The sequence below is a fragment of the Enterovibrio norvegicus DSM 15893 genome (genome assembly GCF_900115495.1).
Taxonomy (GTDB): Bacteria; Pseudomonadota; Gammaproteobacteria; order Enterobacterales; family Vibrionaceae; genus Enterovibrio; species Enterovibrio norvegicus.
This window is the reverse complement of the sequence record NZ_FOWR01000037.1, coordinates 1-50,117: the sequence shown is the minus strand read 5'-3', so window position 1 is coordinate 50,117 and position 50,117 is coordinate 1. Positions and strand designations below refer to the sequence as shown.

The window sequence follows — 50,117 nt, the reverse complement described above, 5'->3', positions numbered from 1 at the left end:
ACTCAGACATAAAAAATCGGCCTCAACAATGTTGAGGCCGATTATGAAGCCTGCGTAGGATCGTTCAATGACTTAAAACGATCGGCATTAAGCCATTGGCTGCTTTTTTGTTGGTTCCTGTCACTCCGCACTTCGCATCAAGACTCGTGGCAATAAGGGGAATAGTCGCGTTAGCAATGACGACGATAAAAGCTACGGCGCTAAGCGCTCGATATCCCATTGGCCTTTTTCTTCACCTTGGTAGATAAAGCGGTCATGCAAACGGTGTTCACCACCTTGCCAGAATTCAAACGACTCAGGCTTCACGCGAAAGCCGCCCCAAAACGTTGGCACTGGGACTTCGCCTTTATCGAATTGTTGCTTCAATTCCATGTATTTGCTTTCCAGCGCTGATCGCGCAGAAATACGTTCACTTTGGCGACTCGCCCACGCTGCAAGCTGGCTCTCTTTTGGTCGTGATAAGAAATACTTCATCACTTCCATTTTACTCAGCTTAACCGCTTCGCCAGTGATATGTACCTGACGCTCAAGGGGATGCCATGGGAAATGCAGACTAATCTTCGCGTTGTCTACAAGCTGTTTCGCTTTGCGACTGCCAAGGTTGGTATAAAACACAAAGCCACCGTCATCGAAATGCTTCAACAACACGATGCGCTGAAAAGGCTGGCCTGTTTCATCCACGGTCGCCACTGTCATTGCCGTTGGGTCTGGTAATTTGGCATCAATGGCTTGTTTGAGCCAGTGCTCAAAGAATTGAATAGGGTTTTCAGGCAGGTCTTTGCGTCTCAATCCACCTTGGTTATATTCTCTTCGAATATCAAACAAATCCATGTATTGCTCCCATTAAGGTTTTTGCCATTTTGCGGCGGGCGGCGGCATTTCTCAAGTGAATTTCTTCGCCTCGCGCCCTTCACACATCAAGGAAGATATGCGCCGAATTCAATTTTTAGCCGCGGTTTCCGTGATGGGCTTCATCCTCACCGCAGCCGTTGCCGCATTTACGTACTTTTCGGTAGAGAAGCGATACACCAATGATATCCAAAATGATGTCTATCAGCTTCACGAGAAGCTCTCAGCCGAGCTTGCGCGTTACAGTGAAATTCCCGTCGTATTGTCTGCCGACCCTCGCTTAAAACGCCTGTTACGCGTGCCTAACAGCGAGCGCTTACTCTCCCAAACCAATGCCATTCTGGAAAGCTGGAACAATCGACTGAACAGCGATGTCCTATACCTGATGGACAAGAACGGCTTAACACTCGCCGCCAGTAACTTTGATTCCAGCACCACCTTTGTTGGGCACAACTACAATTATCGCCCCTACTTCCGTCAAGCCATGGAAGGGGAAAAAGGCCAATATTACGCGCTGGGTGTTGTATCCGATAAGCGAGGGTATTACTTCTCTTATCCTATTTGGGATCACGACCAGATCGTCGGTGTGTTAGTGCTGAAAGTTGATCTCTCCATCATCGATAGAATCTGGGATCAGCAGAAATTCGACTATTTGATTGCCGATCCGCTTGGTGTCGTGTTCTACAGTTCGCGTAACGATTGGCTCTACCAATCTCTCGCCAAACTCACCGACAACCAAAAGAACGCAATTCGCGATTCACGCCGTTACGGCGACAGCGCGTTGAATAGCCTGACGGAATACCAAGAACTCGAGACACTGAGACCCTTGAGCAGTTTATCCTTAGGCTTGTCGACAACAGGCCGAGAGCGCGTATTGGTGGCCAATACCGAACTTGGCAGCGCGGGTTGGCGTATCTATGGTTTTGTTCCTATCAGCAAGCTTTGGCCAATGGTGGTGCAATCGGCACTGCTTTTTGCCACCTTCTATGGTTTGCTGGTGCTGGTCATGACGGCGTGGTTACAAACTGTCAAAACCCAACGCAAGCTTGCCCAACTCAACGACGATCTCGAACAAAAAGTGGCAGCACGTACATCAAGCCTTGAAGAAACCAACACGGCGTTGCGTGACAGTATTACGCAATACGAAGACACCCAACGAGCGTTAAGGCAAACCGAATCCGAGTTAATTCAAGCAGCCAAGCTGGCGATGCTCGGCGAGCTTTCTGCCAGCATTAACCACGAAATAAACCAACCGCTCGCGGCCATGCGCACGTATACAGAAAACAGCATCAAATTGATGGATCGCGAACGTTATCAAGATGTGCAAAAGAACCTGACCTCAATTCACGAACTGATCGGCTTGGTCGCTGACATTATCGCGCGCTTTAAAGTGTTTGCTCGCAAGCAAGGGGAAGAAGGCCGACGCCTTGCCGCACTGGACGATGTGATTAATGCTTCATTGATGCTTTCCGAAGCCAGTTTCAACAAGAAGGGGATCCACATCGATTGTGCCATTCTTGAACGTGGGATCATGGTGAATGCTGACCCCGTCCAACTTGAACAAGTCATTCTGAATCTGCTTAGCAACGCCACGTATGCCGTCCGCCACTCAGACAGCCCCGCGATAGGCATCACAGTCTCTACGCATTTGGATTGGGTAGATGTGCATGTCTGGGATAACGGCCCCGGTATGGATAATGACACCAAGAAACACATTTTCTCGCCTTTCTACACCACGAAGAAAGACGGCCTGGGGTTAGGCCTAACCATTTGCCGCCGTATCATTGAAGCCTTTGATGGTCGATTGCGAGCAGAAGACCACACAGACGGCGGTGCAGAACTGATCGTCAGCCTAAAACGCCTTCAAGACGGAGAAACATCCCATGACGCATGAAGTTTGGATCATTGATGACGAACGTTCGATCCGTGACTCGCTTCAACAGACGCTCGACATCGAAGGCTATTTAGCGCGTGCATTTGCCTCAGCCCCTGAAGCACTCGATGCCCTAACCAACACGTTTGAAGGCGTCATCATTTCCGATATCAACATGCCGAAAATGAACGGGTTGGCGTTTCTAAAGCATGCCTTACAGATTGATGCTGAGCTCTCTGTCGTCATGCTAACCGGACACGGGGATATCTCTACGGCCGTCTCTGCCATGCGCGATGGCGCGTATGATTTTCTCGAAAAGCCCTTCTCAACCGACCATCTCCTAGACGTTATTCGTCGTGGTATTGATAAACGCCAACTCGTGTTGGAGAACCGAGAGCTCAAACGAGAATTGGAAACACACAGTGCGCCTGGTCCACGTATTTTGGGTAACTCGGAGCAAATTAAGCAACTGCGCCGCTCGCTATTCCATCTGAAAAATCTGGATTGCGACCTATTGATGCAAGGCGAACGAGGCACAGGCAAAGAACTGGCTGCACGTTTTATGCATGACCAAGGCACCCGACAGGACGAGCCCTTTGTCGCGGTGAAATGCCGACAGGTTCCCGAGGCTTTGTTGGAACTTGAATTGTTTGGTCCTGAGCAAACTGGCTTTTCCACGCATCCTTTTTATAAAAACAGCAAACTCGCCGCTGCGGGGACAGGCACCCTGTTTTTGGATGGCATTGAAGCCCTTCCTCGCCATGTGCAAGCTCGATTGGCAAACATCATGACAAGCGACAACACGTCACCACGGCCGAGAATCATGGCATCTACCCGCGTCGATCTGACCAACAGTGTCCAGCAGGGCATGTTCGATCTCGACCTCTATACCATTCTCTCAGCGGTCTCCGTGCCCTTTTCGCCTCTACGCGAACGCGGAGAGGATGTGATTACCTTATGCCAAAACTTTTTTCGAACCACAGCTTCTCGCTTTGGCATCGCGCCACCAAGCCTTAAAGACGAACACAAAGCCTCACTGACGCAGCACCAATGGCAAGGCAATATCACAGAACTACGAAATTTTGCAGAGCGTTGGGTCTTGATGGGGGAACAGCAAGCCATGCTGTCTGATGTCAGTTTGCAGGAAAAAGAACACGACACATTGGTCGAAAGAATACAAAAAGTAGAGCGCGCAATCCTAAGCGATGCACTCAATCGACACAGCGGAAGATTAAAGGAAATTCAGTCAGAACTAGGGCTTGCGCGCAAAACGCTATACGAAAAACTGAAGAAATATGGTCTCGATAAAGAGAATTTTAAGGCCTAGTCTCTAGGCCTCCCCTCCTCTCCCCCCCGTCAGCTCTCGCATCTTACTGATTATCAACATTCTTACCACTGAGATCATGGACTTGGGTCATCATCTGTACACTGTCCGCGATTAGAGAATATCCGTTACTTAAACTACGCTTAGTAAAAGTGTTTCGAAGATTTTATAGTTGGCAAAACAATGAGAAAAAAAGATAAATCTGCATTAACACTGCCGGCCAGTGAACATTTGGACTACATAGACGACAAAACCGCCGCGCTTTTACTTTCAACACCCAAAAGTGCACGCGTTTTGCTTTGGGTCATTATTGCGTTTCTCGTCGTGACCGCAGTGTGGGCATCCTATGCAGAATTAGACAAAGTGACCGTGGGTCAGGGCAAGGTTATTCCTTCTTCACAACTACAAGTGGTGCAGAATCTTGAAGGTGGATTGGTAAAAGAACTGTTGATCCGCGAAGGCGACATTGTCACCAAAGATCAACAGCTTCTGTTGATCGATGACACCATGTTTCGATCTGACTTCCGTGAACGTGTGCAAGAGCTAACAAGTTTGCAAGGCGATGCCGTCACGCTGAAGGCGCTGACCGACTCCGTGGTTGTGAATCCAGAAGTACAAACACGCGACTGGAAGCAAAGCGTCACACTCTTTCGCAGCGAACTCGTCTTTGAAGCTGATTTCATTAAAGAGCACCGCACCGTTGTTTCCCGTCAACGTGCCGCTTACAAAGAAAAACTCAACAACCTAGAGAACCAATTGTCTGTGACGGCACAGCAAATTCGCCAGAAAGAACAAGAAGTTATCGAGGTAAAAGCGCGCGTGCAGAACCTAAAACTGAGTTACAACTACGCGCGAGAAGAATACAACATCACCAAACCTCTCGCCGATGAAGGCGTTGTACCGCAAATCGATTTGCTCAAACTGCAACGACAAGTGAACGACACCAAACGTGAGCTTTCTTCGGCAGAGCTGTCTTTGCCTTCACTGACCTCCTCTTTGCAGGAGTTTGTTTTCAAACATATCGACGTAGCATTGAAATTCCGCGCCGAACAGCAAGAACGCCTAAACGATATCGAAGATAAGCTACTCGCCATGACGGAAACTCGTGTCACTTTGGAAGACAGGGTTGAACGTACCGTGGTACTTAGCCCTGTCGATGGCACCATCAAAAAATTGCACGTAAATACCGTGGGGGGTGTTATCCAACCCGGTATGGACCTCGTCGAAATTGTTCCTAGCGAAGACAACTTATTGATTGAGGCGAAGATCGCCCCGCAAGACATTGCCTTTCTTCGCCCAGGGCTCGACGCCATCATTAAATTCAGTGCGTACGACTTCACAGTGTATGGCGGCCTAAATGGCATTTTAGAAACCATCAGCGCCGACACCATTCAAGATGAAGAAGGGAACAGCTTTTACCTCGTAAAAATCAGAACCGAATCTAACAACCTCGGGGATGGATCAGAGCTTCCTATAATTCCAGGTATGACGGCTTCCGCCGACATCATTACAGGGAAGCGCAGCGTGTTGGATTACCTATTAAAACCAATATTACAAGCGCAGAAATCTGCATTGCGTGAATAGAACACTTTTTGGGAATGTATTGCCAACCCATTGATGGGAGACGTATTTTGAACTGGAAAAAATGGATTGTTGTAACAACAGTCAGCGCCATCGCTGCGCCGACGTGGGCTTTTTCTGTCGAGCAAGCTGTCGCAACGACCATAGCGACAGACCCCGAATTGAAAAGTGCATTCAATGATTTTATGAGCTCTCGTGAAGACATTGAATCCGCACAAGGCGGCTACCTTCCAGCAGTAGACCTGAGTGCAGGTTTTGGATACGAATACGTCAATAACAGCACAACCGAGGCCAGCGGTGAGAAGAGCTTTAACCGCAAAGATGCCACATTGAGCCTTACTCAGCTTATTTGGGATGGCACAACCGGCAACAACATTGAGCGCTCTGAATTCGAAGCCGAAGCGCAGCGATTCCAATTGCTGTCAGACGCGCAAGACAAGACATTACGTGTTACTGAAGTCTATGTTGCCGTGCTAAAGGCCGCACAGTTGCTATCCTTGTCAGAAGCAAACGTCGAAGTGCACGAAAAGATTTTAGGCGATATCAAACGTCGCGCTGAATCCGGCATTGGTTCGACCGCGGATTTGTCACAAGTGGAAGCGCGTGTTGCACGCGCCTTTACTAACATGTTGGCAGCCCGCAGTAATTTAGAAGATGCAGAATCTGAATTTTATCGTGTGGTAGGTGCAGAGCCAGTTAACCCAACAGATCCAGAGGTTGATGAGCTTTCACTGCCGACAACACGTGACGCAGCATTAGAACGCGCCATCGAACTCAACCCTGTGATAAAGCTAGCAACCTATGACATTGATGCTGCCCGTGCACAGTACCGACTAAACAAGGGCAACTTCTATCCAACCCTATCGTTTGAAGCCAGCCAAAACTGGAGCGACGATGCGGGTGGTGTAGAAGAACAAGTCGACGAATTTAGCGCCATGCTGCGATTACGCGTCAACCTCTACAACGGTGGTTCTGACACTGCCGATGTTCGCAGGAGCGCATACCAACTCAATAAATCGAAAGACATTTTTGATAATGCCTATCGATTATTGGAAGAGAGCACTCGCTTATCTTGGAGTGCATATCAGCTGACGGAACAGCAAAAAATCTACTTAGCAGAGCACGTTGATGCTGCTTCTGAAACGGTTATTGCTTATGAAAAGCAATTTCGTATCGGCCGCCGCACACTGCTCGACTTGTTAAACACTGAAAATGAGCTGTTCGAGGCACGTCGTTCGTATCTAGATGCTCATTACGCGAATATCACCGCAAAGTACCGAGTACTGAACAGTACAGGCTCGCTATTAGATGCACTTCGCGTGGACGTACCTCAAGAATGGCTCGAACCTGTAATAAATGGTGAGGGTTAAAAATGAAACATCTCTTGTTACTCGGCTTTCTCGTATCGGTGGGTGGCTGTTCGCTGTCTGCCGAGCCTCCTGCCTTAGCCGAGCAGCGCTCAGATTTACTGGATGATGATAGTGATGGTGTAATCAACGCACGTGATTTGTGCGATGGAACAGAAGCCAGTGCTGTTATCGATAATGATGGGTGCCCAACATACCTTTTAATTGAAAGTGATAATTCTCTCAGGATTCAGTTTGCAAACGACTCGTCAAATGTAGCACCAGCTTATAGCGAAGAACTGGACAAAATGGCTGAATTCCTTAAGCTCTATCCTGAAACCTCTCTAGAACTTCAAGGACATACAAGTTCTCCTGGCGCCAACGACTACAACCAAAACTTGTCTGTCCAGCGTGCTAAAGCAGTCAAGGCGCAATTGAAACAAAGAGGCATTGATGCCGATCGTCTCACTCTCGTTGGATTGGGTGAAGAGGATTTAATACTGACCGATAAAACGGAAACACCTCAACTGGTGAATCGTCGTGTTGTTGGTCGTGTAAAAGGATTCAAAGGAGACATTGAAGAAGCATGGACCATCTTTACCCGACGGGAACAATAGTTATTGAGGTCGCCTAATGCAAAAAAGGGCAACACTGTTTCTACTGTTCTTGTTGCCATCGATCGTTACATTTGCACTCACAGGCACTGATGCTCAGTGGGTGAACAAAGTATCAGCATTTTACGGAGAAAGGGCTGGGAAGCGTGTCACCGCTTGGAGAAATGTGGTTGAGGAGTCTAGCAACCTCTCCGAGCGGGAAAAACTCGCTGCTGTAAACAGCTTTTTTAATCAGCTCTACTTTGTTAACGATATCGATCTATGGGGCAAGAAGGACTACTGGGCTACGCCGCTTGAGTTTTTAGGCAGTGCGGCGGGTGATTGTGAAGACTTCAGCATCGCGAAGTACTTCACATTACGTGAGCTAGGCATCGACGATAAGAAATTGCGATTGGTTTATGTCAAAGCAATCAAACTTAATCAATTTCACATGGTTGTTGCTTACTACCCAACCGCATCTTCAGAGCCAGTGCTTCTCGACAATATCGATCCTGAAATCAAACTGGCATCAAAACGACGTGACCTCCTGCCTGTCTACAGCTTCAACGGTAGCAGGCTTTGGCTTATGAAAGAACGCGGTAAAGGTGAACTGGCTGGGAAGTCTTCACGCTTAGGGTTGTGGAACGATCTCAGAGCGCGAATGGGCACAGTGAAGCTTAAAAGACCGATCAAAAACTATGATGGGTAAATCTCTATGACTCTCTACCGGCAACTGTTTACATGGATGTTGGCAATTTTCTTTCTGTTGATCATCGCGGTCACAGGGATTGAATTGAACACGACACGTAACTTCCTGCTGACTCAGCAAACTGCTGAGGTAAACAATACGATCAACTCAATGGGTCTTGCGTTAGCGCCCTATCTCGAATCAGACGATAAGGTTGCGACGGAATCCGTCATTAATGCCCTTTTTGATGGAGGCTTCTACCAAGAAGTTCGCTTAAGAATGCTGTCTGATGGCAGTGAAATTATTCGCCAATACCCAGTAACGGTTGACGGTGTTCCCGATTGGTATATTGGTCTCGACCTCTTCCCTGTGATCACTGAAGAGCGCACATTTACCAGCGGGTGGCTGCAACTTGCAGAAGTGGTGGTGGTTTCTCACCCTGGTTTTGCATACAAGGAAATGTGGAGCGCCACGATTCAATTGGGTGTGTGGATAGGTATTTTATTTGCGATCGCCATGTTCATCATTGGCTTGCAACTTAGCCGCTCTTTACGTCCGCTTGCGTTGATCACCAACAGAGCGAAAGACATTGCGCAAAACAAGTTCGGCGAGCCCATTCCTTTGCCTCCAACGTCTGAGTTGAAAACCGTTGTTAAGGCAATCAACCAGATGAGCAAGCAGCTTGAAGACTACTTTGAGCAACAAGCCAAAGAAGCTGATCGCCTTCGCGAACACGCCTATCGTGATGCCGTATCCGGTTTGGGTAACCGCAGTTTCTTCGTCGGTCAATTGAAATCATGGTTGGCAGAATCGGCGGTGGGTGGTTTGGTCATGGCGAAAGTCGATTTGATCACAGACACCTATCAAAACCAAGGCTTTGAAAAAGGTGACAGTTTGGTCAGTCAGTTCGCGAAGAAGCTGAACACCACGATCACCGATGCAGATTACACAGCCTCTCGTATCTCCAAAGATGAGTTTGTCATCCTCGCGCCCAACGGTACGAACGAAGACATGCGCATGATAGGTGAGAGCTTGTTGGCCATCGTGACTGACATGCAACAAGACCCAATGGGCATTAGCCCGCCAAAAGTCGCCATTGGTTTAGTCGTGAACGGCGCAGGTAACCGCGATGCAAGTGTGCTGCTTGCGCAAGCTGACAACGCGTTAACGCAAGCGCGCAACGATCCTAATCATCCTATTTCGATGCTAGACCAAGCCGCCAACGACTCTTCCATGGGCAGACAGCAATGGAAATCGCTTATTTTGGATGCCATTGCTCACGATTGGTTTGTGTTTAAGTTCCAGCCCGCGTCTAGTAGCGATAAGTCCGTTCTCCACCAAGAGGTGTTCTCAGCCATTGAACGTGGTGATGAATATTTTGGTGCGGCGCACTTCCTCGGGGCTGTTGAACAACTGGAACTGGGCGAATCGTTTGACCGATATGTGGTTTCCCACATGATAGGCAAGCTCATTGATGACCCCAAAATGGGCCCTATTGCCATCAACCTGACCCAGAGCAGTGTCACAGATGCGTCTTTCATTCGCTGGTTAACCTCAGTGATGCAGAAGAACCGTGCACTCGCCGGGCGCCTGTTCTTTGAAATCCCAGAAAGTGTGTTTGTACGTTACCCAGACCATGTGGGTCTGCTGACAGAACAAGCGCACCGATTCCACTTCGGTTTCGGCGTGGATAACTACGGTAGAAACTTCCAATCGCTGGATTACTTGAACAAATTCAAGCCTTCATACGTGAAGATTGATTTCGCATATACAAGCAACTTAGACGACGAAGCACAAACCCATGTGCTAGCCTCAATATGCCGTACGGCACACAATTTGAATATCACGACAATCGCCACACGTGTCGAAACCGAAGCACAGCTAAATAAACTGTCAGAACTCTTTGTTAACGGTTTCCAAGGGTTCATCTTCGAGAAAAAAGTAGAGCATCATGGTTAAAGATCCACTATTGCAATCTCTGGTCTACGTAAGCCGTTATTTCGGTCAATCAAACTCGCCGGATGCCTTGGTATCCGGGTTGCCGATTTCTGACGGCTACCTCTCCCCTTTCCTCTTCCCTCGCGCAGCGGAAAGGGCAGGTATTATCGCCAAAGAAGCAAGAATGGATATCAGTGAACTCTCTCTGCTTCTTTGCCCTTGTATCATGTTACTCAAAGGCAATGAGGCCTGTGTGCTTCTCAGCATTAGCCATGAAACAGGCGAAGCTGAAATTGTTACACCGCATACCGACACAATCACCAACGTGGTGAAAATCGAAGACCTGAAAGAGGATTACCTCGGTCGGGTTTTCTTGTTGAAAAAGCAATTCCGTTACGACGAGCGTTCGCCGGAGATGCTGAAAGAGCGCAGTGGTCACTGGTTCTGGAGCACCTTGTGGGAATCACGTTCAATTTACCGTGATGTATTACTCGCCTCGGTGTTCATTAATGCCTTTGCCATCGCGACGCCACTGTTCTCGCGGATCGTGTATGACAAGGTGGTACCCAACCTCGCCTTCGATTCCCTTTGGGTGCTCGCGAGCGGTATTTTCGTTATTTTCATCTTTGACTTAATACTCAAACTGCTCCGAAGTTACTTTATTGATATCTCAGGTAAGAAATCAGACCTACTGATCTCCTCGCGCATCTTCCAGAAAGTCATGGGGATACGCATGGAAGCGAGGCCGCCATCAGTTGGGGCCTTTGCACGGCATATGCAAGAATTCGAATCGATACGGGATTTTTTCACGTCCGCATCCGTATCAGCTCTGATTGATTTGCCGTTTGCATTCTTCTTCCTGTTTATCATCTGGATTGTTGCCGGGCCGTTGGTCATTGTTCCAATTGTCGCTGTGGCTTGCTTGGTCATTCACGCGATGATTATTCAAAAACCACTACGCCATACCATTGAAGAAGGCTCTCGTTTGTCTTCTCAAAAGAACGCGAACTTAATTGAGAGCTTGGCCGGTCTTGAAACCATCAAATTGTTTGGTGCAGAAAGCCAGTTCCAATACCGTTGGGAAGAAGCCGTCGCCCACATGTCAAACTGGGGCATTAAAACACGTCGCCTTACGGACTCGGTGCAAAACGCAGCCGGCTTCATTCAACAGTTTGTTTCTGTCGCGATGATCGTGTTTGGTGTGTATTTGATTGCCAATGGTGACCTCACCATGGGTGGTTTGATTGCAGCATCAATGTTGAGCTCCCGTGCTGTCGGTCCTCTAGTTCAACTTTCCTTGCTGTCGACACGTTACAACCAAGCCAAATCAGCCATGGCCATCATTGACCAACTGATGAACATGCCATCAGAACAAGAAGATGGTCGTCGTTATATTCACCGTCCTGTGATGCGCGGTAAAATTGAGTTTGATCGTGTTAATTTCAGTTATCCGAATACAGATGTTTCTGCGCTACGCGATATCTCGCTGACCATTCTTCCGGGCGAAAAGGTCGCAATCATTGGACGCATCGGCTCAGGGAAAACCACATTGAGTCGCCTCTTAATGGGCCTGTATCGTCCTACAGAGGGTTCTGTACGCATCGATGATACTGATATCACCCAAATCCACAATATCGACATACGACGTAATATAGGCTGTGTTCCGCAGGATCCAACGCTGTTCTTTGGTTCAATCAGGGATAACATCACCCTAGGACGTCCTCTGGCTGATGACCGAGATATTTTGGATGCGGCAAACCGTTCTGGTGTCACCACATTTACACAACGCGATCCCGCAGGGTTGGAACGTCAAGTCGGTGAAGGGGGCAATCAGTTATCAGGCGGTCAACGACAAGCCATTGCCATCGCGCGTGCCATGTTAGGCCGTCCACCCGTGCTATTGATGGATGAACCCACCAGTGCGATGGATAACCGTTCCGAGCAATACATTAAGCAGCAACTTGCTTCAATGCGTCGCGATGAAACACTGATTCTGAATACGCACAAGACGGGCATGCTTGATATCGTCGACCGCATTATTGTGGTTGAACAAGGCAGTATCGTCGCAGACGGTCCTAAGCTAGCTGTGCTTCAGGCGCTGAAAGAAGGCAAGGTGCAAAAAGCGAGCTAATCGCCAATTGAAAAATGGCAAAAACGTACAGAAACAAAAAAAGCACCCGAGGGTGCTTTTTTATTTCTATCAGGCGCATAACTAAGAATACAAGCGCTACCCTATTTACACTGTAAAGGCCTGAGTTAAGAAGAAAGCCATGGCATAAAGAAAAAATGCAAAGGAAAGCGTTACAACGGTTCTGGGTAAACTTCCTTCCCATTCGTCACAAGACGACAAGCGCCGAGTTCAGAGGTAACAGGTAAAGTCGATTCACCAATCTGGCAATACACACCAGGGAAACAGTGCTTCAATACATCAATCGTGTGGCTGCGGTACAAGGTGTTTAACTCTGATGACGAGGAGTCCATCTTGGCTTTGATCTCAGCAATACGTTCAAAGTGATGCGTTTTAGTCCAGGCAAGGCGCTCTATCAACGCCTCAGGGCGTTTATTTGCAGGTTGCTGAAGCAACTTCATCTCAGCGTCCTTCACCTTCATCAGTTGCTCATGCTCGCTCTCCAACTCTTTACCAAGTTGAATAGTGTCTATCATCATGGCTTCTAAACCAGTGAATGCATGAACACGCGTTACCACGCCAGACGTCGCCCCCAAGGTAACGACTTTCACACCACAGCGCGCAACGTGATTGCCCCCCGTTAACGTGCCCGTGCGTTTCGTTTGGTCGCAGATAAGGAGGTTACTGTTGGTGCGCGTTGTACAGTGCATCGCATGTTGGCTGATGATGATGTCACCCTCAGCTTCAATGTGTGCATACTGGGCAAACTTAACGATGACAGAGCCTTTGGCCCGCATTCTCGTTGTGATTTCTTGATCACCCTGAAGCTGCTTACCCAAGATACCGTTGTGAATAATAATGTCACCGCCGGCCTCAAGAAACGCAGTTTCCACAACACCACCTACGGTGATCGAACCTGTGGCGCTCACCCGCATACCGGCATTCACGTCACCATTTATCACCACGCTGCCTTCGAAATCGACATGGCCAGTCGCCACTGTGACCGATTTCATACACAACGCGTTATCCACCTCAACACCTTCGGGATGCAAAATGGGCATTCCAGACGTTGTCGCCACAACGATGTTCTCGTCGTTACTGCTGAAATCACTACCAGGGAAAAGACGCAATGGAATATCTTTACCCGGTGTTGTCGGTAGGACTTTCCCGTCTACACGGAAACCTTCAATGCCTTTTGTTGGCGGAATGCGTTTAGCAAGAGGTTGCCCTTCTTGAACCGTGACCATCTTACCAAGGTCACGCATATCTACCGTGCCATCTTCACGCTCTTGCGGGCGCAAAATACGCGCTTTACTGTCTTGTACAAGGAAAGCTAATTTTGAATCTTCGCCAGGAATCGGCCATTTACCTGCCGCGATAGGCGCTTCAAGATATTCACCAGGCTTAAGGCGCGCCGAGGCTGTGAGAAGTTTTTGAAGTGTTTGCTTTTTCACACCGCGAACAATTTGTGCTTCTTTTAACGAGGCAAGCAAATCACTTCCTTTAATAGGGTTACCACCACACGCACCATTCACACGAAGGAAGGCCGTCATTTTCTGCTCGTCAAAACGCGCGGTTACCGACGCATCGCGTCTCTCGGCAATAACAACGTCATCAGGCTCACCTTTCCATTCGTCATTAGACGCATTGATTTTGTCTAGCACCTTCACAATGGTTTCTTCAAAACGAAAAAAACTCGCGACCTTTTGGTCGATCAACCATTCAACAATGTGCTTCTTTTCAATCCGGGGTGTATTTTCGTCTGCCTTTGGAATGACGGTCATATAAACCCTGCGACCATCATTGGACAGCCGCAAAAGCTGTTGCAGCATGTAATCCCCTAAAATAGATCATTAAAAATACGAACCAATATCACACTTACATTCTACATATATAAATGCCGTCTCATGCCTAATAGTCGGCTCAAGTTGGATACAGATCGCATTAAATTACTGACTAAAATCTCAATAAAGACACTACGTCATATAAATGAATTATAGAGAGTTTTACTTAATATGCCGCACTCACCCTCTTATTAATTGAACTTGGTTTAGAGAAAAGTAACGCAGTAAAAATACTGCGCTATTAAAATCAGTGTCTTAAAGGAGAGAAGAATGAGAAAGGTTATACAGACAAACGTTGGTGATTCTCTTCAGACAGCCATTCATCAAGGCTAAAGCCATATCGATGCTGACCGTCAGCTTCCTCTTTACGATAAATAAGTGTGCCTTGCACTGGTGTCAGATTAACGACATGCAACATACATAGAGAATCCAACGTTAACTCATCATTGCACAACAGCCCAATGCCACTTCTGCTTACATCTCGAATAATGACCTTATGCCCAAAGTCATCATCTTCATGATCAACATCTAGATACGGATGAACATGTAAACGAGCAAGTATTCCACCGTTGCCTAACTCAATCCTTTCTTGAAAACGTTTACAGTTTTCTTCCCCTCCCGATTCACTGATCAGGGCTTCATAAAGCTTTTCGATGTCTTCCGCCATACTGCCTCCCAACGACTACTGCCAAGACAGCCCACTAAGCAGCAAAATTTAAGTATATGCTTATACTATTATCAATATTGTATTGAATGTTAGATGCTTACGCCCCTCCACAAGATGGCATAACATTCAGATTTATCAAATATGTGCGTTTTAGATTTCAGTACCGATTGCCTACTTTACAGTGTAAATCGATTAGTCAGCGAGAAGCTCCGACACCCTACGTTTGCGAATGGACTGACGCTTTACCAGATACTCTTCAAATATCGACGACTGACTGGTAACAACCTGGGACTCTTGCAAGCCGACTGTTTTGATGATGTTAGCAACATCATCAAGTCGTCCAATATCGGAAGCGAAATGTGCATCCGATCCAGTTGAAATAAATGCGCCACAATCTCTGGCAATTTCGGCGATTTCCAAACAGTTTGGTTCACTCCCCTTTCGCGACCCATTCAGTGAAGAGTTATTAAGTTCGAGCGCCACACCATGCGCAGCAGCAGTTTTGATAACCGCTTCCATATCGATGGGGAAAGAAGGATTACCAGAATGAGCGATCGCGTCTATCAGACCGGTTTTGATTGCGCCGATCATCGCTGAGGTATGCGCGGCTTTAGAGGATGGACGGAAGACAGGCTCGTGCAAGCTGGCGTTCACCCATTCCAAGTTCCCGTAAACATACGTCGGCATATCAAGCTCACCGTGCTCATTGAGTATGTTTGCTTCTGTACCTCTGATGATTCGCACGTCGCTTAAAAAGTCTGGGATCACACGTTGATTCACAAAGTGCCAAAAGTGAGGAGCGCCAGGCATTGTCGAAGCATGGTCAGTGACACATAAATAGGTAAGTCCGGCATCTTTCGCTGCCTTTGCATTTTCGATAACTGTACTGTACGCGTGACCACTTGCTAGCGTATGTGTATGCGTGTCCGCAACGAGTTTCATTGTTCATCCTTATTTGTCTAATGGTGTTTTGCGATCCATTGTCGCATCGCTAGTTCCGTGTCTTTACGTCCTTGATACCCAAATTCATTTGCAATGACATCCCAAGACTGTCGATGCAGGACTCGCGCAACCATCAACTGGCAACCTTTGTCTTCGCGCGTAATTGTCTTTGTTTGGCGAGCTAGCCAAGAAACAAGCCATTGCGACAAACTGCCCGTAACCAAATCATAGCCGAGCGCGCCAGACGCAAACAATGCAACCTGTCTATTTTGTGCCTCGGACAGTCTTGCAGGTTCGGCCATTGCACTGAGCAACAAAGCAGAAAGATATGGGTCGAGCTGGCTGAATTGTTCTGATAGTTGAGCATAGAAGTTAGAAGAGTACAGTGCCTGAATATCGTCAAACCATGTTGGCGCAGAAGAGAGTGCCTTTACCATTTGAAGCGAATGCGTGCCGCTTGCCGCATCGCGCTGAATACCTAAACGTGCAGGTATATAACCTTGTGATGACCAAAACTGCCAAAGAGAAGGTGTCACACCAAAGCTGGTTCCCATAACACCAACACCGTCGCGAGCTGCATAGGTCTCTGCGGAGTTCAACAACAAGGTACCAATGCCATTTCGCTGAAATAACGGTAATACGGCAATGCGAGAAACGCGAATGAGTACTGACATTAACGCATCCACCGTACCGGTATGAGACGCCAAACTTTGCGCTAACAAATGACCACGAAGTCTGCGTTTGCCAGCAACAACATCCGACGCCAGCGCTCCATCAAACCCTCCTTCTTTCTGTGCAAGCAAAGCACCGACTAACATGCCATGTGCAAACGCGCCGAACACAGACAGGGATTCATCATCAAGCAACTGCAGTAAATCGTTCGGCGATGTTTGATAGTGTGCTGTCACCAAAATGCTAAACAATTGCCTCAGCGTCGATTCGTCTTTAAGCAACGCATCTCTGTCTACAATGCGCACCGATATCTCATCGATGTTATCGGGATAAAGAGGCTCGGCATCAAACAAGAACGCATCGAACAACCAACGCTCTAGCGGGTCGTCCTGCGCCCATCTGACAGGTTGGTGCAAAGATACTTCCTTCCACCCTTTCGCTTTATCATTTAGAAGGCTTCTAAAACGAAGGCTAAATGCTCTGCCCGTGCCTTCATAACCATGTTCAGTCGTGGAAAATGCAATGCGACTGTAACTCGTCAACATTTGGTTGAGCATAGGAACCGGTATCGCTGCAGCTTCATCAACCAACAACAAATCGCACATTGGCTTGTCTTGAAGCAAAACATCGGGTGCGACAAACTTCAGTTGGCTGCCATTACTGTAAGTCGCCCGATATTTATTGGTCCTCTCACAATCACCGTCAACAAGCGCGTGCTGAAACAGGGTTTCTGCATTAGCAATCGAAGGCGACGTCACCAGTACCGTTTTTACGTCAGACGACAAAATTTGGCCGGCCGCAATGCCCATTGCAGAAGACTTGCCGCGACCACGGTCTGCAACGATGAGCGCAGGACGTCGACGGTGTCCTTTAAGAACCTGTTTGATGGCATCGACAGCACGTTGCTGATCTTGCGTCATGCCAGATGAGGTGAACGACGAGCTGTATTCAGGGACATGTTGTGAGGAGGATATCGACTGAGGAAGGTTCATGCCGCCATGTTGGCTAAAGTAGGCCGCATCGGCATGGTGATAAAAAGTGTTAAAGCGCTGGTAAAAACGGCGTTCGCTCTCCTCTTCACCAACGAGGAAGTAAACCAACTCACCGCCTTTGACGCATCCAGCAATGGCACAGAGCTTTTCGACATCGAAACCTTGGCGGATATCGAGCGCAAGGGAGTGAGTTTCCTGCCCCAATAGGCGTTTGACTTGACGCCAAGGTGTGGCGCCAGGCAATACATTACTAACAATCAATGACGGTGACGCCAACGCCAAAAAGTCAGAAACCGTTACCTCATCGCCAGCGACAAAAACAGGAAATCGAACCACGCGTTTTATCGCGGCATCTTGAAGCAATTGAATAAAATCGTTTGGAGTCACGGTTATGGCCAAGGTTGTCATCTACCTTTTCATCATACCGTATCCAAGAGACAAGCAAAAAAAAACGTGCCATAAGGCACGTTTTGTTTGGTTCAGATTATTCGTTTAGCCAAGTCGAGATTCTATAAAATCAAGAATGGCTTGTGCGTCATCATCGCTCATCTTTTTAAGATTGATAGACAAGGCATCACCTTTACGGCGATAGCTAACACGGCCTTTAATCAGGTCGGTCGCAGGCGATTCTTTCTTCACTGACGGTTTCAGTGACTCACGCCAATCTTCAATAATAATGGTCACTTCACGCGTAATACGGCTAACGCCGTGAGCATCAACAGTTTGCCAAAGTGGCGCTTCGCCAAGCTTTGCAAGAAGTTGTGATTGCTCGTCATGACTTAGTGAGAAGAACAAACGGTGAAGTTTCACAATCGTCGGTCGGCCAAGTTCAGCAACACTTGGGTAGGCTTGAAGCACCGGCAGTGGTAAAGAAGCCGCCTTAAGCGCGCCACTTACCAGCGCTTCGCTGCATTGGCACACTTTCGCCAGCTCTTTTTGATCGAGCACATCACCGCGGTCAAGCATGGCTTGCATCTCTTTACCACGCTCAAACAGTGACAAAGGCTTGTGTGCGTTCGCAACATCAGACAAGAATTTTGCGTGCTTGCTGTTAATGCCTCTGGCGACGTAAACAAGAAAATCTTGTTTCGCCAAAATACACGACATACGACGGCGACTACCGTCGAGCACTTCAATTTTATTACCGTCTAGCCAACGACCAACCGCAGGGTATTGCTGACCGCGGTCCTTCAACGTCACCAAAATATCGGATAAAGCCAGTTCGTTTAGAAACGATTGTTCACGGGCATTTTCTGCAAACACAGAGGTGCGAGAAACCACCTCCCCTGCCGCCACACGCACTAATTCAAATTCAACCGTCGCTTCACCAGCAACAGAAAGCTCAATCACCGCTGCTTTTTCAGAAGCCGCTTTTTGTGCTTCTTGCACAGTGGTTGCACGTCGTTTGTCCGCCTTGCCAAACAAACGCGCGTTCAATTCTGAAGTTTTAATCGCCATTTATCACTCCTGATTTCTCTGCGACCAATGGCTGTGAAGCACGCGTTCTAGCTCCAGCCCTGCACGGTGAACCGCTTCTTGCGCGGTAGATAAGGTTTTTTTGCCGCCTTCAAAGTCTTGTGCGGTCAAATCAAACACAGTGCTATAGGTATCAGCACACGTTTCAAAGGCACGGCTACGAGGAATGGTGGCCATCATCACTTGGTCACTCAACAGATAGTTCATCTCTGTGAGCACAGATACTTGCTTCTTATTGTCGTCCTCAAACATGGTCGGCATCAAGCGAACAAACTCGAGACCCGGCCAATCTTCAGGGAACATTTCGTAAACCGTCGGCAAATGCTGGAAGAAATTCACGGTAGATGCCCAGTCCAAACGCTTAGCTGCACAAGGAATAATTAAGGCATTCGATGCATACATCGCATTCCAAACCAACGGATCGATGTGTGGGCCCGTATCGATCATGATGATGTCGAATTCGTCAGCAATCGTGTCGATCACTTTCTCTTTCAATAACTGAACCACATCCAGCGAGCCGTTAGTCGCCAAGTTTTGCCATGCTTCGGCGTTAAACATTGCGTCTTCAGGGAAGGCAGCAATCGTTTTCAAATTAGGGTATTGCGTCGGCAAGAGAACATTCTTCATCATGAACTCTCTATCGGCGTCTTGTGGTGTATTTTCCAACATCACATCCACCGCCGAGTAAATGCCCTCTTGCTCGTTAACGCTGATCATAGGGTTAAGGAAAAGACGTAAAGAACCCTGTGGATCAAGGTCAATCAGGCAAATGCGGTAGCGTTTTTCAAGGTTCAATGCCATGCAAGCAGCCAAATGAACCGCACTCATGGATTTACCCGTGCCGCCCTTTTGGTTCTGGATATTGATAACCCAAGGCTTATGGCCAGCACCTTTACCCTGATGAAAAGCAGGCATTTTGGCCGCTTCCATAATTTGGTGTGCTTCATCTAAGGTAATAGAGTAATGGTTTGCATTGTTTTTCGTAAACTGATGACCCGCTTCTTCCATGCGGGTAATTGCTTCATCCAACTTACGACGAGTTAACCCTGAACGTGTTTCCATCAGTGCTTTTGACATTGGTGGGAACAGTTGATCATGACGTTCTTCCATCACGATCTCAATGCGGTCGGCTTGAACCTGCTTGGTTTGCTCTGCAATGGACTGCAGATTTTGTATCGTCTTTTCCCTATTCATTTTTCTTTTCGCCATAAAAGAGAATTAACTTAATTGTACAGCACTTTACGGAACGCACAATAAAAAGCTGAACGTACTGCATAAAAAGTAAGAAGGTGCTCACTTTATGACAAAACCTTGAAAAAAATCGACAAAATAATGTGACTTTGTCATGGCGAAAAATCACAGATTTAAAGTGTTACAGCGTCACCTTTTTACAATGTAAACCAATATTACAGACCAAATGCCGATCTTTCTGCGGAACAGTGATAACAATGCGCTAAATTACGGACGTTGTCGGTTCAACTAGTGATCACACTGAAAATCGTCAGTAAAAAACAAATAACATGAAAAAATCATACTAAAAGAGGGCGAACAGGCTTGTTTTGTCGCTTTACTTGATCATGTTTCCGCAACGATGATCAAGAGAGAGGCGGTTTCGAGTATTTACATTGCGAATAGGGCTTCTCAGTTCCTTGATCATCTTTCCAAGTGTAAATGTGAGTTATGGATAAATGATCAAGGCGCTAATGTGCCCAAAATTTCAACGCGAACGAACACACAAAGATCGTATTCCTCCGAATGAATGATCAAGGGGAATAGCAGTGAAAGAGAAACGATAAAACACACCGGAACGATATGAAGTAGCGACAAAATTACGGTACATGCCTTTTCAATACTGGATCTATGGGCTTAACTCAATGAAAAGAAGGCAAAGATGAAGCGAGAACTCGTATTCATATGACAATATTGAAATACAAAGACACTCACTTGATCATTGTTTCGGGCATCGGACACATATTGTCTCCCGTCTAAAATACGTTAGTTGTCGTTTCAATATGTGTAAATGGATTCACATCATCCACCAGCCGCCACCAGTGTCGCTAGAATATTGAGCCATAAAGGCGGAAACATGGTCAAAAAGACGTTCTCTTGATCATTTTTCCAAGGCCAAATAACGGATAAATACAGCATGAAGGGCAGGGGAGCGCAAAGTTATCATTTTGGCTTGTGGATAACATGTGTAATTGCCATGATCATGCTTTAGGAGGTTCGATGATCACGTTTTCGATATCCTGATGATCATCGTTTCATGCTGCTAATGATCATGCTTTCAAGTGTTTAATGATCATCTTTCCAAGCACACCATGATCATGCTTTCGATCTGGCTCTATTTTTACCTTCTTACTATCAATCACTTACAAACTTATGAACGGCCAGATCATAAGATCATATAATCAGTAAGATCATACTTAATCAAAAAGATCAGTTAAAAGGGAACAATAAAAAAGATCTTCCTTTCTTATTTTTTTTCTATTAATCTTCTCGGAAAGATGGCTCAATTACGGCCACATGTATTCTGATAACTCTACAGGCTTAACAAGGAGCTGTGGCACGATGGCCTCAAGTCCCTCGGAAAAAATTCTGATCCCCGCACCACGATCACACAAGGATGGTCACCTTTTCGAAGTACACGCGCAATTGATCGATTGGTTACCCCAATACGAGCATTTCCGTGGTGTAACCAAAAGCATTCTTGAACTGCTTAATCTTATCTCACTAAGAGGCTTTGCTTCAAAAGACGGCGTGGTCTCTACCACAGAGCTTGTTGAAGCAACAGAAGGCCAATTAACACGCGCTGCCATTCAGCAACGCTTGAGAGCTGCGGTACAAATTGGTTTGTTTACACAGCAAGGTGTGAGATTCGAAGAGGGGTTGGCGGGCAAAACCATGTTGCACCGTTTTGTGAACCCAAGCCAGTTGATCTCAGTGCTAGGCTCAGCAGGCCTGCAATCGGAAAGAACCAAAGTGATGGAAAAGCAAAAGCGTTCTAAAGCGCTGGCGCAGAATCACGTCAACAAGCAACTGCTTAGCGAGCATGGTTTGGGTATACCGCCATCGATGCAAGATGAGAAAGATCACATTGTGATCGCGCCAACCAGTTGGGCTGGGATCATCGACCAAGCACTGGCACCGCCAAGAACGAAAAAAAGTTACCAAAAGTCGATGGTGGCGATCAGCGGCACCAAAGCGATCATTGAAACGCGATCGTCAAAGTCGATCATGACGGTTGATGATCTGATGACCTTGTTCGCATTGTTTACGTTGACCGTGCAGTACCATGATCATCATTTGCCAAACTACGAACTACAAACACAGAAAGTTGGGAATAAGACGCCAGTCTATATCACGGACATTCTGTCACTGCGCGGCAAAAAGGACAGCGGGCCTGCACGTGATTCAATCCGTGAGAGCATCGATCGCATCGAATTTACTGACTTCCAGCTTCATGAACTGACCGGACGTTGGTTGAGTGAAAATATGCCTGAAGGCTTTAAAAGTGATCGTTTTCGCTTTATTGCCCGCACCATCACTGCGTCTGAAGAAGCACCGCGTGAAGGTGAAGATGGCGAAATTCGCATTAAGCCTAATTTGTACATCCTGGTCTGGGAGCCGTCATTTTTCGAAGAATTGATGACGCGTGATTACTTTTTCTTGTTCCCACCGGAGATCTTGCGCCAGCATACCTTGGTATTCCAGCTCTACAGCCTCTTCAGAAGCCGCCTGTCGCGTCGATTGGAAGATTCCATGACATTGAGTGACCTAAACCAGAAAATGGCTAGAAACATCGAATGGCGACGTTTTTCGAGTGATTTGATCAGAGAGCTGCGAAAACTGGCAAAAAAGGAAACGCAAACCGACGATGTCTTTGCGGTTAACTTGTGGGGTTACCACTTAACCGTGTACCAACTCGACAACGACAAGAAGCACCCAGACTACCGTTTAGACATCAAATGTAATGTCGACGAGGTGATCCGTTTTTCTCGTGCCAAAACGTACAACGAAGGGAAGCGCTCCTTGGCTCCCACCATGCCAAACCCCCTTCGCAATGAGATCATGCCAAAGCAAGACCTTGATCAGCTTTCCGAGATCATTGACGGTGAATTCGAACCGATTCAGCGTAAAGAGAAGCGGGGAGGGCGATTGGGACGCCGCGTTAAGCTGCGTAAGCATCTGGTTGAAATCAATGCTGATGAACTGACGATCACCTTGTCAAAATACACCTCGCCAGAGGCGATGCAACGCAGTATTACCGCGTTGTCGGCCATGACAGGGCACCCTGCGGCGACAATCACCGAAGAATGTCAAAGCTACATGGACAAATTGGATTGGTTACGTGTGGACGGCGAAATCATGTCATACGAAACCTTGAGCCGCACGATCGAGTTTTACAACAGCCAGAACGAAGCGGGGCATTTGTCGATTGAGCGCTTAATCTCTGGTTTGGCGGTACGCCGTAAGGTATGTCGTCAGGTATTTGATGGCCATTTAGATGGCACGGTGTTAGCCGTTTTAGACGAAGTGGCTGCCGGAGGATAAGACAAAAGGGTGAGAGAAAATGACCAAGCGTTGACAAAACGCTGACATGTACGCACGGCCTGCCTACTAGGATTATTAGCGAATAGATACCTTTGTCCTATTGGCATCCGGGCTCCCACCCGATGCAAATTTTGCTAACCCTTTCACGAGCCTACTCCGGCTCGTTTTTTTTGCCTGTCGTTTAGGATTCCTGCCTAAATAGCTGTTCAAATTTGATTCGAAATCACTACTGATAAATTAATTTTTAAGCGAGTGATCCAGCTCTCATCGGTATATTGCAAATATGTTAACGCGGTGATAGCGTTTTAGATTGAGTCGCAGATATCGACTTGCCGCCCACGTGGCAAAGCGCACGCAATATCTACCACCCCTAAAAATTCAAGAATTTGGTTGTCACCCCGGAAGGGATGTGTGCTGTGAGTGGGCCGCTGCGTGCGTATTTTCACCGGTCAATGATCCTTAAGGAACACTGTGGCATCCATGATCCCGTCAGCCGCTGACATAAAAAATTTCAAGCGGTTAGCTAAACAACAAAAACGTATCTTGCAGTGTTCTCACATGCAGGCGTTGGAGTTTGTTGCGCGTCAGCACGGGTACGACAGCTGGCATCAAGTGCTCAAAATTGCCGATCAGGGAATTTTGTTTCAGATCCCAGATGACACCACGAATGCGCAACGTGTTCTGCTAGATAACCCCTTATACTCGTCCGTTCCGGTCGGGTGGTTGATCGGTCGAAAACCCTACCCAGACTTTGCTCTCCGCCAAGACGACTGTGCTTTACCAGACAAAATGACAGAGCTGGAAGTACCATCTTCTCGTTGGCAAGCGGAAAAGAAAGTGTAACGCCGGGATGACGCGACAGGGAGTTATCCATGAAACGTTCGATCTTCGGAGCTGTTGTTGCTTCAACTCTTTTGAGCTTTAGCGCGCAAGCGGAAACGATTTCTATCTCATGTGGTGCAGTTGGGCAAGAGCTTGAGCTGTGTCAACAAGGCATTGCTGCATGGGAAAAGGAAACAGGCCACACGGCCAAAATCGTCACCACCCCCAATTCAACCACTGAACGTCTTGCGCTCTATCAGCAGCTTCTTGCTGCGGGTGCGAATGACATCGACGTCTTCCAAATTGATGTGATTTGGCCCGGTATTCTCGGTAATCATTTTATCGATCTGACTGAATACACCAACGGTGCGCAAGATGCCCATTTCCCAGCCATCGTGGCGAACAACACAGTGAGAGATCGCTTTGTTGCAATGCCTTGGTTTACCGATGCTGGCGTACTGTATTACCGGTCTGATCTGCTTGAGAAATACGACGAAGCGCCACCTGTCACGTGGGAACAACTGACGACAACCGCTGAAAAGGTGATGAATGGTGAACGCGAAGCAGGCAACGACAAAATGTGGGGCTTTGTATGGCAAGGCCGTGCCTATGAAGGTTTAACCTGTGATGCCCTCGAGTGGGTCGCCTCCTACAACGGTGGCACCATTGTTGATGAAAAGGGCAACATTACCATTAACAATGACAGCGCTAAACAAGCGCTGACCACGGCGGCGGGTTGGGTCGACACCATTTCCCCTCCAGGCGTACTGAACTACGGCGAAGAAGAAGCACGTGGGGTTTTCCAAACGGGGAATGCCGTGTTCATGCGTAACTGGCCGTATGCATGGTCTTTGGGTAACAGCGAAGATTCGCCTGTTAAAGGCAAGATCGGTGTTGTTGCACTGCCAAAAGGCGGTGAAGACGGCAGCCATGCGGGCACCTTGGGTGGTTGGCAGTTGGCGGTATCCAAATACTCTGCAAACCCTGACGTGGCTGCAAGCCTCGTTAATTATCTCACCTCTTTTGAAGAGCAAAAGCGCCGCGCAATCGTCGGGTCGTATAACCCAACCATTGAAGCGCTTTACCAAGACGAAGATGTCCTTACCGCTGTGCCTTTCTTTGGCAGCTTGTACACCACCTTTGCAAACGGCACACCACGTCCGTCGTCTGCAACGGGCGCGAAGTACAACCAAGTCTCTAATGCATTCTGGAACGCCACACACGGCGTGTTGTCAGGGCGCACTGATGCCGATGCGGCATTGACCAAATTACAAAAAGATCTGAAACGCATTAGCCGTGGTGGTCGTTGGTAATTCTTTGTTATAGCCATCAAACGCGCTGAGCGTTTGATGGCGCTATTCAAAAGGACATTCTATGGAACAGACCAGCGCACTCACGCGGAAACGCGTACGCGCCGCCTGGTGGTTTCTAACGCCAATGCTCATTACGCTTGCCATGGTGGCAGGTTGGCCATTGCTAAGGACGTTTTGGTTCAGTTTGACCAATGCGACCTTGGATGGCAGCGGCGTTACTGAGTTTATTGGCTTTGATAACTACCTCATCTACGAAGACGGCGAATTTTACGGCATCTTGGTTGATCCGACATGGTGGCAAGCTGTGTGGAACACGCTCTATTTTGCCATTGTCTCCGTCAGCTTAGAGACCATGTTGGGCATCATTGTTGCGCTCGTACTGAACACCAAGTTCAAAGGACAAGGTTTGGTGCGTGCGGCGGTCTTGGTGCCATGGGCGATCCCGACTATCGTCTCCGCCAAAATGTGGGGCTGGATGCTTCACGATCAATTCGGGATCGTGAACGACTTTCTCATGACCTTTGGCTTGATCGCCGCGCCGCTGGCTTGGACAGCAGACAGTGATCTCTCATTGAACGTGGTGATTGCAGTCGATGTGTGGAAAACCACGCCATTCATGGCGTTGCTTATTCTCGCCGCCCTGCAAATGCTGCCGTCTGACTGCTACGAAGCTGCGAAAATTGATGGCATTCATCCGCTCAAAGTGTTCTTCAAAGTCACGTTGCCACTCATCATGCCTGCCGTGATGGTGGCTGTGGTATTCCGTGCCTTGGATGCGTTGCGGGTGTTTGATTTGATTTATGTACTCACACCGTCCAACGAACAAACCATGTCGATGTCGATTTATGCTCGGCAAAATTTGGTGGATTTCCAAGACGTGGGTTACGGCTCCGCAGCCTCAACACTTCTCTTCCTAATCGTTGCACTGTGCACCATCGCGTATTTATACGTTGGGCGAAAAAGCATGAATGAGGGATCCTAATATGTCGAAGAAATGGTATTGGCAAGTCGGCTTTTACCTCTTGGTTGCAGCCATTGTGTTGTTCTCCGTCTTCCCGTTCTATTACGCCATTGTCACCTCGTTCAAGTCAGGATCTGCCTTGTTTGAAGTGGAATATTTCCCGTCAGTGTTTGACTGGGCGAACTACGCCAACGTCTTCTCTGGTGGCACGTTTGGGCGAAACCTCCTGAACTCCGTCATGGTGTCGACCGTCGTGGTGGCGATTTCATTGTTACTGGGTGTGACGGCGTCTTACGCGCTGGGCCGCATTCGCTTCCGTGGTCGAAACATCGTCTTGATGACCATCCTTGGGGTCTCGATGTTCCCGCAGGTGGCGGTTTTGTCAGGCTTGTTTGAGCTGATTCGCGCCATGGGGCTATATAACTCCATGCCGGGGTTGGCATTGGCCTACATGATATTCACCCTGCCGTTCACCGTGTGGGTGCTGACAACCTTCATGCAGCAATTGCCGCTTGAACTTGAAGAAGCCGCCATTGTTGATGGTGCGACGCCGTGGCAAATCATCGTCAAAGTCTTGATGCCGCTGTTGTGGCCTGCATTGGTCACAACGGGCCTGTTGGCATTTATCGCAGCGTGGAACGAATTCTTGTTCGCGCTCACCTTCACACTCACCAACGAACAGCGCACTGTGCCTGTTGCTATCGCGCTTATTTCGGGTGCGGGTCAATACGAATTGCCGTGGGGCACCATCATGGCTGCGTCCGTTATCGTGACCGTTCCACTTATCGTTATGGTGTTGGTGTTCCAACGACGCATTGTATCTGGCCTCACCGCAGGCGCAGTTAAGGGATAAATAAAACATGAAAGATCAACAATTGCCTTGGTGGCGCGGGGCAGTCATTTATCAGATTTACCCACGTAGCTTTAGCGATGCTAACCAAGATGGCATCGGGGATTTGCCGGGGATAACCCAGCAACTTCCGTATGTGGCGGCGCTGGGGGCGGAAGCGATCTGGCTATCGCCGTTTTTCCATTCGCCCATGAAAGATTTTGGCTATGACGTCTCTGACTACTGCGACGTGGATCCGCTGTTTGGATCCTTGGATGATTTCAGAACGCTGATCAAGGTGGCGCACGAGCTTGGCTTGAAAGTCATGATCGACCAAGTGTTGAGTCATACCTCTGACGAGCACGCTTGGTTTCAAGAAAGTCGCCAAAGCAAAGATAACCCGAAAGCGGATTGGTATGTCTGGGCAGATCCAAAGCCGGATGGCACGCCGCCAAACAACTGGTTATCTATCTTTGGCGGTTGTGCATGGCAGTGGGAAAGCCGCCGCCAGCAGTACTACCTTCATAACTTCTTGGTTAGCCAGCCCGATCTGAATTTCCATAACCCAGAAGTGGTTAAGCATCTGCTGGAAACGGTGAAGTTCTGGCTTGATTTAGGCGTGGATGGGTACCGACTCGATACGGTGAATTTCTACACCCACGATCGCTTGTTACGCGATAACCCGCCGCTGTCAGAAGGGGACACCAAATCTTTGGGTGTACCGGGGACCAATCCTTACTCCATGCAGCGTCACCAATATGACATTTCACAGCCTGAAAACTTGTCGTTCCTGAAAAAGCTGCGTCAGTTGCTCGACCAATATGACGACATCACGACCGTCGGGGAGATCGGTGACGACAATCCTCTGGCATTGATGGCGGAGTACACGAGCGGCAACGACAAGCTGCACATGGCGTACACCTTCGACCTGCTGAATGTGCACCGTACACCGGCTTACTTGGCCTCGGTGATTGAGAACATTGAAGCTGCGATTGGCGATGGTTGGCCGTGTTGGGCGCTGTCGAACCACGACGTGGTGCGTGCTATCACCCGTTGGGGGGAAAACGAAGCGGATCAGCACGCTTACGGCAAAGTGCTGCTCGCTTTGTTGACCTCATTGCGCGGCAGTGTGTGTTTGTATCAAGGGGAAGAGCTTGGTTTGCCGGAAGCAGAGATCCCGTTTGAGAAGATCCAAGACCCGTATGGCATCCCTTTCTGGCCGGAATACAAAGGCCGTGATGGTTGTCGCACGCCGATCCCTTGGGTGGCTGGCTCTGAAAACGCAGGCTTTAGCCATGTGCAGCCTTGGTTGCCTGTTGATGATCGCCATGTGCCGCTCTCGGTGGACGCGCAAGAAACATTGAGTACCAGCATGTTGGCCCACTACCGCACATTCCTGCGTTGGCGTAAGCAGCACCCAGCGTTGGTGCACGGCGACATCAGTGATGTGAAGGCCAATGATCAAGGGCTGCAATTTGTCCGTACAGACACGCAATCGCCCAATAACGCGCGCGTACTGGTGGTGCTCAATCTGTCTGATGCGCCGATGACAGTATCGCTCCCGAAAGGCACTTGGCGCGCCTTGGACGGGCATGGTTTCACCTTCGACCTTAGCAACGAGAAGGTTAGCGTTCCGCCCTATCAGGCGGCATTTGCAACAGATTCAACCGGGTAAGGATGCAGTATGGCTGAGGTAGTTTTAAATAAAGTGAATAAGAAGTTCGGCAAAGTCCACGTCACCAAGGATGTTGATTTGCACATCAACAAAGGTGACTTCGTGGTGTTTGTTGGGCCATCGGGTTGCGGTAAATCAACGCTTCTTCGTTTGATCGCAGGCTTGGAAGACATCACTGAAGGTGTGTTGAGCATTGATGGTGAAGTGTGTAACGACTTGCCACCGCCTGAGCGCGGCATTGGCATGGTATTTCAGTCCTACGCGCTGTACCCGCACATGACGGTTTATGAGAACATGGCGTTTGGCCTGCAATTGGCAAAAACAGACGCCAATGCGGTGAAAGACAAAGTGATGGGCGTGGCGAAAGCGCTGCAACTTGAGCCTTTGCTTGAGCGTAAACCGAAAGAGTTGTCGGGCGGTCAGCGTCAACGTGTGGCCATTGGCCGTGCGATTGTGCGTGAGCCAAAAGTCTTCTTGTTTGATGAGCCATTGTCGAATTTGGATGCCTCTTTGCGTGTGCAAATGCGCATGGAAATCGCGCGTCTTCACGAGCGTTTGGGTGCAACGATGATCTACGTAACGCACGATCAAGTCGAAGCCATGACACTCGCGACCAAGATCGTGGTGCTTGATGCGGGCCGCGTAGAGCAAGTGGGATCGCCGCTTGAGCTCTACAACCACCCTGCAAATACTTTTGTTGCGGGCTTTATCGGTTCACCAAAAATGAATTTTTTGACGGCCGACATCGTGGAAACCGGCGAAATCACGACACGGGTGAAAATTCACCGCGGGCAAGAAATCGTGGTATCGGCAGATACCCGCAATGCAAAGGTTGGCGACCCAGCAGTGATCGGTATTCGCCCTGAACACATTCAGTTTGGCGAAAAGGATGCGATTAAAGAAGGCGGCGTTGAACTGAGTGTGGTGGAGCAGTTGGGGAACGAATGCCTGATGTACTTCAGTACGCCGCAGAGCAATGAGCCTGTGGTTATTCGCGTGGAAGGGCAAACCACCATCAAAGCGGGTGATAAGCGTTGTATCGAATTCCCAGCGGACTACTGCCATCTGTTCGATAAAGACGGTAAAGCCTACCCACGTTCAGTGGTCGGTGAAACCAAACTGTCATTGGTGGTGGGGGGCGATTAAACGTTCATTGTGTGTTTAGTGAGCAAAGCCGCAGGGTCAAGTGGCTAGGTGACTAACGCAATGATCCTTAAACGAAAAAGGCAGGGATCATCCCTGCCTTTTTTGCTTAGAGTTTGCACATTACCACGATCGTGCACCCACGCCGGAATATGGGATCCCAGTGAGCTCAGCCATGTCTTTATGGAATGTCGCCAGATCATCAATCACGAACTTACCGAGGTGATCGTGTCCACATGCTCTTGCCATGACTTGCATCAAATGCGTAGAAGCGTTGAAGAAGTTCTGTAAACGCTCAGCGCCTACATCAACATTCATGCGTTTGCGAAGCTCTGGATCTTGCGTAGCAATGCCTGATGGACACATGTTGGAGTTACACATACGCGCACCTACACAACCAATGGCTTGCATTGCACTGTTGGACAACGCAATACCGTCTGCACCCAATGCCAAGGCTTTTACAAAGTCACTCGGCACACGCAAACCACCCGTGATGATGAGCGTCACGCCGTTTACACCTTGCGAATCAAGGAAGTGACGAGCACGTGCTAACGCAGGAATGGTGGGGACACTGATGTGATCGCGGAACATCACTGGCGCAGCGCCCGTACCGCCGCCACGACCATCAAGGATGATGTAGTCAGCCCCCGCTTCTAATGCGAACGCCATGTCGCGCTCAACGTGGTTGGCGCTGAGTTTGAAACCAATCGGAATGCCGCCACTTTCTTTTCTTACATCATCCGCGAAACGCGCAAAATCCGCGGCGGTTTTCATGTCCGTAAAGGTTGAAGGCGAAATCGCATCTGTGCCTTCGGCAATGCCGCGGACTTGAGATATTTTCCCTTTGTTTTTGATGCCGGGGAGGTGCCCGCCTGTCCCCGTTTTTGCGCCTTGGCCACCTTTAAAATGGAAGGCTTGGACTTTTTTCATCAAGTCCTTGTTGTAGCCAAATTCCGCACTGGCAAGTTCATAGAAATAACGGCTGTTTGCTGCCTGCTCTTCGGGCAGCATGCCACCTTCACCGGAACAAATGCCTGTCCCTGCCAACTCTGCGCCTTTTGCAAGCGCGACTTTCGCTTCTTCAGACAGCGCACCGAAGCTCATGTCAGAGACAAACAGTGGCGTTTTTAATGTCAGCGGCTTTTTCGCATTCGGGCCAATCACCAATTCTGTGCCAACCGGGGCATCATCCAGCAATGGCTTCGCCGCCATTTGCGCCACCATGATCTGGATTTGGTCCCATTCAGGCAATTGATAGCGCGGCACACCCATCGACGTCATAGGACCGTGATGACCAAATTTGGTAAGACCATCTTTCGCAAGCTGGTGGATAAGCTCGACGTTCGGTTCTTCTTTGGTCGCTTTCGCTGCAGGTTGTGTGGCAGCATCGGTAACGATCACTTCTGGTGCAGGTTTACCAACGTCTTCTGCGGTATAGCGCGTATGGGTGCCATCGCAAAACGGCATGTTGGCGGAGTGTTTACAGGCGCAGAAATACGCTTCACCGTCTTTCTCTGCTTTGTAGGAGAGCGGCGTAATGCCAGTGCCAGCATGAGAGCCATCACAGTAGGGCTGAGAGGCTGATTTACCACAGCGACAGTAGTAATACTCTTTGCCTTTTTCGAGGTCGACTTTTGTAGGTTTGTTATCAAACACGACAGGGTCTGTCATCGTTCGCTCCTTTTAATGACATTGGTTCCAGTGTCCAAGCTTGTAAGGTTTTTAGGGGTGCTTGGTGATAACAGTATGGATGTTTGTTCTTCTTTTTGGGTGTTCAATAATGAGCTTTATCTAAATTAGCAGGCTATTTTGAAGGGAGCTTCCTAATGAACAATTGATGCGAATAAACAACTAGTTGCTATGCAGTTCACCCACCCAAACTTGCCAAGGAGAAAGATGTAGCACGTCATTTTCTGTTGGTGCTGAAACATGCATATGAGGCAGAGGAAGCGTTTGTGCTGGGCTTGGAAGGTTTAGGCGGATCGTCGCCTCTTGGTTAGAGCCGTTGATGGCAATCACCAAGGTTTGGGATTCATGATGGCGCTCAAACACCATGAGTGCTTCGTTGAACGCCAGTATGCGACAACTGCCTTCTCGCAATGCTGGTTGTTGCTGTCGCCAAGCAAGCATTTCACGGGTGAAGTTGAGGGTTGAGTGTGGGTCTTGCTGCTGTGCATCTATAGAAAACGCGTTGTGCTCGTCATCAATGGGGAGCCATGGTGATTGGGTGCTGAATCCAAAGAAGGGGGCATTTTCTTTCCAAGGGAGCGGTGTGCGGCATCCATCTCTCCCCACATAGTTGGCAATGACTTGCTGACCAAATAAATCTTTACGATCTGACGGGGAAACATGTGCCTCGGGCAAGCCCAACTCTTCGCCTTGATAAATACTTATCACGCCTTGTAATGAGCAAAGCAAGGTCAGCAGCATTTTCGCTGCGGTAGGTTGATTGTTCGCATGCTGCCAGCGAGACACCGTGCGCGCAATATCATGATTCCCCAACCCCCAGCAACCGACGCCCGGATGAACGGCATTGAAAAACGCGGTAAATTGCTCGCCCACTTGTTGTACATTTTGGCAAAGGCTTAGTGATTCAAAAATATTGGCAGCATCAAGGGCATCCCCTTCGCTGGTGTAGCGATCAATCACGGCATACGGAGAGGGGTCACTCAATGACCCAAGCAGCCATTTTTTCTCATCATACCCATCCGCAATCACCCGTAATTGTTTAAGCAAGTGAATGTTTTCAGGACGGCTGATGTTGTATCGCTGACTTTGATAGCGGTAAGGATCGCTTCTGGCTTCATCTTGCCAACCCAAGTGGCGAGGCGGATTGTTACGCAGCTTATCGTCGTGTAAAAACAGGTTCACGGAATCAAGGCGAAGCCCCGCAATGCCGGTATCGAGCCAAAAGCGCACATCTTTCATCAACTGACGGACAACATGTGGGTTGCGGTAGTTTAAGTCGGGCTGATTACTGAGGGTGTTATGCAAGTAATATTCACCACGTGTTGGGTGCCAACGCCATGCCGATTCCCCAAAAATGGTGAGCCAGTTATTAGGTGGTGTGCCATCTGCACGCGCAGGTGCCCAAACATACCATTCCGCTTTTTCGCTGGTTTTGCTGCTCGCGCTTTCCAAGAACCAAGGATGTTTACTCGAGGTATGATTCGCCACGAAATCCAGAAAAACCGCAATGCCGCGTGCTTTGGCTTCTTCCACCAGCGCGGTGAATGTCGACATGTCGCCGTATTCAGGGTTGATCGCACTGAGGTTGGTAATGTCATAACCGAAATCGCTCAATGGCGATTCAAAAATGGGTGATAACAAGATCCCGTCAACATTGAGCCAAGCAAAATAGTCCAGCTTTTTCCGAATACCATCAAGATCGCCAACGCCGTCGCCATTGCTGTCGAAGAAACTTCTAACGTAAATGTGGTAGAGAATGGGGGATGCACTTAGTTTCATTGTTTTTCTTTATTTCATAGCGAGTTAACCATCATAGCGTAGCGCAAGAGTGCACCATATTGGTGGTTTATTATGTGGACTTTCGGTTTACAGTGTAAATGTCACACATTTTTAATCTTCTAATATTTAAGGAAATATTTTCCTTCAAGTATGCCAAGCCAAACTTATTTAAATCGTCATGAGGAGCCTACTTTGCACACCATCTGTTAATCACTTAAGCTGAACATCTGGGCTGGGAGATGCCTGTTATCGCGACATAATGGAGTAACTATGGGTGTGTATCGCTTGATTTTGGTTGGATTCGTATTAGTCGTTGTTGGTTGTGCCAGCACGTCAGAGAGCGACTCAATAGACCAATGCTCAAATAAAACACTAGGGTCTTTGAGTAAAGAACTGAAAATGATGGGGAAACCCGAGAGCGACGAAATGGCAGCCCACACCGTTTCTCAATATGTCTATCGAGCGGCAAAGGTGGCAGCTCAAGATGGTTATGACAAGTTCGCCCTCATAAATATTCCGCTGTGTGATAAGCCCGCCAACATAGGCGTGTTCATGCATGATAACCAACAAGAGTTGCAGGGCTTTATGAGGCGATTCGGTGGGACAAAAGGTCTAGAGTTGTTAGGTGTGTTTAACACAATGGACTATCAAGGAAAGAGATATCTTGATGTTCGTAGTGTACCAGGTGCGGCTTAGCCTATTACGCGCACACAACTCCCTTTAGGAGGTTTTTTATGGGGCTGGGTAGCACCCATCATGTCAATGTTAGGTAAAGCATATGAATTTTGATGTAGAGCGATTCAAGCGTTCTTGTGTTTATCAGGTTGCTATTGATATCGAAACCAATACCGTCGAGATAGGGTTCAGTTGGTACCCTGATAAGACTGAAAGTCTGATACTCATAGGTCTTCTATCTATGAGTTATCAACCTGACTTCACTGACGAACCGCCATGGATGTGCCTTGATTTTAGTGTCGAGTTCATCCATTCGATGGATGAACTCGAACAAAGTGAAGTACTTTGGGAAAAGGGGGCGAATGCGTTAAAAGACCTTAGTTTTCCGATATACAGGTTCCATGCAGGCTCTGCTGATTTTGTATTTTCGGCTGTTTGCCAAGAAATTGAAGTGTCTTGCATTAGCTGATTTCATTGAACAAAATTTTTCTAACCGACATTACCCCATTTAGACTTTGCATACCCTGTGAGTTCATAAACATGCCAAATTAATATGTGTTCCAAGAGCACTTAAGTCTAGAAAAAACCTCCTTTAAGCCATAACTCCGACCGATGAACTCTCTGTCGCTGAATGTCAGGGAGGTGTTGGTTACTGAGCTTCACTGCGATTTGATAGTGAGGTTCTATGAGAGTGACAACAGGACTTCTTAGCGTTGAAGTCGTATTACCTCACCTATGGATAGTTTCATTAGATAAGGATATGAAATGAAAAGTTTCCGATTTTTCTTTTTGGTTACGTCTGTCATTTTGCTGTCTGCTTGTTCGTCCAACAAGTTCGAACAGGTGCCTATGACACTCGATGTCAAAGGGGAAAAGAAATTGGACGCTGGCATCGCTTACTTGTTGGGGGTTGACGATGGTGTCTATGCGGCTCATGACTTCAAGGGTTATGACCAACTCCTCGTGTTGTCATCAGCTCTAGAGCTTTTAGAAAGTAGAGATTTCGATGATTTTTCTATTTTTATCAAGGACGAAAAGAACGATGAAGTAATTAGCATATTTGGTGACAACAAAAACAAATTTGTTTTCAACTTCATTAAGAAAAATGAAGAATACACGTTTATTACAGAGAAAGATGGCCGGACATCAGCCTATTACACTGAGTGGCATTTTTTTGATAACACGATGATTAATTTCTCCAGAGGTAGTCCGGTACGTATTTACAAATTACCGAGCTTTGAACTGAAAAAAGAAATACCAGCTTTGTTGCGAGGCTTTCGGGTTCACCATGCTCTCTCTGAATCCAAAGAATTTCTACATATCTTACAACAGGATGGTAATAACCATAAGGTCATCGACTTAGACGATGGCGTTATCCTGTCTGATGGATATGTTGCAATGACCGACAGGAGTGAGAAGGTTGTTGGAGCGATGAAGTTTCATGATGACATCGTTATTTTTATGAGAGGTAATAAGTTAGTGCAAGTGGATGAGCGTGGAAACTTCATCAAGGCGTTGCCTCTTCATGTTAGCGTGGAGTCATTCGGTCAAGTGGGTGATTGTTTGTCTATTGGTACCGTTGATGGCCATATTGGCTTCATTACCAAAGACCTCTCAACGATTTACGTTACTCAGCAAGTTCATAACGGCTGGGTTTCGCACGTCACTACAGACCTAGAAGGTGTTGGCTACTCCGCTGGCGTAGACAGAAAAGTAGTGTCATGGCCCGTACCTGATATGTGTTTATCAAACTGAACCTTTTCACCTAATCTCCTTTAATACTGCCCGCGCTACCGTGCGGGCATGCACACTGGAACTCTGATTTTCACCACTGAACTCTTTTCGCTTGCGGCCAACAGTGCAATGCACACGACAGAGAGGACATCATGCCTTTACCACTGGTGATATTTGTACTGCACGGGCGTTGAGTCATACCGATGCCGCAATACAGTCAGGTCGCGACCGTCATCAAATCGACCTCGGCGGATAGTGTTCAGTTACTCCTTTATGGCTTTTCTGACCTCACTGTAAAGCTCCACAGTGCTAGCGTGTGGATGAGATGAACATCTCTGCAAAGCTTTTTCATGAATGTGATGCTGGTTTTCCGTGACCAATTAAAAAAGGCGAAATGGTCACTGTCATAGCTTTATGTCTGGGCCGTTGATAACTTGGGTCCACAAGACTTTCCGCAATAACCCCACGCGCAAGGATGTGCCGATGAATATGAGAACATGGATTGGTACTGCTGCTATTGCGTTTCTTTCATGGGCAGCAGTCGCTGAAGAAAAGGATGTTTATCGGCAGTTTGTGGACATAAGTGTTGACCGAAACATACCGCTATCAATAGACATCTGGGCAAATAAAATCTTTGAGGGAGAAGATGATAAAAAGTTTCTACCAGTGATTGAAGATTTTGTGAACAGTACCTTTTCAGACTCTTTTCGCGAGAGAACAGCAAATACTTACCGTAGAATTTTTAGCAAAGAAGAGATGCAAATACTTGCTGAAAACTTGATGACTCAAATCTGTGCGCCAATTTTTAACACTGATTTCATTGAACGTGCTAGCGGAAATAAGAGTATATCAAAAGAAGATAAAATATCTGTTGATAGGTGTATTGCTGGCTTACAGGACATCGATAATGCTGAAGAGAAGTTAAACAAGTTGGCGGCAATTAATGGTGAATTTTATGACGCGTCATTTAACGTTCACTTCGAAGAGTTCATAGAGAAGCTCAAGCAACAAAAATTAATATTTTATATCGCTGATGAAACCAGAAAAACGCTACCGTTTATATTTGATGAAGAGCTTACTTGGTTTGATATTGTCGGTGAGTACTTGGTGCTTGAATACCTTTACACGTTCAATGATGTTTTCAGGGAAGGTGAGAAGTATGACTTTGATAGAGAGAGTGTATTGAACGATGTTTGTAGGGAGTTTAAAACCCATTTTCGTGACTATGTATCAGTGAGGTATTTGGTGTTCGACCTAGATAGCAAACGGGTCGGAGAGGCAACGATAAAACTCAGCGAATGCTCTTGACTCTCTAACATACAGGGACAGTTTCTCCACGAGGTTGAAGTCTTATAAGGCAGTTTTACCCGAGATGTCTCACCGGCGAGGGTAGGTTTCTCGCGGACCTTGCGAAAACCCGAAGGGTGAATGATTTCATGATGACGACTTTACCTTTAACTCGGATTTGTTATGAGGGTAAGAGCGATAGAAGGCCAAGTGCTTGATGGACTCTTGTGGAGACATTATGACTACCAAAAAGGAGTCCTTGAACTCGTGCTCAATCCAAACCTTGGGCTTGCTGCGCAGGGTGCTAAATTTTCGACAAGTGTTTACAGTGTAAATGTCATTGCATACCCAAAATGCATTGATAAACCTCGGTCAAAGACGAGATTGATGCTGGATCGCGCTTTCTTTCGTTGATGCGCCATTACGAACGTCATGTCTTCATCTATTTCCCATCTATCCCTTTAAGAAATCATATTTGTTGGTCTTAAAATCCCTGTCTACTATTTATACAAATGTCACAACGATGGCATAAGTGTTCCTTTTACTCATTGCAGGTCTAGAGATATGGGATTGTTTGGAAGCAAAAAAAATGGCGTGAGCAAGCAAATTCTGGATAAAGCATCCGATGCGATTGTTTATACCGACAAGAAAAATCGAATTAACTACATGAATGCCTCAGCGGAACGTTTTTTTGGCGGCTCTGTAAAGGACAAAATTGGACAAGATATCAGCACATTGCAGCTTGGCTCTTTGCAGGAAGGCACCACGCGCACAGAACTTCAGAATCATGCGAACAAAAAAATTTGGTGCGATTTAACCCTCGACAAAGTTGATGTTGCTGGTGGGAGTGGTTGGTCTGTCTTTATTCGCGATGTAACCGCTGAAGTGCTCGCGCGTGAGCGCTCTGAGCAAATGGTGTCCCAATCGGTCAATGCCGTTGTGTCCATTGATGGTAAAAACTGCGTGACATATATGAACGATGCCGCGGTTGAGCTTTGGGGCTACAGCAAGGAAGAAGTCATTGGGCAGAATGTCAAAATGCTTGTGCCTAAAGACATTCGCTCTGTTCACGACAGCTACGTAAACACCAACCGTGACTCGCGCGTTGATGTCATTGTTGGCACCAGCCGTGATGTAGAGCTTGAGCGAAAAGATGGCAAAAAGCTGTGGGCGAACTTGTCACTTTCTCGCATCGAAGTGGGTGATGAGGTGGGTTACACCGCTTTTGCGCGAGATATTACTCAAGAGCGTTTGGCGCGTGAAGAAAATGAACAAGTGCTTCGACAAGCAATCGATGCTGTGGTCAGTATTGATGCAGACAATAACGTGACCTTCTTTAACCCTGCCGCTGAAGAGCTTTGGGGTTTCAGTAGCGATGAGGTGGTGGGCAACAACGTTCGAATGCTGGTGCCGGATGAATTCCAATCAAACCACGATAATTTCGTGAACGCGAACCGCCGCACGGGTAACAACAAGATCGTCGGTCAAGCGCGTGAATTGGAAATGCAGCGTAAAGATAAATCACGTATTTGGGTGAATTTCTCGCTGTCGAAAGTCGACATTGGCGGCAACATTGGTTACACCGCGTTTGTGCGTGATATTACCGAGCAACGCATGGCGCAAGAAGCGATCAACCAAACCTTGTCACAGGCATTGGATGCGGTTGTCACCATTGATGAAAACAACATCGTGACCTTCTTCAACCCGGCTGCGCAACAGCTTTGGGGGTATGAACCTTCTGAAGTGGTGGGCCAAAACATCAAAATGCTGGTGCCGCCGGAAATTCAATCCAATCACGACAGCTATGTCAACGCTAACCGAACGACAGGGCAGGATAAAATCGTTGGCTCAAGCCGCGAAGTGCCCGTTCACCGCAAGGACGGAAAGCTTGCTTATGGCTTGCTGTCATTATCCAAGGTCGAAGTGGATGGCAAAACCATGTACACCGCCTTTGTGAAAGACGTTACCGCGCAAGTGCAGCAGCGTGAAGGCATGAGTGAAATCATGGATGGCGTAGCAAACTCGAGTTCTGAGATTTCCAACATCGCAAAAGTGATCGACGGTATTTCAGAGCAAACCAACTTACTGGCACTGAACGCGGCGATAGAAGCAGCACGTGCAGGTGAGCATGGTCGAGGGTTTGCGGTGGTGGCAGATGAAGTGCGTCAATTGGCATCTCGCTCATCAGAGTCAACCAACGAAATTAACCGCCTCTCTGATGATACACAGAAGCTGCTGGACGAGTTAGCCGCAGTCCTCAAAGTATCAACGGGTCAGTAAAGTTAGACATGGGGACACCTTGTCCCCATTCATACATTTCCCGCTAATTCACTGCATTCCCCCCAACTCGTACTGTACTGTTATCCATGACTTTACATTCCTATCTGCATCAATAAAGAGACACGTTTTTGCGTACCGTCTTCTAGACTAGTGTTGAACATAATTTTAATTCTGGAAGCGACTCGGTCATTGATACCGAGATAGAGGGACAACGTCATGGATCAACATGAATCAGATATCGTTCAAGAACCCGAAAAGCGGAGTTATGAATGGCGTGCATTTTTCTTTATTGCCGTCTTCCTATTCCCTATTTTGAGCGTGATGCTAATCGGTGGTTATGGCTTCGCCATTTGGATGAGTCAGGTGTTCTTTTTCGGCCCCCCAGGGCACGGCTAACACGAGTGACACCTCCTGAGAAATGATGAAGAGCAGATAACCATGAAAGAATTTGTACTAAAACTTTGGGCGACGTTAAAACGCCCAGCAACCAAAATCAGTCTTGGCACCCTGACCCTTGGTGGGTTTATTGCTGGGGTGATTTTTTGGGGTGGCTTTAACACCGCATTAGAAGTCACCAACACCGAGAAGTTTTGTATCAGTTGTCACTCTATGCGTGACAACGTGTATCCAGAACTCCAGCATACTGTGCATTGGTCAAACACCTCGGGTGTGCGAGCAACTTGCCCCGATTGTCACGTGCCTCACAACTGGACGGACAAAATTGCGCGGAAAATGCAGGCGAGTAAAGAAGTGTATGCGCAGATTTTCGGCATGATTGGTACGCGTGAGAAATTCCTCGATAAGCGTCTAGAGCTCGCACAGCACGAATGGGCGCGATTCACCGCCAACGGCTCTGCCGAATGTAAGGCGTGCCACAAGTACGAAAGCATGCAGATAGAAAACATGCGTCCTGCTGCGCGTTTGCAAATGGCGCAAGCGGCAGAGCGTGATCAAAGCTGTATTGACTGTCACAAAGGGATTGCGCACGAGCTGCCTGCTGAAATGGATTCCACGGGCGGCATGTTGGGCAAACTCATTTCGATGTCTCACAGCACCAGCTACAAAAAAGACAAGCCAATTTACAGCGTAAACTTCCTTGAGCTGTACGTTGATCAAGAACTCAAAGATGACGGTGGTGTGCTTGAACCTGCATCTATGGTGACTGTGCTTGAAGACAGCGACGCGGCGGTCAGGGTGTCACTGACGGGGTGGCGTAAACTGAAAGGCTTTGGCCGCGTGATTTATGAAGACTTCGGTCTCAACATTCCATCAGCAGCCTTGTCGAAAGCCGTGGCGCAAAGCAATACCGACATCAGAACCTTCGAAACCAAAGAAGACGATCTGACGGGCCTGACGTGGCAGCGTGTTGAAGTCGACCTTTGGGCGAAGAAAGCTGACTTCCTCGACAACATCGATCCTGTATGGACAGAAGCAAAACAAGCGTATCAAACCAACTGTAGCTTGTGTCACACCCAGCCAGATGAAGCACACTTTGATGCCAATACGTGGCCGGGTATGTTTGACGGCATGATGGGCTTTGTGAATTTCGACCAAGCCACCCAATCGCTGGTACTCAAGTACCTACAAAAACACTCCAGCACGTTTGTTGAGCACTAAGAGGGATAGCCGAATGAAGATGAACCGACGCAAGTTCCTCAAAGGCATGCTGTCCGTCAGTGCGACGGCAGTGATTGGCCCGAGTTTACTTGTTTCTACTGATGCCAACGCCAGCTCAGAACTGCTGGACGGTGTATGGCGCACAACAGGCTCACATTGGGGCGCATTCCGTGCCCGCGTTGTGGGTGGTGAAGTGGCAGAAATCGTACCGTTTAGCCATGACAAAAATCCAAGTCAAATGATCGATGGCATCAAAGGACTGATATATAACCCATCCCGTGTGCGTTATCCCATGGTGCGCTTGGACTGGCTAAAACGCAGCGAAGGCTGGAATACCACACGCGGCGATAACCGCTTTGTTCGTGTTACGTGGGATCAAGCCCTCGATCTCTTCTATGCCGAACTTGAACGCGTACAGAAAACCTATGGACCATCGGGTTTATTGGCGGGACAAACGGGCTGGCGTCAAACCGGACAATTCCAAAGCTGTACCACGCACATGCAACGTGCATTAGCGATGCATGGCTATTTCGTGAAGAAAATTGGGGACTACTCCACCGGTGCTGGCCAAACTATCTTGCCGTATGTTCTTGGCTCCACAGAAGTTTACGCGCAGCAAACCTCATGGCCATTGGTGCTGGAGAATGCCAAGCAAATCATTATTTGGGCAAACGATCCGGTGAAAAATGCGCAGGTCGGCTGGCAGTGCCCAACCCACGATGTGTATGACTACTTCGCGCAACTCAAAGACAAAGTCGCGAAAGGGGAAACGCGCGTTATTTGCGTAGACCCTGTTGCGAGCAAAACGCAGAAGTACTTGGGTTGTGAACATCAATACATCAACCCGCAAACCGACGTGCCATTCATGTTGGCGATTGCGCATACGCTGTACACAGAAAAGCTGTATGACAAAAACTTCCTTGATGTGTACTGCTTAGGTTTTGAGGATTTCATTGGTTATGTCATGGGACAAACCAAAGACAAGGTCGAGAAAACGCCAGAATGGGCAGCGGAAATCTGTGGTATTTCTGCCGATGGTATTCGTGATTTTGCCCGTATGCTTGCCAGCGATCGCACCCAAATCATGTTTGGTTGGTGCGTACAGCGTCAGCAACACGGTGAACAGCCATATTGGATGGGCGCGGTGATTGCGAGCATGCTTGGTGGCATTGGCTTACCGGGCGGCGGTGTGTCTTACGCGCACCACTACAGCGGTATTGGCGAGCCTGCAACTGGCGCTGCTGGACCGGGGGGCTTCCCGCGTAACCTCGACCCTGGCATGACACCACTTCACGACAACAATGATTTTAAAGGCTTCTCAAGCACCATTCCTGTGGCGCGTTGGATTGAATCCATTGAAGAGCCGGGTAAAGAGATCAATTACAACGGCAACAAAGTGAAGCTGCCACCGATCAAAATGGTGGTTGTCAGCGGGAACAACCCGTGGCATCACCACCAAGATCATAACCGGATGAAAAAGGCGTATCACAATATTGAAACGGCCGTGACGATCGACTTTGCGTGGACCGCAACGTGCCGATTCTCAGACATTGTATTGCCAGCCTGTACCCAGTTTGAGCGTGATGATATCGATTTGTACGGTGCGTATTCCGCCACGGGCGTGCTCGCCATGCACAAGCTGGTGGATCCGCTCTATCAATCTCGCACGGACTTTGACATCTTCAAAGGGCTGACACAGCGCTTTGGTGTGGGCAAAGACAAAGAGTTCGCCCAAGACATGAACGACATGCAGTGGGTGGAAAAACTCTATAACGAGTGTGCCGAAGCAAACAAAGGCAAGTTCGCAATGCCAGATTTTGAGACCTTCTGGAAGGACGGTTACGTCAGCTTTGGCGAAGGCAGCACCTTTGTTCGTCATGCTGCATTCCGTGAAGATCCAGAGCTGAACCCGCTTGGTACACCCTCCGGCTTTATCGAAATCACCAGCCGTAAAATCGGCAGCTATGGGTATGAATACTGCCAAGAGCACCCCATGTGGTTCGAAAAAGCCGAGCGCTCACACGGTGGGCCGGGTTCCGACAAGTTCCCGTTTTGGTTGCAATCGTGTCACCCAGACAAGCGTTTGCACTCCCAAATGTGTGAATCTCCTGCGATGCGTGAAACATACGCTGTGCAGGGTCGTGAGCCTGCTTATATCAACCCTGCGGATGCAAAAGCCAAAGGGATCAAAGATGGCGACTTGATCCGCGTGTACAACGATCGTGGGCAGTTGATCGCGGGCGCAGTGGTATCAGACAGCTATCCACCGGGCGTGATCCGCATTCAAGAAGGCGCGTGGTATGGCCCGACAGGATCGGAAATCGGCGCGATCGATACATATGGCGACCCTAACACGGTGACGCTGGATGTTGGTACGTCTGAACTGGCGCAAGCGTGTAGCGCGTACACCTGTCTCGTTGAATACGAGAAGTTCAAAGGTGAAGCGCCTGCAGTGAATGCCTTTAGTGGCCCGATAGAAGTGAAGATCTAGCTTCAGGCTTTATTGACGACATGAAACCTAAAAAAACGGACGCGTCTCTCGCGTCCGTTTTTTCATTGAGGGGGTTGGGTGACAGGCGCTTAATTCGGTCGAGGTATAAGTCTAATCTGGCATTTCTTCTTTCATGGTATCAGCCACGAAATGAAGCAACGCAACCCAAGCTGCACGTACCTCTGGCGTAAATGCATCGCCCAGCCCGATTTTCAACGTGTTCAGTAACGCGTTACACACGGGCGTGAAATGGGATTTTTTCGCCCCATAAGCCACATGTCTTTTTGCCAGTTCTTGCAAAACAGGCACAAGCTTGTCAAGTGTATCCAAACTGTGAACCGCTGCATGCAGCATCGCCATTAACTTTCGACCCTGTTGTTTCATGTCACCCTTGAACAAGCGTTTTAAGCTCGGGTCGTAGGAAAACAAGGTGTCATAGAAAATGTCCGCCGCTTTCAACGCGATGGGTTCGACTTGGTTAAAACTGTTTGTGATGAGTGCAATTTGTTTTGATGTCAGAGACATAGCGTCAATTCCCCTAGGGCATGTCGTGAGCGCAATCTTTTGAGCGCCTTGTCTCAAGGTTAGGAAAGACCCCGCTAAAGTCCACTTTTTATTGTGTCTAGAACGTCGTAATGAAGGTGTTGAGAGAAAGGCGCGTGCCCCCGGTTTTTTCGGCGCATCTTGACACCTTATAAGCACGCGTTTTCACGGGAGTTTGACGAAGGCGAAACTCTTGATGCTATTGTCATGAATCCTGTTGGCGAAGAGCAAACACCTGCTATAACGTAAAGAAAACAGACCGCGATACAGCGGCAATGACAAAGGATTGTTATGTTGACGCTAGACGACATTTGCTTGCGACCAGCACGGAGAAATGAAAAAGATCTTCTGTGGCAATACATCTATATCCATAACGAATGGAAAGCGCACGACGCCCCGTATATCCCTCTCGAATACCAATCGCGATTCCAATTTGGACGTCGTCTTTTTAGGCGATTAAAGGAAGGAGAAACTGCCATGGTGGTTGATTACCACGGCGAAGCCATTGGTTACCTTTCTTGTTACTGGGAAGATCAATCAACCCGCTGGCTAGAAGTGGGGATCACCTTGTTTACTTCCCAGCACTGGGGGAAACAACTTGGGCGCAAAGCACTTACTTTATGGATATCTTACCTGTTTGAACACCATGACGTTGCCAGAATTGGTTTAACAACATGGTCGGGCAATCCACGCATGATGAAATGTGCCAAGGCACTTGGGATGAGTGAAGAAGGGCGGATGCGGAAAGTGCGCTTCTATCAGGGCGAATACTATGACTCGTTGCGATATGGCGTACTGAGGGAAGAGTGGGACGCGCTCCACGCTGAACAATTGTCGTTGAAAAAAGCAGGTTGATGAGCTTTTACACTGTAAAGCTCGGTCTCTTTTACTGTGGTGGCGGGGTAGACCTGAGCTTGTTGAGACTGTTCGGATTTATCGCGCCGTATCGATAATATCAACGCGACGATAAAGGGATCATTTTTAATGCCAACTTGTCAGTGTGTAAACACGAGCATCCATTATCAACGCGAGGGAAATGGCCCTACGCTTCTACTTCTTCATGGATTAGGGTCAAGCCATCGTGATTGGCAAGCGCAGATCGATGCGTTCAAATCTAATTTCGACGTGATCGCCCCTGATTTTCCGTTACACGGTGAATCAAATGGCGATATTCATACCTTTAGTTTGCCGTATTGCGCAAGAATCATTCATGCCTTGCTTGATGAACTTGAGGTAGAGCAAGCGATCGTCATTGGTATTTCTATGGGAGGAATGGTTGGTCTTGAGCTTGCTATTCATCACCCGCAAAAAGTGGCGCGTTTAGCCGTGGTGAATGCCCTTGCTGAGTGCAAACCCCGCCGATGGAATGAATGGTGGATGTTGTTATCTCGCCGATTTCTATTGGCCTACGTCTCTGTCGAAAACATTGCCAAGCTAATGGCCAAGCAATTGTTGCCAGGCAAAGGGCTGGAAGAGGCACGAAAAAACGCAGTAGCCCGTTGGTCGCGTAACGACAGAGAAAGCTATATTGCGGCGTTCAATGCCGTCATCAATTGGAGTGTCACGGGCAGGTTAGCGGCTGTTCGGTGTCCGATTTTTATTCTCTCTGCAGAACATGATTACACGCCCGTCGGCGCGAAGAAGGTACTCGCCTACATTTACCCTGAGGGTGAAATGGATTGTCTTAACGGGGCGCATCACCTCGCACCGCTCGAAGCCCCAGAGCAATTCAATCAGCGTCTTTCCCTGTGGTTACTTAATTCAGAGCACGTTTCCTCAGTCTAAGGTTTGTTGTCTTTCGAACCATTGCTAGAATTCACAGCAATTCCCTCGTTGGCATTGTAACTGGTCGCATGGGAAGACATAACAATAACGAAACCAAGAGAAAGTGAGTCACCATGAAACTGGAAGCAGTAGATTTTAACGCGGAAGACGCGGCAGAACGATTTGTAGAATCACTTCGAAACACCGGCTTTGGCGTTCTGAAAAACCACCCGATCAGCCAAGACTTGGTGTCATCTGTCTATGCAAACTGGCAAGGCTTTTTTGATAGCGATGACAAGGGCGATTTTACCTTTAACCCAAAGACCCAAGATGGATTTTTCTCTGCCAAGGTGTCAGAGGTCGCGAAAGGCCACAAGAAGCGAGACATCAAAGAATTCTTCCACTATTACCCTTGGGGACAATGCCCTGACGCGCTAAAAGCTGAATTGGATAACTACTACGCGGAAGCGAACAAAGTGGCTTTGCAGCTACTGGGCTGGGTTGAGCAACATTCCCCTGACAATGTCGCCGCAAACTATTCACAGTCATTGTCGAGCATGGTCGATGGCAGTGATAAAACCCTGCTTCGCGTTCTTCACTACCCACCAATGAGCGGCGAAGAAGACGTCGATGCCATCCGTGCTGCGGCACATGAAGACATCAATTTGTTGACCATTTTGCCGTCGGCAAACGAGCCGGGGCTGCAAGTGTTATCAAAAGAAGGTGATTGGCTGGATGTGCCTTGTGATTTTGGTAACTTGATCATCAATATTGGCGACATGCTGCAAGAAGCCTCTGGTGGTTACTTCCCTTCAACGACACATCGCGTTGTGAACCCCGAAGGGGCTGACATGTCAAAATCCCGTATTTCTCTGCCCTTGTTTTTACACCCAAAACCTGAGGTGGTTTTGTCAGAGCGTCATACCGCAGACAGCTATCTGATGGAGCGCTTACGCGAGCTTGGTTTGATTTAATTCCCGCATTTTTTATTGAAGCCAGTGTTGCTAGACGGTGATGCTGGCTTTTTTCATTGTCGTGTTTCACATGGCGAATCCAGGTACTGTTTTGACCTCTCAAAATGACGGGATTTATCGCCAAATCGTCCCTGTTATCCGCAAGAACTCTACTAATATTCTTGTATTAGGAACAGGAGTATAGAAAATGCGAATATCCACACTGACCGCTTTATGGCGCGCATTGAGCAACATGATAGGTACTCGTGATGAGGCCAGCGAAGATGCGAATGCGAAGATGGCAGCATTGGACAAATCTCTCGCAGTTATTGAGTTTGATCCCACAGGTAAAATACTCACTGCAAACGACAACTTCTTAAGGGTAATGGGGTACAACCTTTCTGATATCCAAGGGAAAAGTCACGCTATATTTGTGGAGCCTGGGTATGCCAGTACCCAAGAATACAAAACATTCTGGGCACAACTTGGGCGTGGCAAATCGCAAACGGCGGAATATAAGCGTGTGGGGAATGGCGGAAAGCTTGTGTGGATCCAAGCATCTTACAACCCTGTTTATAATGCTGAAGGCAATGTGGTGAAGGTGGTGAAATTCGCCTCAGACATCACGAAGCATAAGATACGAGCACTGAATGTACAGGGACAACTTGATGCCATAAACCGCAGTCAAGCCGTCATTGAGTTCGACACCTCCGGTAATATCCTCTTTGCGAATGACAATTTCCTGTCCGTCATGGGGTACTCACTTAGCGAAATAGAAGGGAAGCACCATTCAATTTTCGTCGACTCACTCTTTGCCAAAAGTCGCGAATATAAGGTGTTTTGGCAGAACCTTGCGAAAGGGGAACACCAGAGCGCGCAATACAAACGCTTAGGCAAAGGTGGCAAAGAAGTCTGGATCCAAGCCTCCTATAATCCGATTTTTGATGACTCAGGTAAGCCTTTTAAAGTCGTCAAATTCGCGTCTGATATATCTGAACAAAAAATGCTTACGGCCAATTTTGAAGGTCAAATTGATGCGATCCATAAATCGCAGGCGGTGATTGAATTTGACCTTGAAGGCAAGATCTTAACGGCGAACGAAAACTTCCTCGATACGATGGGGTATGAACTGGAAGACATTGAGGGCAAGCATCACAGCATATTCGTATCAGACAACCATTGTTCAAGTCCGGAATATAAACGTTTTTGGCGACACCTCGCGGAAGGGAAATATCAATCTGGCGAGTTTTTACGTGTAGGGAAAGCAGGCCGTGATGTGTGGATTCAAGCCTCTTATAACCCAATATTTAATGCGTCGGGCAATCCGTTCAAAGTGGTGAAGTTTGCCACGGATATAACGGAAGAAAAAAAACGCAATGCAAACTTTGAAGGACAAATTGACGCCATTGGTAAGTCTCAGGCCGTGATTGAATTCAATATGGATGGCACGATCAGAGCCGCTAATGACAATTTCCTGAATGCGATGGGATACACGAGCAGAGAAGTGCAAGGGCGACACCATTCCATGTTTGTCGATCCTGAATACAGTGGCAGCGCGGAATACAAAGCGTTTTGGGAGAAACTTAATCGCGGTGAATTTGAAAGTGCGGAGTTTAAGCGTTTCGGGAAAGGGGGTCGCGAAGTGTGGATACAAGCCTCGTATAACCCGATCGCTGATATCAACGGCAACCCGTTTAAAGTCGTCAAATATGCCACGGACATTACTGCGAAAAAACGCGCGGTTGCCCTGATCAGTGAGTGTTTATTAAAACTCTCGAAGGGGGATTTGAGGCATTCGATCGAAGAGACCCTTGATGAAGAGTTCGAGCCTGTCCGCAATGCGCTCAATTCAACCATGCACCGTTTAAACGAGTTGGTGAGTGATATTACCCGTCTGTCTGTTTCGGTAAGTACGGCAGCAAGAGAGATTAAAACGGGCACAACAGATTTGAGTGATCGCACTGAATCGCAAGCGACCAGTCTTGAGGAAACCTCTGCCAGCATGCAGGAAATGACATCGACCGTCAGGCTCAATGCCGATACCGCAGTGACAGCGAATACTTTGTCTGCAGACGCAACCACCAAAGCGGAGCGCGGTGGGAAAGTGGTGTTAGAAGCGGTGGATGCGATGGCGGAAATCGAGAATTCGAGCAAACAGATCTCTGACATCATCGGCGTGATTAACGAAATTGCCTTTCAGACGAACCTGTTGGCTCTGAATGCGGCGGTAGAAGCGGCGCGTGCTGGCGAGCAAGGCCGCGGGTTTGCTGTGGTTGCAGGGGAGGTGAGAAACCTCGCTCAACGCAGTGCTAAGGCGTCGGTAGAAATAAAAGAACTGATCAATGCGAGTGTCAGCAAAATTAAAGACGGCACACATTTGGTGCGCGAGTCTGGCGATAATTTAGTGAACATTGTTGAAGCCATCAAAGAAGTCTCTGGGATGCTCTCTAACATGAGCACCGCGACACGAGAACAAGCACTCGGCATCGAAGAAATAAACCGCACCGTGACCGAAATGGACAACATGACGCAGCAAAATGCAGGTCTAGTGGAAGAAACAACCGCCGCGAGCGAGAACTTGCTGGTTGAAGCGGAAAACCTGTTGGATCTGGTGAAGTACTTTAAAACATCAGCAGCCTAGCTCTGTGGCTTAGATCGGTGACATAGTTCAGTGGCTTGGTTTAGCCGCAGCGTTAAGTCCGTCAGCGACGAACAGAGAAACAAAAAAATCCGGGATATGCTCCCGGATTTTTTTGAGACTGTAACTAATTTTGTGTAACTGCTTATCACACCATACTCTAATGAGAGTTAAGGATAGGCAGATGCGCATGAACAAGAAAGAACTCGAAGCTTTCGCAAAGGAAGCAGCCAAAGGTATCAAAACACCTGAGGACTTGAACGAATTTAGCCAGATGTTGAAAAAAATCACCGTCGAAGCAGCGTTGAATGCTGAAATGGATGAGCACCTAGGCTACGAAAAACATCAAAAGTCGCCATCAAACAACAGTCGTAATGGCACGAGCAGCAAACGCGTAAAAACCGAAGAGGGCGAGTTTGACCTTGATACACCGCGCGACCGCGATGGCTCCTTTGAG

The 50,117-nt window shown here is 48.0% G+C and carries 39 protein-coding genes and 1 pseudogene; 30 read left to right on the top strand and 10 right to left on the bottom strand.

Features of this window, described 5'->3' with window-relative positions; translation table 11 throughout:
* Positions 1-192: 192 nt before the first annotated feature.
* Complete coding sequence (pdxH, locus tag BM082_RS19550) at positions 193-831, bottom strand: pyridoxamine 5'-phosphate oxidase (RefSeq protein ID WP_074928291.1); 639 nt, start codon at positions 829-831, stop codon at positions 193-195.
* A 97-nt stretch (positions 832-928) separates the two neighbouring features.
* Here pdxH and BM082_RS19545 point away from each other — a divergent pair, with 97 nt between their 5' ends.
* From BM082_RS19545 to BM082_RS19510, 8 genes are all read left to right on the top strand, one after another.
* The gene (locus BM082_RS19545; protein WP_074928288.1) at positions 929-2,743 is read left to right on the top strand and encodes a sensor histidine kinase; all 1,815 of its coding nucleotides are present in this window, start codon (positions 929-931) and stop codon (positions 2,741-2,743) included.
* The gene (locus BM082_RS19540) at positions 2,733-4,049 is read left to right on the top strand and encodes a sigma-54-dependent transcriptional regulator (protein ID WP_074928285.1); all 1,317 of its coding nucleotides are present in this window, start codon (positions 2,733-2,735) and stop codon (positions 4,047-4,049) included. The genes BM082_RS19545 and BM082_RS19540 overlap by 11 nt, the downstream gene beginning before the upstream one ends.
* Before the next feature lie 180 nt (positions 4,050-4,229).
* A complete protein-coding gene (locus BM082_RS19535) occupies positions 4,230-5,630 on the top strand; it encodes an HlyD family type I secretion periplasmic adaptor subunit (RefSeq protein ID WP_017015091.1) in 1,401 nt (466 codons plus the stop codon).
* 47 nt (positions 5,631-5,677) lie between these two features.
* The gene (locus BM082_RS19530) at positions 5,678-6,997 is read left to right on the top strand and encodes a TolC family outer membrane protein (protein ID WP_017011727.1); all 1,320 of its coding nucleotides are present in this window, start codon (positions 5,678-5,680) and stop codon (positions 6,995-6,997) included.
* A gap of 2 nt (positions 6,998-6,999) precedes the next feature.
* Entirely contained in the window at positions 7,000-7,590 is a 591-nt protein-coding gene (locus tag BM082_RS19525) for an OmpA family protein (protein ID WP_017011726.1), read from the top strand.
* Between the two features lie 16 nt (positions 7,591-7,606).
* Positions 7,607-8,275 carry a transglutaminase-like cysteine peptidase gene (locus BM082_RS19520; protein WP_017015089.1) on the top strand — a complete coding sequence of 223 codons (669 nt, stop codon included), beginning with the start codon at positions 7,607-7,609 and terminating at the stop codon, positions 8,273-8,275.
* Positions 8,276-8,281: 6 nt separating this feature from the next.
* On the top strand, positions 8,282-10,213 hold the full coding sequence (locus BM082_RS19515; protein ID WP_017015088.1) for a bifunctional diguanylate cyclase/phosphodiesterase: 1,932 nt from the start codon (positions 8,282-8,284) through the stop codon (positions 10,211-10,213).
* A complete protein-coding gene (locus BM082_RS19510; RefSeq protein WP_017015087.1) occupies positions 10,206-12,323 on the top strand; it encodes a type I secretion system permease/ATPase in 2,118 nt (705 codons plus the stop codon). Before BM082_RS19515 ends, BM082_RS19510 begins: the two co-directional genes overlap by 8 nt.
* A 170-nt stretch (positions 12,324-12,493) precedes the next feature.
* Here the strand turns inward: BM082_RS19510 and BM082_RS19505 are convergent, their stop codons facing one another.
* The 6 genes from BM082_RS19505 to BM082_RS19480 form a co-directional block, all read right to left on the bottom strand.
* Positions 12,494-14,152 carry a flagellar assembly protein A gene (locus BM082_RS19505; RefSeq protein ID WP_017017389.1) on the bottom strand — a complete coding sequence of 553 codons (1,659 nt, stop codon included), beginning with the start codon at positions 14,150-14,152 and terminating at the stop codon, positions 12,494-12,496.
* Positions 14,153-14,444: 292 nt separating this feature from the next.
* Entirely contained in the window at positions 14,445-14,831 is a 387-nt protein-coding gene (locus BM082_RS19500; RefSeq protein WP_017011721.1) for a PilZ domain-containing protein, read from the bottom strand.
* Between the two features lie 192 nt (positions 14,832-15,023).
* Positions 15,024-15,773 (bottom strand): phosphatase, encoded by a 750-nt coding sequence (locus BM082_RS19495; protein WP_074928282.1) that lies wholly within the window; start codon positions 15,771-15,773, stop codon positions 15,024-15,026.
* A gap of 17 nt (positions 15,774-15,790) precedes the next feature.
* Positions 15,791-17,824: a tRNA(Met) cytidine acetyltransferase TmcA gene (locus BM082_RS19490; protein ID WP_244276053.1), complete on the bottom strand. Its 2,034-nt coding sequence runs from the start codon at positions 17,822-17,824 to the stop codon at positions 15,791-15,793.
* Between the two features lie 105 nt (positions 17,825-17,929).
* On the bottom strand, positions 17,930-18,895 hold the full coding sequence (locus BM082_RS19485; protein WP_074928275.1) for a ParB/RepB/Spo0J family partition protein: 966 nt from the start codon (positions 18,893-18,895) through the stop codon (positions 17,930-17,932).
* 3 nt (positions 18,896-18,898) lie between these two features.
* A complete protein-coding gene (locus tag BM082_RS19480; RefSeq protein ID WP_017011717.1) occupies positions 18,899-20,107 on the bottom strand; it encodes an AAA family ATPase in 1,209 nt (402 codons plus the stop codon).
* Positions 20,108-21,484: 1,377 nt separating this feature from the next.
* Between BM082_RS19480 and BM082_RS19475 the strand changes: the two genes are divergently transcribed.
* The 7 genes from BM082_RS19475 to BM082_RS19445 all read left to right on the top strand — a co-directional run bounded on the left by BM082_RS19475 (position 21,485) and on the right by BM082_RS19445 (position 30,213).
* Positions 21,485-23,467, top strand: a complete 1,983-nt coding sequence (locus BM082_RS19475; protein WP_017017392.1) for a replication initiator protein RctB domain-containing protein — start codon at positions 21,485-21,487, stop codon at positions 23,465-23,467.
* 480 nt (positions 23,468-23,947) lie between these two features.
* Positions 23,948-24,310 carry a hypothetical protein gene (locus BM082_RS19470; RefSeq protein WP_208862542.1) on the top strand — a complete coding sequence of 121 codons (363 nt, stop codon included), beginning with the start codon at positions 23,948-23,950 and terminating at the stop codon, positions 24,308-24,310.
* Positions 24,311-24,339: 29 nt separating this feature from the next.
* Entirely contained in the window at positions 24,340-25,602 is a 1,263-nt protein-coding gene (locus tag BM082_RS19465; RefSeq protein WP_074928269.1) for an ABC transporter substrate-binding protein, read from the top strand.
* Positions 25,603-25,663: 61 nt separating this feature from the next.
* On the top strand, positions 25,664-26,584 hold the full coding sequence (locus BM082_RS19460) for a carbohydrate ABC transporter permease (protein WP_017016754.1): 921 nt from the start codon (positions 25,664-25,666) through the stop codon (positions 26,582-26,584).
* 1 nt (position 26,585) lies between these two features.
* On the top strand, positions 26,586-27,416 hold the full coding sequence (locus tag BM082_RS19455) for a carbohydrate ABC transporter permease (protein ID WP_017016753.1): 831 nt from the start codon (positions 26,586-26,588) through the stop codon (positions 27,414-27,416).
* A 7-nt stretch (positions 27,417-27,423) separates the two neighbouring features.
* Entirely contained in the window at positions 27,424-29,067 is a 1,644-nt protein-coding gene (locus BM082_RS19450; RefSeq protein ID WP_074928267.1) for an alpha-glucosidase, read from the top strand.
* A 9-nt stretch (positions 29,068-29,076) separates the two neighbouring features.
* Positions 29,077-30,213, top strand: coding sequence for an ABC transporter ATP-binding protein (locus BM082_RS19445; RefSeq protein ID WP_074928264.1), 1,137 nt, complete (start codon positions 29,077-29,079; stop codon positions 30,211-30,213).
* A gap of 120 nt (positions 30,214-30,333) precedes the next feature.
* Here the strand turns inward: BM082_RS19445 and BM082_RS19440 are convergent, their stop codons facing one another.
* Together BM082_RS19440 and BM082_RS19435 are read right to left on the bottom strand one after the other, a co-directional pair.
* Positions 30,334-31,881, bottom strand: a complete 1,548-nt coding sequence (locus tag BM082_RS19440) for a glutamate synthase-related protein (RefSeq protein WP_017016338.1) — start codon at positions 31,879-31,881, stop codon at positions 30,334-30,336.
* A gap of 180 nt (positions 31,882-32,061) precedes the next feature.
* The gene (locus BM082_RS19435; protein WP_074928261.1) at positions 32,062-33,678 is read right to left on the bottom strand and encodes an alpha-amylase family glycosyl hydrolase; all 1,617 of its coding nucleotides are present in this window, start codon (positions 33,676-33,678) and stop codon (positions 32,062-32,064) included.
* A 270-nt stretch (positions 33,679-33,948) separates the two neighbouring features.
* Here BM082_RS19435 and BM082_RS19430 point away from each other — a divergent pair, with 270 nt between their 5' ends.
* The 9 genes from BM082_RS19430 to torA all read left to right on the top strand — a co-directional run bounded on the left by BM082_RS19430 (position 33,949) and on the right by torA (position 43,762).
* Positions 33,949-34,374, top strand: coding sequence for a hypothetical protein (locus BM082_RS19430; protein ID WP_074928258.1), 426 nt, complete (start codon positions 33,949-33,951; stop codon positions 34,372-34,374).
* An 82-nt stretch (positions 34,375-34,456) separates the two neighbouring features.
* Complete coding sequence (locus tag BM082_RS19425; protein ID WP_074928254.1) at positions 34,457-34,822, top strand: hypothetical protein; 366 nt, start codon at positions 34,457-34,459, stop codon at positions 34,820-34,822.
* A gap of 296 nt (positions 34,823-35,118) precedes the next feature.
* Positions 35,119-36,108, top strand: coding sequence for a hypothetical protein (locus tag BM082_RS19420; RefSeq protein ID WP_017016142.1), 990 nt, complete (start codon positions 35,119-35,121; stop codon positions 36,106-36,108).
* A gap of 462 nt (positions 36,109-36,570) precedes the next feature.
* The gene (locus BM082_RS19415) at positions 36,571-37,395 is read left to right on the top strand and encodes a hypothetical protein (RefSeq protein ID WP_074928251.1); all 825 of its coding nucleotides are present in this window, start codon (positions 36,571-36,573) and stop codon (positions 37,393-37,395) included.
* A gap of 162 nt (positions 37,396-37,557) precedes the next feature.
* Entirely contained in the window at positions 37,558-37,788 is a 231-nt protein-coding gene (locus tag BM082_RS25505) for a tail protein X (protein ID WP_074928248.1), read from the top strand.
* Between the two features lie 150 nt (positions 37,789-37,938).
* Positions 37,939-39,654 (top strand): PAS domain S-box protein, encoded by a 1,716-nt coding sequence (locus BM082_RS19405; RefSeq protein WP_017015079.1) that lies wholly within the window; start codon positions 37,939-37,941, stop codon positions 39,652-39,654.
* A gap of 216 nt (positions 39,655-39,870) precedes the next feature.
* Complete coding sequence (gene torE, locus BM082_RS19400) at positions 39,871-40,050, top strand: trimethylamine N-oxide reductase system protein TorE (protein WP_017011711.1); 180 nt, start codon at positions 39,871-39,873, stop codon at positions 40,048-40,050.
* Positions 40,051-40,092: 42 nt separating this feature from the next.
* Entirely contained in the window at positions 40,093-41,271 is a 1,179-nt protein-coding gene (gene torC, locus BM082_RS19395) for a pentaheme c-type cytochrome TorC (RefSeq protein WP_017011710.1), read from the top strand.
* Between the two features lie 13 nt (positions 41,272-41,284).
* Entirely contained in the window at positions 41,285-43,762 is a 2,478-nt protein-coding gene (torA, locus tag BM082_RS19390) for a trimethylamine-N-oxide reductase TorA (protein WP_017015078.1), read from the top strand.
* Positions 43,763-43,873: 111 nt separating this feature from the next.
* Here torA and BM082_RS19385 read toward each other — a convergent pair whose 3' ends face one another.
* Positions 43,874-44,287, bottom strand: a complete 414-nt coding sequence (locus BM082_RS19385; RefSeq protein ID WP_017011708.1) for a globin family protein — start codon at positions 44,285-44,287, stop codon at positions 43,874-43,876.
* Positions 44,288-44,596: 309 nt separating this feature from the next.
* Between BM082_RS19385 and BM082_RS19380 the strand changes: the two genes are divergently transcribed.
* The 6 genes and pseudogenes from BM082_RS19380 to BM082_RS19355 all read left to right on the top strand — a co-directional run.
* A complete protein-coding gene (locus BM082_RS19380) occupies positions 44,597-45,160 on the top strand; it encodes a GNAT family N-acetyltransferase (RefSeq protein ID WP_017016139.1) in 564 nt (187 codons plus the stop codon).
* A 129-nt stretch (positions 45,161-45,289) separates the two neighbouring features.
* The gene (locus BM082_RS19375) at positions 45,290-46,090 is read left to right on the top strand and encodes an alpha/beta fold hydrolase (RefSeq protein ID WP_017015076.1); all 801 of its coding nucleotides are present in this window, start codon (positions 45,290-45,292) and stop codon (positions 46,088-46,090) included.
* Between the two features lie 113 nt (positions 46,091-46,203).
* Positions 46,204-47,043, top strand: coding sequence for a 2OG-Fe(II) oxygenase family protein (locus tag BM082_RS19370; RefSeq protein ID WP_017011705.1), 840 nt, complete (start codon positions 46,204-46,206; stop codon positions 47,041-47,043).
* A gap of 187 nt (positions 47,044-47,230) precedes the next feature.
* Positions 47,231-48,754 (top strand): annotated as a pseudogene (locus tag BM082_RS25500) (PAS domain-containing protein); the annotation flags it as partial.
* Between the two features lie 123 nt (positions 48,755-48,877).
* Positions 48,878-49,663, top strand: coding sequence for a methyl-accepting chemotaxis protein (locus BM082_RS25495; protein ID WP_422111082.1), 786 nt, complete (start codon positions 48,878-48,880; stop codon positions 49,661-49,663).
* A 187-nt stretch (positions 49,664-49,850) separates the two neighbouring features.
* Positions 49,851-50,117, top strand: a 267-nt coding sequence (locus BM082_RS19355) for a transposase (RefSeq protein ID WP_244276055.1), incomplete at its 3' end; no start/stop codon positions are given.

Bases quoted from the DNA above. Each gene is read 5' to 3' on its own strand.
- BM082_RS25505 (WP_074928248.1), top strand. From the start codon at position 37,558: ATGAGGGTAAGAGCGATAGAAGGCCAAGTGCTTGATGGACTCTTGTGG.
- BM082_RS19485 (WP_074928275.1), bottom strand. From the start codon at position 18,895: ATGGCGATTAAAACTTCAGAATTGAACGCGCGTTTGTTTGGCAAGGCG.
- BM082_RS19535 (WP_017015091.1), top strand. From the start codon at position 4,230: ATGAGAAAAAAAGATAAATCTGCATTAACACTGCCGGCCAGTGAACAT.
- BM082_RS19440 (WP_017016338.1), bottom strand. From the start codon at position 31,881: ATGACAGACCCTGTCGTGTTTGATAACAAACCTACAAAAGTCGACCTC.
- torE (WP_017011711.1), top strand. From the start codon at position 39,871: ATGGATCAACATGAATCAGATATCGTTCAAGAACCCGAAAAGCGGAGT.
- BM082_RS19385 (WP_017011708.1), bottom strand. From the start codon at position 44,287: ATGTCTCTGACATCAAAACAAATTGCACTCATCACAAACAGTTTTAAC.
- BM082_RS25495 (WP_422111082.1), top strand. From the start codon at position 48,878: ATGCACCGTTTAAACGAGTTGGTGAGTGATATTACCCGTCTGTCTGTT.
- BM082_RS19425 (WP_074928254.1), top strand. From the start codon at position 34,457: ATGAATTTTGATGTAGAGCGATTCAAGCGTTCTTGTGTTTATCAGGTT.
- BM082_RS19505 (WP_017017389.1), bottom strand. From the start codon at position 14,152: ATGCTGCAACAGCTTTTGCGGCTGTCCAATGATGGTCGCAGGGTTTAT.
- BM082_RS19460 (WP_017016754.1), top strand. From the start codon at position 25,664: ATGGAACAGACCAGCGCACTCACGCGGAAACGCGTACGCGCCGCCTGG.
- BM082_RS19545 (WP_074928288.1), top strand. From the start codon at position 929: ATGCGCCGAATTCAATTTTTAGCCGCGGTTTCCGTGATGGGCTTCATC.
- BM082_RS19500 (WP_017011721.1), bottom strand. From the start codon at position 14,831: ATGGCGGAAGACATCGAAAAGCTTTATGAAGCCCTGATCAGTGAATCG.
- BM082_RS19380 (WP_017016139.1), top strand. From the start codon at position 44,597: ATGTTGACGCTAGACGACATTTGCTTGCGACCAGCACGGAGAAATGAA.
- BM082_RS19470 (WP_208862542.1), top strand. From the start codon at position 23,948: ATGATCCCGTCAGCCGCTGACATAAAAAATTTCAAGCGGTTAGCTAAA.
- pdxH (WP_074928291.1), bottom strand. From the start codon at position 831: ATGGATTTGTTTGATATTCGAAGAGAATATAACCAAGGTGGATTGAGA.
- BM082_RS19510 (WP_017015087.1), top strand. From the start codon at position 10,206: ATGGTTAAAGATCCACTATTGCAATCTCTGGTCTACGTAAGCCGTTAT.
- torA (WP_017015078.1), top strand. From the start codon at position 41,285: ATGAAGATGAACCGACGCAAGTTCCTCAAAGGCATGCTGTCCGTCAGT.
- BM082_RS19405 (WP_017015079.1), top strand. From the start codon at position 37,939: ATGGGATTGTTTGGAAGCAAAAAAAATGGCGTGAGCAAGCAAATTCTG.
- BM082_RS19475 (WP_017017392.1), top strand. From the start codon at position 21,485: ATGGCCTCAAGTCCCTCGGAAAAAATTCTGATCCCCGCACCACGATCA.
- torC (WP_017011710.1), top strand. From the start codon at position 40,093: ATGAAAGAATTTGTACTAAAACTTTGGGCGACGTTAAAACGCCCAGCA.
- BM082_RS19370 (WP_017011705.1), top strand. From the start codon at position 46,204: ATGAAACTGGAAGCAGTAGATTTTAACGCGGAAGACGCGGCAGAACGA.
- BM082_RS19430 (WP_074928258.1), top strand. From the start codon at position 33,949: ATGGGTGTGTATCGCTTGATTTTGGTTGGATTCGTATTAGTCGTTGTT.
- BM082_RS19375 (WP_017015076.1), top strand. From the start codon at position 45,290: ATGCCAACTTGTCAGTGTGTAAACACGAGCATCCATTATCAACGCGAG.
- BM082_RS19465 (WP_074928269.1), top strand. From the start codon at position 24,340: ATGAAACGTTCGATCTTCGGAGCTGTTGTTGCTTCAACTCTTTTGAGC.
- BM082_RS19540 (WP_074928285.1), top strand. From the start codon at position 2,733: ATGACGCATGAAGTTTGGATCATTGATGACGAACGTTCGATCCGTGAC.
- BM082_RS19415 (WP_074928251.1), top strand. From the start codon at position 36,571: ATGAATATGAGAACATGGATTGGTACTGCTGCTATTGCGTTTCTTTCA.
- BM082_RS19420 (WP_017016142.1), top strand. From the start codon at position 35,119: ATGAAAAGTTTCCGATTTTTCTTTTTGGTTACGTCTGTCATTTTGCTG.
- BM082_RS19495 (WP_074928282.1), bottom strand. From the start codon at position 15,773: ATGAAACTCGTTGCGGACACGCATACACATACGCTAGCAAGTGGTCAC.
- BM082_RS19435 (WP_074928261.1), bottom strand. From the start codon at position 33,678: ATGAAACTAAGTGCATCCCCCATTCTCTACCACATTTACGTTAGAAGT.
- BM082_RS19525 (WP_017011726.1), top strand. From the start codon at position 7,000: ATGAAACATCTCTTGTTACTCGGCTTTCTCGTATCGGTGGGTGGCTGT.
- BM082_RS19515 (WP_017015088.1), top strand. From the start codon at position 8,282: ATGACTCTCTACCGGCAACTGTTTACATGGATGTTGGCAATTTTCTTT.
- BM082_RS19455 (WP_017016753.1), top strand. From the start codon at position 26,586: ATGTCGAAGAAATGGTATTGGCAAGTCGGCTTTTACCTCTTGGTTGCA.
- BM082_RS19520 (WP_017015089.1), top strand. From the start codon at position 7,607: ATGCAAAAAAGGGCAACACTGTTTCTACTGTTCTTGTTGCCATCGATC.
- BM082_RS19480 (WP_017011717.1), bottom strand. From the start codon at position 20,107: ATGAATAGGGAAAAGACGATACAAAATCTGCAGTCCATTGCAGAGCAA.
- BM082_RS19450 (WP_074928267.1), top strand. From the start codon at position 27,424: ATGAAAGATCAACAATTGCCTTGGTGGCGCGGGGCAGTCATTTATCAG.
- BM082_RS19445 (WP_074928264.1), top strand. From the start codon at position 29,077: ATGGCTGAGGTAGTTTTAAATAAAGTGAATAAGAAGTTCGGCAAAGTC.